The organism is Pseudomonas sp. yb_9 (assembly GCF_043103635.1).
Lineage (GTDB): Bacteria > Pseudomonadota > Gammaproteobacteria > Pseudomonadales > Pseudomonadaceae > Aquipseudomonas > Aquipseudomonas monteilii.
In genome coordinates this window covers 1-45743 of sequence record NZ_JBICKA010000094.1, presented here as the reverse complement: position 1 = coordinate 45743, position 45743 = coordinate 1, and the positions used below count along the sequence as shown (strand labels likewise).

At 63.1% G+C, this 45743-nt stretch carries 40 protein-coding genes; 20 read left to right on the top strand and 20 right to left on the bottom strand.

The genetic code is table 11. The features are described from left to right. Positions 1 to 99 precede the first annotated feature (99 nt). The 6 genes from recC (at position 100) to ACF8MI_RS23345 (ending at position 11753) form a co-directional block, all read left to right on the top strand. Positions 100 to 3579, top strand: coding sequence for an exodeoxyribonuclease V subunit gamma (recC, locus tag ACF8MI_RS23370; protein ID WP_164525088.1), 3480 nt, complete (start codon positions 100 to 102; stop codon positions 3577 to 3579). Continuing rightward, positions 3576 to 7250: an exodeoxyribonuclease V subunit beta gene (gene recB / locus ACF8MI_RS23365; protein WP_200928802.1), complete on the top strand. Its 3675-nt coding sequence runs from the start codon at positions 3576 to 3578 to the stop codon at positions 7248 to 7250. Before recC ends, recB begins: the two co-directional genes overlap by 4 nt. Further along, on the top strand, positions 7247 to 9322 hold the full coding sequence (gene recD, locus ACF8MI_RS23360; RefSeq protein WP_060500012.1) for an exodeoxyribonuclease V subunit alpha: 2076 nt from the start codon (positions 7247 to 7249) through the stop codon (positions 9320 to 9322). The genes recB and recD overlap by 4 nt, the downstream gene beginning before the upstream one ends. Before the next feature lie 100 nt (positions 9323 to 9422). Beyond that, complete coding sequence (locus ACF8MI_RS23355; protein WP_060500011.1) at positions 9423 to 9989, top strand: YfiR family protein; 567 nt, start codon at positions 9423 to 9425, stop codon at positions 9987 to 9989. After that, the gene (locus ACF8MI_RS23350) at positions 9986 to 11257 is read left to right on the top strand and encodes a diguanylate cyclase domain-containing protein (protein ID WP_060500010.1); all 1272 of its coding nucleotides are present in this window, start codon (positions 9986 to 9988) and stop codon (positions 11255 to 11257) included. Before ACF8MI_RS23355 ends, ACF8MI_RS23350 begins: the two co-directional genes overlap by 4 nt. Before the next feature lie 4 nt (positions 11258 to 11261). Then, positions 11262 to 11753, top strand: a complete 492-nt coding sequence (locus tag ACF8MI_RS23345; protein WP_060500009.1) for an OmpA family protein — start codon at positions 11262 to 11264, stop codon at positions 11751 to 11753. A 30-nt stretch (positions 11754 to 11783) separates the two neighbouring features. Here ACF8MI_RS23345 and ACF8MI_RS23340 read toward each other — a convergent pair whose 3' ends face one another. Continuing rightward, positions 11784 to 12734 (bottom strand): LysR family transcriptional regulator, encoded by a 951-nt coding sequence (locus ACF8MI_RS23340; RefSeq protein WP_060500018.1) that lies wholly within the window; start codon positions 12732 to 12734, stop codon positions 11784 to 11786. A gap of 132 nt (positions 12735 to 12866) precedes the next feature. Here ACF8MI_RS23340 and ACF8MI_RS23335 point away from each other — a divergent pair, with 132 nt between their 5' ends. Together ACF8MI_RS23335 and mmsB are read left to right on the top strand one after the other, a co-directional pair. Next, positions 12867 to 14393, top strand: coding sequence for a CoA-acylating methylmalonate-semialdehyde dehydrogenase (locus tag ACF8MI_RS23335; RefSeq protein ID WP_060500008.1), 1527 nt, complete (start codon positions 12867 to 12869; stop codon positions 14391 to 14393). A gap of 9 nt (positions 14394 to 14402) precedes the next feature. Next, on the top strand, positions 14403 to 15290 hold the full coding sequence (gene mmsB / locus ACF8MI_RS23330; RefSeq protein WP_027609099.1) for a 3-hydroxyisobutyrate dehydrogenase: 888 nt from the start codon (positions 14403 to 14405) through the stop codon (positions 15288 to 15290). A 90-nt stretch (positions 15291 to 15380) separates the two neighbouring features. On the opposite strand, the gene ACF8MI_RS23325 is transcribed toward mmsB, so the two are convergent. Both ACF8MI_RS23325 and dmeF read right to left on the bottom strand, forming a co-directional pair. Continuing rightward, a complete protein-coding gene (locus ACF8MI_RS23325; protein ID WP_003258412.1) occupies positions 15381 to 15725 on the bottom strand; it encodes a cupin domain-containing protein in 345 nt (114 codons plus the stop codon). A gap of 96 nt (positions 15726 to 15821) precedes the next feature. Then, positions 15822 to 16757: a CDF family Co(II)/Ni(II) efflux transporter DmeF gene (dmeF, locus tag ACF8MI_RS23320; protein WP_200928800.1), complete on the bottom strand. Its 936-nt coding sequence runs from the start codon at positions 16755 to 16757 to the stop codon at positions 15822 to 15824. Positions 16758 to 16827: 70 nt separating this feature from the next. Between dmeF and ACF8MI_RS23315 the strand changes: the two genes are divergently transcribed. Further along, a complete protein-coding gene (locus ACF8MI_RS23315) occupies positions 16828 to 17103 on the top strand; it encodes a metal/formaldehyde-sensitive transcriptional repressor (RefSeq protein ID WP_060500006.1) in 276 nt (91 codons plus the stop codon). Positions 17104 to 17324: 221 nt separating this feature from the next. Here the strand turns inward: ACF8MI_RS23315 and ACF8MI_RS23310 are convergent, their stop codons facing one another. From ACF8MI_RS23310 to ACF8MI_RS23285, 6 genes are read right to left on the bottom strand one after another with little or no spacing between them, the layout of a single operon-like run. Beyond that, entirely contained in the window at positions 17325 to 18257 is a 933-nt protein-coding gene (locus ACF8MI_RS23310; RefSeq protein WP_060500005.1) for a phosphatidate cytidylyltransferase, read from the bottom strand. A gap of 1 nt (position 18258) precedes the next feature. Continuing rightward, positions 18259 to 18882 (bottom strand): lysophospholipid acyltransferase family protein, encoded by a 624-nt coding sequence (locus tag ACF8MI_RS23305; protein ID WP_060500004.1) that lies wholly within the window; start codon positions 18880 to 18882, stop codon positions 18259 to 18261. A gap of 10 nt (positions 18883 to 18892) precedes the next feature. Beyond that, entirely contained in the window at positions 18893 to 19324 is a 432-nt protein-coding gene (locus ACF8MI_RS23300; RefSeq protein WP_104833948.1) for a hypothetical protein, read from the bottom strand. After that, a complete protein-coding gene (locus tag ACF8MI_RS23295; RefSeq protein ID WP_060500002.1) occupies positions 19321 to 20634 on the bottom strand; it encodes a phosphatase PAP2/dual specificity phosphatase family protein in 1314 nt (437 codons plus the stop codon). Before ACF8MI_RS23295 ends, ACF8MI_RS23300 begins: the two co-directional genes overlap by 4 nt. Further along, the gene (locus ACF8MI_RS23290; protein WP_200928799.1) at positions 20635 to 22389 is read right to left on the bottom strand and encodes a bifunctional alpha/beta hydrolase/class I SAM-dependent methyltransferase; all 1755 of its coding nucleotides are present in this window, start codon (positions 22387 to 22389) and stop codon (positions 20635 to 20637) included. Between the two features lie 24 nt (positions 22390 to 22413). After that, positions 22414 to 23025 carry a CDP-alcohol phosphatidyltransferase family protein gene (locus ACF8MI_RS23285; protein ID WP_060500000.1) on the bottom strand — a complete coding sequence of 204 codons (612 nt, stop codon included), beginning with the start codon at positions 23023 to 23025 and terminating at the stop codon, positions 22414 to 22416. Between the two features lie 138 nt (positions 23026 to 23163). On the opposite strand from ACF8MI_RS23285, the gene ACF8MI_RS23280 reads away from it, so the two are divergent. Then, the gene (locus ACF8MI_RS23280) at positions 23164 to 23928 is read left to right on the top strand and encodes a sulfite exporter TauE/SafE family protein (protein WP_060500017.1); all 765 of its coding nucleotides are present in this window, start codon (positions 23164 to 23166) and stop codon (positions 23926 to 23928) included. Here the strand turns inward: ACF8MI_RS23280 and ACF8MI_RS23275 are convergent. Beyond that, positions 23918 to 24232 carry a putative quinol monooxygenase gene (locus tag ACF8MI_RS23275; protein ID WP_016713437.1) on the bottom strand — a complete coding sequence of 105 codons (315 nt, stop codon included), beginning with the start codon at positions 24230 to 24232 and terminating at the stop codon, positions 23918 to 23920. The two genes, ACF8MI_RS23280 and ACF8MI_RS23275, sit on opposite strands and share 11 nt — an antisense overlap. Positions 24233 to 24395: 163 nt before the next feature. Between ACF8MI_RS23275 and ACF8MI_RS23270 the strand changes: the two genes are divergently transcribed. From ACF8MI_RS23270 to ggt, 3 genes are all read left to right on the top strand, one after another. After that, positions 24396 to 24986, top strand: a complete 591-nt coding sequence (locus ACF8MI_RS23270; RefSeq protein ID WP_060500016.1) for an NAD(P)H-dependent oxidoreductase — start codon at positions 24396 to 24398, stop codon at positions 24984 to 24986. A gap of 30 nt (positions 24987 to 25016) precedes the next feature. Beyond that, complete coding sequence (locus ACF8MI_RS23265; RefSeq protein ID WP_028699858.1) at positions 25017 to 25913, top strand: LysR family transcriptional regulator; 897 nt, start codon at positions 25017 to 25019, stop codon at positions 25911 to 25913. A 117-nt stretch (positions 25914 to 26030) separates the two neighbouring features. Further along, complete coding sequence (gene ggt, locus ACF8MI_RS23260; RefSeq protein ID WP_060499999.1) at positions 26031 to 27698, top strand: gamma-glutamyltransferase; 1668 nt, start codon at positions 26031 to 26033, stop codon at positions 27696 to 27698. Positions 27699 to 27817: 119 nt separating this feature from the next. Here the strand turns inward: ggt and ACF8MI_RS23255 are convergent, their stop codons facing one another. Continuing rightward, positions 27818 to 29737, bottom strand: coding sequence for a methyl-accepting chemotaxis protein (locus tag ACF8MI_RS23255; protein WP_200928798.1), 1920 nt, complete (start codon positions 29735 to 29737; stop codon positions 27818 to 27820). Positions 29738 to 29910: 173 nt separating this feature from the next. Further along, positions 29911 to 30804: a neutral zinc metallopeptidase gene (locus ACF8MI_RS23250; protein WP_060499997.1), complete on the bottom strand. Its 894-nt coding sequence runs from the start codon at positions 30802 to 30804 to the stop codon at positions 29911 to 29913. A gap of 200 nt (positions 30805 to 31004) precedes the next feature. Here ACF8MI_RS23250 and pcaH point away from each other — a divergent pair, with 200 nt between their 5' ends. Continuing rightward, positions 31005 to 31724, top strand: coding sequence for a protocatechuate 3,4-dioxygenase subunit beta (pcaH, locus tag ACF8MI_RS23245; RefSeq protein ID WP_003251597.1), 720 nt, complete (start codon positions 31005 to 31007; stop codon positions 31722 to 31724). Between the two features lie 10 nt (positions 31725 to 31734). Continuing rightward, positions 31735 to 32340: a protocatechuate 3,4-dioxygenase subunit alpha gene (pcaG, locus tag ACF8MI_RS23240; protein WP_012274187.1), complete on the top strand. Its 606-nt coding sequence runs from the start codon at positions 31735 to 31737 to the stop codon at positions 32338 to 32340. Between the two features lie 34 nt (positions 32341 to 32374). Here the strand turns inward: pcaG and ACF8MI_RS23235 are convergent, their stop codons facing one another. From ACF8MI_RS23235 to ACF8MI_RS23215, 5 genes are all read right to left on the bottom strand, one after another. Continuing rightward, a complete protein-coding gene (locus ACF8MI_RS23235; RefSeq protein ID WP_104833954.1) occupies positions 32375 to 32809 on the bottom strand; it encodes a cupin domain-containing protein in 435 nt (144 codons plus the stop codon). A gap of 103 nt (positions 32810 to 32912) precedes the next feature. After that, positions 32913 to 33818 (bottom strand): LysR family transcriptional regulator, encoded by a 906-nt coding sequence (locus ACF8MI_RS23230; RefSeq protein WP_392517886.1) that lies wholly within the window; start codon positions 33816 to 33818, stop codon positions 32913 to 32915. Between the two features lie 57 nt (positions 33819 to 33875). Continuing rightward, complete coding sequence (trmA, locus tag ACF8MI_RS23225; protein WP_060499993.1) at positions 33876 to 34961, bottom strand: tRNA (uridine(54)-C5)-methyltransferase TrmA; 1086 nt, start codon at positions 34959 to 34961, stop codon at positions 33876 to 33878. Further along, positions 34958 to 36253, bottom strand: coding sequence for an NCS2 family permease (locus ACF8MI_RS23220; RefSeq protein ID WP_060499992.1), 1296 nt, complete (start codon positions 36251 to 36253; stop codon positions 34958 to 34960). Before ACF8MI_RS23220 ends, trmA begins: the two co-directional genes overlap by 4 nt. A gap of 223 nt (positions 36254 to 36476) precedes the next feature. Continuing rightward, the gene (locus tag ACF8MI_RS23215; RefSeq protein WP_060499991.1) at positions 36477 to 37697 is read right to left on the bottom strand and encodes an MFS transporter; all 1221 of its coding nucleotides are present in this window, start codon (positions 37695 to 37697) and stop codon (positions 36477 to 36479) included. Positions 37698 to 38042: 345 nt separating this feature from the next. Here ACF8MI_RS23215 and ACF8MI_RS23210 point away from each other — a divergent pair, with 345 nt between their 5' ends. From ACF8MI_RS23210 to ACF8MI_RS23200, 3 genes are read left to right on the top strand one after another with little or no spacing between them, the layout of a single operon-like run. Continuing rightward, complete coding sequence (locus ACF8MI_RS23210; RefSeq protein ID WP_025754001.1) at positions 38043 to 39479, top strand: cytochrome ubiquinol oxidase subunit I; 1437 nt, start codon at positions 38043 to 38045, stop codon at positions 39477 to 39479. 3 nt (positions 39480 to 39482) lie between these two features. Continuing rightward, complete coding sequence (gene cydB / locus ACF8MI_RS23205; RefSeq protein WP_016713450.1) at positions 39483 to 40490, top strand: cytochrome d ubiquinol oxidase subunit II; 1008 nt, start codon at positions 39483 to 39485, stop codon at positions 40488 to 40490. A gap of 9 nt (positions 40491 to 40499) precedes the next feature. After that, positions 40500 to 40655 (top strand): DUF2474 domain-containing protein, encoded by a 156-nt coding sequence (locus tag ACF8MI_RS23200; RefSeq protein WP_016713451.1) that lies wholly within the window; start codon positions 40500 to 40502, stop codon positions 40653 to 40655. Between the two features lie 117 nt (positions 40656 to 40772). Here the strand turns inward: ACF8MI_RS23200 and ACF8MI_RS23195 are convergent, their stop codons facing one another. Further along, a complete protein-coding gene (locus ACF8MI_RS23195) occupies positions 40773 to 41897 on the bottom strand; it encodes a methyltransferase (RefSeq protein ID WP_104833955.1) in 1125 nt (374 codons plus the stop codon). 96 nt (positions 41898 to 41993) lie between these two features. After that, positions 41994 to 42701 carry an autoinducer binding domain-containing protein gene (locus tag ACF8MI_RS23190; RefSeq protein WP_200928796.1) on the bottom strand — a complete coding sequence of 236 codons (708 nt, stop codon included), beginning with the start codon at positions 42699 to 42701 and terminating at the stop codon, positions 41994 to 41996. A 213-nt stretch (positions 42702 to 42914) separates the two neighbouring features. On the opposite strand from ACF8MI_RS23190, the gene ACF8MI_RS23185 reads away from it, so the two are divergent. After that, positions 42915 to 43691 carry a ferredoxin--NADP reductase gene (locus ACF8MI_RS23185; protein WP_060499988.1) on the top strand — a complete coding sequence of 259 codons (777 nt, stop codon included), beginning with the start codon at positions 42915 to 42917 and terminating at the stop codon, positions 43689 to 43691. Between the two features lie 80 nt (positions 43692 to 43771). On the opposite strand, the gene mscL is transcribed toward ACF8MI_RS23185, so the two are convergent. After that, positions 43772 to 44191, bottom strand: a complete 420-nt coding sequence (gene mscL / locus ACF8MI_RS23180) for a large-conductance mechanosensitive channel protein MscL (RefSeq protein ID WP_060499987.1) — start codon at positions 44189 to 44191, stop codon at positions 43772 to 43774. A gap of 175 nt (positions 44192 to 44366) precedes the next feature. On the opposite strand from mscL, the gene radA reads away from it, so the two are divergent. Continuing rightward, a complete protein-coding gene (gene radA, locus ACF8MI_RS23175; RefSeq protein WP_060499986.1) occupies positions 44367 to 45737 on the top strand; it encodes a DNA repair protein RadA in 1371 nt (456 codons plus the stop codon). The last annotated feature ends 6 nt before the right edge of the window (positions 45738 to 45743 follow it).

Here is a 45743-nt window from a genome sequence, read left to right as displayed (position 1 = left end):
CCGGGCAGGAAAAGATTTGTCTCCAAGCGTGCCACGGTCCGTGCCACGCCCCGTGATATGGTTCCGCATCTGAACCAACTGCCTTCCAGGGAATGCTCAATGGCTATTACCACGCTCCACCCAGGTTTCATGATCGTCCACGGCAACCGCCTCGATGACCTACGCAGCCTGGTGGTGAGCTGGATGCGCCGTTACCCCTTGGCACCTTTGGAAAACGAAATCGCCCTTGTCCAAAGCAATGGTATCGCCCAATGGCTCAAACTGGCCCTAGCTGAAGACCCGCTGGAAAATGACCTGGGTGGCTGCGGCATCGCTGCCGCAATCGATGTGCAATTGCCTGGCAGCTTCATGTGGCAGCTGTACCGTAGCGTGCTGGGCCATGACGAAATTCCCGAAGTATCCCTGCTCGACAAGGCCCCACTGACCTGGCGCCTGATGCGCCTGCTGCCAGCCCTGATAGAGCGCCCGCATTTCGAGCCGCTGCAGCGCTTCCTCAATGACGACAGCGACCTGCGCAAGCGCTACCAGCTCGCCGAGCGACTGGCTGACCTGTTCGACCAGTACCAGGTCTACCGCGCCGACTGGCTCAAGGACTGGGCTGCCGGCAATCATATCCTCAATACTGCCCGTGGTGAGCGCAAAGCCCTGCCGCCGGGCAATCGCTGGCAAGCCGAGTTGTGGCGAGCCTTGTTGGAGGATGTTGGTGAGCAGGGGATGGCTCAAAGCCGCGCCGGGGTACATCAGCGCTTCACCGAGCGCATTAACAACCTGGAACAGGCACCTGCGGGGCTCCCATCGCGGGTGATCGTATTCGGCATTTCCTCGTTGCCTGCACAGGCCCTGGAAGCATTGGCAGGCCTGGCGCGCTTTAGCCAGGTATTGCTGTGCGTGCACAACCCCTGCCGCCACCACTGGGCCGACATTGTTGCCGACAAGGACCTGTTGCGCCACCAGTACAAACGCCAGCAACGCAAACAGGGCATGCCCCTGCAACTGGACGACCAGTCGCTGCACCAGCATGCTCATCCGTTGTTGGCTGCCTGGGGCAAACAGGGCCGCGACTACATCAACCTGCTCGACAGCTATGACGACCCAGGCAGCTACCAGGGTGCGTTCAGCGATGGGCGCATCGACCTGTTCAGCGACGGCTCGCCCACCACATTGCTCAACCAGTTGCAGGACGACATTCTTGAACTGCGCCCGCTCGCCGAAACCCGTGAGCTGTGGCCGCCAGTCGACCCAGGCAAAGACCGCTCGATCCGCTTCCACATTGCACACAGCCCGCAACGCGAAGTGGAGATTCTCCATGACCAGCTGCTGGCCCGCTTCAGCGCCGACCCTACGTTGCGCCCGCGTGACGTAATCGTCATGCTGCCAGCCATCGACACTTACGCGCCGCATATCCGCGCCGTGTTCGGCCAGTTGCAGCGCAATGACCCGCGCTACATCCCGTTCACCCTCACCGATCAGGGACAGCGCGGGCGTGAGCCTTTACTGATCGCCCTTGAACACTTGCTCAAACTGCCGGATAGCCGTTTCGCGGTGAGCGAAGTGCTCGACCTGCTGGACGTACCGGCAGTCCGTGCCCGCTTCGGTATCCGCGAAAACGACTTGCCTACGCTGCACCGCTGGATCGAGGGCGCCGGTATCCGTTGGGGCCTCAACGCCGAGCAGCGGGCCAGCCTGGGTTTGCCCGCCGGGCTTGAACAGAACAGTTGGCGCTTCGGCCTGCGGCGCATGCTGCTGGGCTATGCCGTAGGTGTGGGAGAGGCCTGCGATGGCATCGAGCCCTACGATGAAATCGGCGGCCTGGACGCAGCACTGATTGGTCCGCTGGTTGCACTGCTCGATGCACTCGACGTCGCTTGTCAGGCATTTTCCGAGCCCGCCACTGTCAGTCAGTGGGGAGAGCGCCTGCACGCCTTGCTGCAGGTATTCTTCCTCGCCGAGGATGAGCACGACGAATTCCTGCTGATGCAGCTACAGGACCTGCGCGATGGCTGGCTCGAAGTGTGCGAGGCTGTTGGGCTGAATGATCCGTTGCCGCTGACCGTGGTGCGTGAAGCCTGGCTGTCAGGCCTCGACCAGGGCAAGCTGTCGCAACGCTTCCTCGCCGGTTCGGTTAACTTCTGCACCCTCATGCCCATGCGCGCCATCCCGTTCCGCGTAGTCTGCCTGCTGGGCATGAACGATGGCGACTACCCGCGCGCCCAGCAACCACTGGACTTCGACCTGATGGCCAGCGATTACCGCCCCGGTGACCGCTCACGCCGCGAAGACGACCGTTACCTGCTGCTCGAAGCGCTGCTGTCGGCACGTGACCAACTGTATGTCAGCTGGGTTGGGCGCAGTATCCGCGACAACAGCGAGCGCCCCGCCTCGGTACTGATCGGCCAGTTGCGCGATCACATCGCTGCGGGCTGGCAGTTGACCAGCGTCGAGCAAGGGCAACCCGCGCAGCCGGGCGAGCACCTGCTGCACGGACTGACCCAGGAGCACCCGCTGCAGCCGTTCAGCTCCCGCTATTTCCAGAAGGGTAGCCCGCTGTTCAGTTTTGCCCACGAATGGCAGGTGCTGCACCAGCAAGGCGAGGAGCAAGGGCAGGGCGACCCAGGCTTGCCACCTTATCTCGACGATGAAGCCCTGAGCCTGACCCAGCTGAATGACTTCCTGCGCCACCCGGTAAGGCACTTCTTCAGCCAGCGTTTGAAGGTGTACTTCGAAGCATTGGAGGCGCCGACCCCGGACGAAGAACCTTTTGTCCTCGATACCCTGCAACGCTACGGTGCCAGTGAGAGCTTGCTCGGCGCCGCCCTGGCCGAGCCGGGCAACGCCGAACAGGCCTTGCAGGCCCAGGCCCGGCGCCTGCAAGCCTGCGGTTTGTTGCCACTGGCCGGCTTCGGCGAGCTACTGCAAAACGAGCTGATCGAACCGCTACCTGACCTGCTGCAACGTCACCAGCAGTTGCTGCAACGCTGGCCACAGCTGGTCGAGGGCGCTTTGCCGGTGCATTTCGAGCACGGCCAGCACCGGCTCGAAGGCTGGCTGGGCCGTGTGTTCCAGGCGAATGACCAGAGCCTGCTCAGCATCACCACCGTACCCAACACCATCAGTGCCGGGCGCAACAACCTCAAGTGGCACCGGCTGATTGCCCCTTGGGTCACGCACTTGGCCGCCTGTGCGGCGGGCTACCCGTATAACAGTGCGCTGGTAGCCAGTGACCTGACCCTGTTGCTTGCCCCGCTGCCGCCCGAGCAGGCCACGCAACTGTTGGGCGATTTGCTGGTGGCCCGTCAGGCAGGGATGAATGCGCCTCTGCCCGTTGCAGCCAAAACCGCGTTTGCATGGTTGGCCCAGGACGATGCCGACAAGGCCCTTGCCGCCGCAGCCCGCGCCTACGAAGGCGACGAGCGCACCAGCTTTGGCGAGCGTGGTGAAAGCATTGCCCTGGCTCGCCAGTTCCGTGACTTTGCCGCACTCACCGCTGACGAAACCTTCGAAGGCTGGTGCGAAACCTTGTACCGCCCGTTGTTCACCGCCCCTTGGCAGACCTTGGGCAATCCGGAGAAAGGCGTATGACCCAGGCCCGTCCCTTGGCACTGAGTTTCCCCCTGCACGGCAGCCAGCTGATCGAGGCCAGCGCCGGTACGGGCAAGACCTTCACCATTTCGGCGCTGTACCTGCGCCTGGTCCTCGGCCACGGTGGCGAACAGGGCTTCGACCGCGAGCTGCTACCACCACAAATCCTCGTGGTGACCTTTACCGACGCTGCCACCAAAGAGCTGCGCGAGCGCATTCGTGCCCGCCTGGCTGAGGCTGCACGGTTTTTCCGTGGTGAACTGGAAGGCGCCGACCCGTTGTTGCATCAGCTGCGTGACGATTATCCACAAGAGGCCTGGCCGCGTTGTGCCGGCCGCCTGGAAATCGCAGTGCAGTGGATGGACGAAGCGGCGGTATCGACCATCCATGGCTGGTGCCAGCGCATGCTCCGCGAGCATGCCTTCGACAGTGGCAGCTTGTTCACCCAAACCCTGGAAACCGACCACAGCGAGCTGCTGGGTCAGGTGATGCGCGATTACTGGCGGCGTTTCTGCTACGGCATGCGCGGTGATGCGCTGGCCTGGGTCCGCAGCAATTGGGGGAGCCCCGATGCCTTGCTGCCGCGCATCCGCCCGCTGTTTGGCCGTATACGCGCTCAGCACGACGGGCCAGAGCCCGCTGCGTTGATCCAGGCGTCGCTGCAGCAACGTGGCCAACAGCTGGCCCAGCTAAAGGCGCCGTGGGCGCAGTGGGCCGAAGAGCTGCGCCAAATCTGCCGCGATGCACTGGCCGCCAAGCAGGTCGACGGCCGGAAGATGCAGGCCCGTTACTTCGAACCCTGGTTCGACAAACTTTGCGCCTGGGCAGCCGATGAGCAACAGGTGGAGCTCGACCTGGGTACCGGCTTCACCCGCCTCACCCCGGCGGGCATGGCTGAAGCCTGGAAGGGCGAACCGCCCGAGCACCCGGCCCTCGACGCCATGCAGACGCTGCAACAGCAATTGCAGGCCTTGGACAACCCAGATGCGCCGTTGCTTGAGCATGCTGCCGGCTGGGTATCGACGCGATTCGAAGTGGAAAAGCGCCGCCGTGCGGAAATGGGCTTCGACGACATGCTCGTGCGCCTGCAGCACGCCCTGGCCAGCGAGGCCGGTGAGCGCTTGGCCAGCCTGATTCGCGAGCAGTTTCCTGTCGCGCTGATCGACGAATTCCAAGACACCGACCCGGTGCAGTACGGGATTTTCGAGCGCATTTACCAGATCAGCGAAAACCGTGCGCAAACCGGCCTGTTCATGATCGGTGACCCCAAGCAGGCGATTTACGCCTTCCGGGGTGCCGACATTTACACCTACCTTGCTGCGCGGCGCGCCACCAGTGGCCGCCTGCACAGCCTGGACACCAACTACCGCTCCAGCAAAGCCATGGTCGCGGCGGTCAACCAGGTGTTCCTGCAGGCCGAAGCGCGTGAAACGGGGCGGGGTGCATTCCTGTTCCGCGAAGCTGATGACAACCCGTTGCCGTTCGTCGAGGTGCATGCCAAGGGCCGTAGCGAACAGCTATTGATCGACGGTGAGGCCAGCGCAGCCCTGCAGTGCTGGCAGCTGGAAAGCGAAGAGCCGGTTTCCAGCAGCGTCTACCGCCAGCAACTGGCCGCCAGCTGCGCCAGCCATATCGTCGCCTTGCTCAACGGTGGCCAGCAGGGCACGGCGGGCTTCCAGAATGCCGAGGGCGAATTGCGCCCCTGCCTGCCTTCGGACATCGCCATCCTGGTGCGTGATGGCCATGAAGCACAGATAGTCCGCGCCGAGCTGGCCGCGCGTGATGTGCGCAGCGTGTACCTGTCCGACAAGGATTCGGTGTTTGCCGCCCAGGAAGCCCACGACCTGCTGGCCTGGCTCAAGGCCTGCGCCGAGCCAGACTCGGAACGCCTGCTCAAGGCCGCACTGGCCAGCCTCACACTGGGCCTGTCGCTGGCCGAACTGGACCGGCTGAACCAGGACGAGCGGGTCTGGGAAGGCTGGGTCATGCGTTTTCGCCTTTACCGCGACACCTGGCAGCGCCAAGGGGTGCTACCGATGTTGCGCCACCTGCTGCACGACTTCCACCTGCCGCGCACGCTGATTCGCCGCAGTGATGGCGAACGGGTGTTGACCAACCTGCTTCACCTGGCCGAGCTGTTGCAGCAGGCTGCAGGTGAGCTGGACGGTGAGCAGGCGTTGATCCGCCACCTGGCCGAGCACCTGGCCAGTTCCGGCCAGGCCGGTGAAGAACAGATCCTGCGCCTGGAGAGCGACGAACAGCTGGTCAAGGTCGTAACGATCCACAAGTCCAAGGGGCTGGAATATCCCTTGGTCTATCTGCCGTTCATCTGCACCAGCAAGCCTGTCGACGGCACCCGACTGCCGTTAGCCTGGCATGACAGCGACGGTAATGCCCACCTCACACTCACGCCGAACCAGGAGCAGATCGAGCGCGCCGATGACGAGCGCCTGGCCGAAGACCTGCGCCTGCTCTACGTAGCCCTGACCCGTGCACAGCATGCTTGCTGGCTGGGTGTGGCCGACCTCAAACGTGGCAACCAGAAGCGCTCGCAGCTGCACCGCTCGGCATTTGGCTACCTGCTGGGGGGCGGCCTTGCTCTGGCCGGATCGACGCAGTTGACGGACTGGTTGCAGGCGCTGGCAGCGACGTCCCCGCATATCACCTGCCCAGGTCTGCCGCAGGCGGATGAGCAGGTGTATCGCATGCCGCATGCCGAGCGTGAGCTGCTGCCCGCACGCAAGCCTCGCCGCGCAGCAGCCGAGCATTGGTGGATCGCGTCGTACAGCGCCCTGCGCGTCGGCGACCAGACCCTCGGCGCCGACAGCTCGCAGGCCCAGCAATTGCTGGATGACGAGGTGCTCGATGCCCAGGTGTTGCGCGAGGTCCCGCCCGAGAGCGGCGATATCCACCGCTTTCCACGGGGGCCGAACCCGGGCACCTTCCTCCATGGCCTGCTGGAATGGGCTGGGCGCGAGGGCTTCAGCCAGGTCACCGGCAACTCACAGCTGATCGAGCGAACCGTTGGCCAGCGATGCAACCGCCGAGACTGGACCGGCTGGATTCCCACGCTCACCCAGTGGCTGCAACGCTTGTTGAGCGAGCCGCTGCCGTTGCCGGGCAACGACTTGAGCGTAACGCTCGGTCAGTTGCGCCATTACCAGATCGAAATGGAGTTCTGGTTCGCCAGCCACCAGGTCGACGCCGAACAACTCGATCGCCTGGTCGCTCGCCACACCCACCCTGGCCTGTCACGCCCGGCAGCGCAGCCGACCGTGCTCAACGGGATGTTCAAAGGCTTTATCGACCTGGCGTTCGAGCTGGATGGGCGGTACTACGTGACCGACTACAAGTCCAACTGGCTGGGCCTGGACATCCAGGCCTACGACACAATGGCCATGGAAAAGTCCATCATCGAGCACCGCTATGACCTGCAGTACGTGCTGTACCTGCTGGCCCTGCACCGCCAGCTGCGCGCACGTCTCCCCGATTACGATTACGACCGCCATGTCGGTGGCGCCCTGTTCATCTTCCTGCGAGGCGCCAGCAGCAGCGGCCACGGCGTGTACCACGCCAAGCCACCGCGTGAGCTGATTGAGCGCTTGGATGCGCTGTTCCGTGGCGAGCGCGCGCCCGCACAGCAGGACCTGTTAGCCGGAGTCGCGCCATGAGCCGAAGCCTAGTCGACCTTTTGCCCACGCCATTGCACGCCGAGCACCTGTTGGCGCTGGCACCTCAGCATGACAGTGGTGACCTGCTGCAACTGCTCGACCGCTGGGTGGAGCGGGGATGGCTGCGTGCCCTGGACCGGGCATTCGTGTCGTTCCTTGAAGAGCGCGCCCCTGGCAGTGACCCCTTGCTGTTGCTGGCGGCAGCGTTGGCCAGCCACCAACTGGGCCATGGCCACGTGTGCCTCGACTTGCAGCAAACCCTGGCCGAGCCCGACTTTGCGCTGTCGCTGCCACCGGAGGGTGACGCCTTGACTGGCCCTCTGCTGTTACCCTCGCAGCTGCTGGCCAACCTCGACTTGAATGCCTGGCGACAGCGCATTGCCGCCAGCTCGCTGGTGGCACTCGGCGATAACCCAGGCCAGCAAGCGCGGCCGCTGGTGCTCAGCGGCGAGCGCCTGTACCTGCGCCGTTACTGGCGCTACGAGCGGCGTATCGACCATACCCTGCGCCAGCGCCTGACCCAGGCCGAATCGCCGCTGACCGACCTGTCAGATCGCCTGTCGCAGCTGTTCGCGGGCGGTGCGCCAGCAGGCCAGGTGGACTGGCAGAAGCTGGCGTGTGCGCTGGCCACCCGTGCCGGTTTCAGCATCATCACGGGCGGCCCCGGCACGGGTAAAACCACGACCGTCGTACGCCTGCTGGCCTTGCTGCAGGGGCCGGCGGTAGAGCTGGGCAGGCCGCTGCGCATACGCCTGGCAGCGCCGACCGGCAAGGCTGCTGCGCGCCTGACCGAATCCATTGGCCAGCAAGTCGAGCGGCTGCAAGTCAGCGCCGAAGTCCGCGGGCAAATTCCCACTGATGTCAGCACCGTACACCGGCTGCTCGGCAGCCGCCCAGGCTCGCGGCACTTCCGCCACCATGCTGGCAACCCGTTGCCGCTGGATGTGCTGGTGGTCGACGAGGCGTCGATGATCGACCTGGAAATGATGGCCAACCTGCTCGATGCCTTACCGCCACGGGCACGCTTGGTGCTGCTGGGGGACAAGGACCAGTTGGCCTCTGTCGAGGCCGGCGCGGTGCTGGGGGATTTGTGCCGGGATGCCGAGGAGGGCTATTACTCGCCGGCAACTACCGCTTGGCTGGAACAGGTCAGCGGCGAGTCGCTGGCCGGCAGCGGGCTCAAGGCTGGTGATGAGCAGCGCAACCCGCTTGCCCAGCAGGTGGTAATGCTGCGTTTTTCACGACGCTTCGGCGAAGGCAGCGGGATTGGTCAACTGGCCAGGCTGGTCAATCGCCAGGACGCCTACGCGGCACGCAACCTGCTGTCCACGCCACCGGACGACGTGCACAGCCTGGCGCTCAAGCACGAGCAAGACCGTGCTTTTGACCGCCTGCTGCTCGACGGCCTGAACCGTGGTGCCGAAGGCCCGCAAGGCTATCGCAGCTACCTGCGCACCCTTGGCCGCTACAGGCCGGCACTCGAAACCGCATTTGACGACCCGGCATGGGAGCAGTGGGCGGGCAAGGTGCTGCACAGCTTCGAGGCCTTCCAGTTGCTCTGCGCGGTACGTCGCGGCGCCTGGGGTGTCGAAGGCCTCAACGAGCGGGTGGCGCGGGTGCTGCACAATGCCGGGCTGATCGACAGCCAGCAGCCCTGGTACGAAGGGCGCCCGGTGCTGGTGACCCGCAATGACTACGGCCTGGGCCTGATGAACGGTGACATCGGCATCGCCCTGCGCTTGCCGGATGAGCAAGGCGAGCCGCTGCTGCGCGTGGCCTTCCCGCGTAACGATGGCAGTGGCGGGGTGCGCTTCGTCCTGCCGAGCCGGCTTAACGAAGTGGAAACGGTGTTCGCCATGACCGTGCACAAGTCCCAAGGCTCGGAGTTCAGCCACACCGCACTGGTTTTGCCGGATGCGCTCAACCCGGTGCTGACCAAGGAACTGGTGTATACCGGCATCACCCGCGCCAAGCACTGCTTCAGCCTGGTCGAGCCACGCCAGGGCATTTTCGAAGAAGCGGTGGCGCGCAAGGTACGGCGTATTTCCGGGTTGATGCTGGAGCAGGTCTAGGGGCATGCAACCTGATGCACCTGGCCGCTCTTCCATACAAGGAAGCGGCCATGTGCTATCGTTGCGCCGTTACCGGAAAGGACCATAAGAGATTTCCCACATGAACGTGGCCGGGAGGCGAGCGCCAAGCTGTGCACTGTCGCTGTTGCTGGCCGCCCTGTTCATTTCCATGGGCTGCGCCCGGGCAGATACTGCCACAACCACTGCCCAGGCCCAGCAACGCGCCAAGGCCGTAACCCAGGTCGTACTGGGTATCTTCAGCTATGCCCGCTGGCCGGTCGAACCATCCCCCTTGCGCTTGTGCCTGGTTGGCCCCACCGAGTATGCCGATGACCTGATCAAAGGCCATGTACAGGAGTCCGGCCGCCCGCTGCAGGTGCGGCGGCTGCTGGCAGAGGATACCCAGGTCGCCCAGGCCTGCGATGCCATCTACATTGGCAAGCTTGACCAGGGCCAGCGCGACAAACTGTTCGAGCGCATCAGCGGCCACCCGGTTCTGAGCATCAGCGAAGCGAACGACCCCTGCACGGTCGGCAGCCTGTTCTGCCTGAGGGTCAGCGACCAGCAGGTGGCCTTTGAAGTCAACCTGGATTCGGTGGCGCGTTCCGGCGTGCGCATTCACCCCAGCGTGCTGCAACTGTCGCGGCGCCGGGCGGTGCAGCCATGAAGCCGACCCGCAAGCAGGGCGTGCGCCCGACCCTGCGTTCGGTGCTGGGCCGTGGCCACCTCAGCGTTGCCTTGCTCGCGGTAGGCCTGGCCGGTATTTCGCTTACGCTGCTGGGTGTGCTCGCCCTGCGCGTCTATGCCAATCACAACCTGCACCTGATCGCCCGCTCGATCAACTACACCGTAGAGGCGGCGGTGGTGTTCGATGACAGTGCAGCGGCCAACGAATCACTGGCGCTGATCGCCAGTAACGAGGAGGTGGCCGAAGCCAAGGTCTTCAACAACGAAGGCGAACTGCTGGCGCACTGGCAACGCGGTGATACGGGCATGCTCGGCAAGCTCGAAGTGCAGGTGGCCACGGCCTTGCTGGATGAGCCGGTCAACTTGCCGATCCTGCACCAGCAGCAAAAAGTCGGGCACACCGAACTGGTCGGCCAGGGCCGTAGCCTGCTGTTGTTCCTGCTCAGCGGTCTGGCCGGAATTCTGTTCTGCACGATACTCAGCGCTTTGGCTGCCCAGTATCTTTCGCGGCGCCTGCTCAGCAATATCACCCGCCCGCTGCGCGGCCTGGCCAGTGTCGCCCACGCCGCCCGCCGCGAACGCAGCTTCGACCGGCGCGTGCCGGAAGCGCCAATTGCCGAACTCAACGAACTGGGCAACGACTTCAATGCTCTGCTCGACGAACTGGAGGTGTGGCAAAGCCACCTGCAGAACGAAAATCAGACCCTGGCCCACCAGGCCAGCCACGACAGCCTTACCGGTTTGCCCAACCGCGCTTTCTTCGAAGGGCGTTTGAGCCGCAGCGTGCGTAATGCGGCGCGGCAGCAGGATCACCTGGCGCTGCTGTTCCTCGACAGCGACCACTTCAAGCAGATCAACGACACCCTCGGCCATGCCGTGGGCGACGAAGTGCTGATCAGCGTCGCCGACCGTGTGCGCGCCCAGGTGCGTGAACACGACCTGGTAGCCCGCCTGGGTGGCGACGAGTTCGCGGTGCTGCTGACGCCGTTGCAGTCGCGCCAGGACGCCGAACACATTGCCGACAAGATCGTGGCCAGCATGAAGCTGCCGGTGCAGCTGGACAGCGGCCGCAGTATCGCCACCTCGTTGAGTGTTGGTATCGCCTATTACCCTGATGATGGCGCTGACCCCGCCAGTCTTCTCAATGCCGCCGATGCGGCGATGTACGAGGCCAAGCGTAAACGCCGTGGCCATTGGCAAGTGGCGCAGACGGAACGGTCCGCCAGTGAAATCAAGAACAGGAGTTGAACCCGTGATGCACGCTATACGTTTTCCCCTGTGGGCCTTGTTGCTCGCCGTGCTGGCGCTGACCGGTTGCCAGAGCGCCCCCCCCAAGGGCCTTACCCCTGAACAGATTGCCGTACTCAAGCGCGAAGGCTTTACCCCCACCGATGAAGGCTGGGCCTACGACCTGTCTGGCAAAGTGTTGTTCGGCAGCGACCTTGACAGCCTAAACGGCCAGAGCCAGGCGATTGTCGAGCGCATTGGCAAGGCGCTGCTGGGTGTTGGTATCCAGGGCGTTCGGGTAGACGGGCATGCCGATTCGTCCGGCAAGGCGGCGTATAACCAGCAACTGTCCGAGCGCCGTGCCCAAAGCGTGGCCAAAGCGCTGGTCGGGGTGGGCATGCAGGCCCAGAACATTCAGCGCCGTGGCCTGGGCAGCACGCAACCGGTAGCAGACAACCGCACCAGCGCCGGGCGTACCGAGAACCGGCGGGTGTCTATCGTGGTGGCGTCTTACTGACTGGGTATATCAGGGCGCAGAGCGCCCTGATCATTCCTGAGCAAAACTCATCTCCCGCGTTCCCCCCATCAGCAACGGTGCATTCGCCTCGGTCACCCCCCGGATGTAATCCCACAGCAGGGTTATCCGCTTCAACTTCCTCAAATCTTCCCGGCAATACATCCAGAACTGCCGCGTCACCTCGATCTCCTCCGGCAACACCGTCACCAAACGCGGGTCCTGCGCAGCCAGGAAACACGGCAATATCGCCAACCCACGCCCCTGCAACGCCGCCGTGTACTGCGCAATCACACTGGTGCTGCGCAGGTGCGCAGTGGCACCGGGAATCAGGTTGGCAAGGTACAAAAGCTCCGAACTGAACGCCAAATCATCCACGTAACTGATAAAGGGATGTTTGGCCAAGTCCGCCACCTGACGAATCGGCGCGTGGCTGTCCAGGTAATCCTGCGTCGCATACAGCCGCAAGCGGTAATCACAGAGCTTGCAGCATACATAAGGCCCATGCTCCGGCCGCTCCAGCGCGATGACGATGTCCGCCTCACGCTTGGACAGGCTGATGAAGTGCGGCAGCGGCAGGATGTCCACCGAAATCGCCGGGTAGGCATCAACGAAGTGGCTCAGCTGCGGGGTAATGAAGAAGCTGCCAAAGCCCTCGGTGCAGCCCATGCGTACATGCCCCGACAGCGCCACGCCCGACCCGGATACCTGCTCGCAGGCCATGTGCAGCGTGCTTTCGATCGACTCGGCATAGCCCAGCAGGCGCTGACCTTCGGCGGTGAGCACAAAGCCGTTGGTCCGCGATTTTTCGAACAGCAACGTACCCAGCGCCCCCTCCAGCGAGCTGATGCGCCGCGACACCGTGGTGTAGTCCACGCTCAGCCGTTTGGCGGCACTGCTGGCCTTGCGGGTGCGGGCCACTTCAAGGAAAAACTTCAGGTCGTCCCAGTTGAGTGCGCTCAGGGATGTGAGGTCTTTTTGCATGATGATCCGGTTTTTTTGTGCGTTCTTGTTGGATGTTTGCACATCTATACTCGAAAAAAGCCTCAGGACGCCACCTTGCGTTTGCTTGGCGCTGGCGATCTCGTCCCGACAATAATTCCAAGGAGAACGCAGATGAACGCACCGCAATCCCCGAACCCGACCAAGGTCGAGCAGGTCAAGCTGCTGATCGACGGCCAATGGGTCGAGTCGAAGACCACCGAATGGCGCGACATCGTCAACCCTGCCACCCAAGAAGTACTGGCGCGCGTGCCGTTCGCCACTGTCGAAGAAGTCGACGCTGCCGTGGCTGCTGCCCATCGCGCTTTCCAGACCTGGCGCGACACCCCGATTGGTGCACGCATGCGCATCATGCTCAAGCTGCAGGCGCTGATCCGCGAACACACCAAACGTATTGCCCAGGTGCTCAGCGCCGAGCAGGGCAAAACCCTGGCTGATGCCGAAGGCGATATCTTCCGTGGGCTGGAAGTGGTCGAGCACGCCGCCTCCATCGGCACCTTGCAGATGGGGGAGTTCGCCGAGAACGTCGCAGGCGGTGTCGATACCTACACCCTGCGCCAGCCGATTGGTGTATGCGCCGGCATCACCCCGTTCAACTTCCCGGCGATGATCCCGCTGTGGATGTTCCCCATGGCCATCGTCTGCGGCAACACGTTCGTGCTCAAGCCGTCCGAACAGGACCCTCTCTCGACCATGCTGCTGGTCGAGCTGGCGCTGGAAGCTGGCGTACCGGCGGGTGTGCTGAACGTGGTGCACGGTGGCAAGCAAGTGGTGGATACCATTTGCACCCATCAAGACATCAAAGCCATTTCCTTCGTAGGCTCCACCGAAGTCGGCACCCACGTGTACAACCTGGGCAGCCAGCACGGCAAGCGCGTGCAGTCGATGATGGGCGCCAAGAACCACGCCGTTGTGCTGCCCGATGCCAACCGTACGCAAACCATCAACGCCCTGGTCGGTGCTGCCTTCGGCGCTGCAGGCCAGCGCTGCATGGCCACCTCGGTGGCGGTGCTGGTGGGCAAGGCTCGCGAATGGCTGCCGGATATCAAGGAAGCGGCCAGCAAGCTCAAGGTCAATGCCGGCTGTGAGCCTGGCACCGATGTAGGCCCGGTAGTGTCCAAACGCGCCAAGGAGCGTGTGCTGGGTCTGATCGAAAGTGGCATCAAGGAAGGCGCCAAGCTGGAGCTCGACGGCCGCGATGTCAAGGTGCCGGGCTACGAGCAGGGCAACTTCGTCGGCCCAACCCTGTTCTCGGGCGTGAAGACCGACATGCAGGTGTACACCCAGGAAATCTTCGGCCCGGTGCTGGTGACCCTGGAGGTCGATACCCTCGACGAGGCCATCGCCCTGGTCAACGCCAACCCGTTCGGCAACGGCACCGGCCTGTTCACCCAGAGCGGCGCGGCCGCGCGCAAGTTCCAGAGCGAAATCGACATCGGCCAGGTCGGTATCAACATCCCGATCCCGGTACCGGTACCGTTCTTCAGCTTCACCGGTTCGCGTGGCTCCAAGCTCGGAGACCTCGGCCCGTACGGCAAGCAGGTGGTGCAGTTCTACACTCAGACCAAGACCGTCACCGCCCGCTGGTTCGATGACGACAGTGTGAATGACGGTGTGAACACCACCATCAGCCTGCGCTAAGGAGACGTCATGCGTATTGCATTCATTGGCCTCGGCAACATGGGCGCGCCCATGGCCCGCAACCTGATCAAGGCCGGGCACCAACTGAACCTGTTCGACCTGAACAAAACCGTGCTGGCCGAGCTGGCAGAACTGGGCGGGCAGATCAGCCCGTCGCCCAAGGACGCGGCGGCCAACAGCGAGCTGGTCATCACCATGCTGCCGGCGGCGGCCCATGTGCGCAGCGTATACCTGAACGACGACGGTGTGCTGGCCGGCATTCGCCCCGGCACGCCAACCGTGGACTGCAGCACCATCGACCCGCAGACCGCACGCGATGTGTCCAAGGCCGCAGCGGCCAAGGGTGTGGACATGGGCGACGCGCCAGTGTCCGGTGGCACCGGCGGCGCGGCTGCGGGCACCCTGACCTTCATGGTCGGTGCCAGCGCCGAGCTGTTCGCCAGCCTCAAGCCAGTGCTGGAGCAGATGGGCCGTAACATCGTGCACTGCGGTGAAGTCGGCACCGGGCAGATCGCCAAGATCTGCAACAACCTGCTGCTGGGCATCTCCATGATCGGCGTCTCCGAGGCCATGGCCCTGGGTAACGCCCTGGGCATCGACACCAAGGTGCTGGCCGGCATCATCAACAGCTCGACCGGGCGTTGCTGGAGTTCGGACACCTACAACCCGTGGCCGGGCATCATCGAAACGGCGCCGGCATCGCGTGGCTATACCGGTGGCTTTGGCGCCGAGCTGATGCTCAAGGACCTGGGGCTGGCCACCGAAGCGGCACGCCAGGCACACCAGCCGGTGATCCTCGGGGCCGTGGCCCAGCAGCTGTATCAGGCCATGAGCCTGCGCGGCGAAGGGGGCAAGGACTTCTCGGCCATCGTCGAGGGGTATCGCAAGAAGGATTGACGAGCGAGGTGGGCTTCTTCGCGGGCCAGGTGGCCTTCCCTCTGTAACTGCGCACCAGAGGGAAGAGCGCCTGCCCCGCGATTTTTTTTGTCAGGCGAAAACGAAATACTTGCGTACAGTCTCGACCACTTCCCAGGTGCCTTTCATCCCCGGTTCGATGACGAACACGTCACCGGCTTTCAGGTGCTTCGGCTCTTCGCCTTCCGGGGTGATGATGCAGTAGCCATCGAGGAAGTGGCAGAACTCCCACTTCTCGTAGTTGACCTCGAACTTGCCCGGGGTGCAGATCCAGGTGCCCATGATCTTGCTGCCGTCGGCCGACAGGTAGGCATTGAGGTTGACGGTGTGCGGATCGCCGCCGATGCGCTTCCACTTGGTGGCGTCCACGACCGGCGTCGGGCAGGTTTCGCGCAGGACGGTGATGAAATCGGACATGGCACAACTCCTGGTGACTGGCTGAATGACTCGTCACCATAGGGCTATCGGCCGAGCCGCAGTTGCCTGGGCTCGACGTCCAGCTGTCTGGTCGCGCTATGCCAGGCGGTTTACCTCGACGGTGACGTGCGCCAGTTCTTCATGCACACCCAAGGCCTGGCGCACGCTGTCGGCGCTGAGGGCACTTGAGGTGGCCAAGCCAAGAATGCAGGCGTACTGGTCCTTGCCCACCCGCCATACATGCAGGTCGGTGATACTGGCCGGCACCGGCAGCTGCGCCACCACTTCGCGGATTTCTGCTACCACCGGCGCGTCCATCTCCGCATCCAGCAGCACCCGGCCGGTATCGCGCAGCAGGCCGCGGGCCCACAGCGCCACCAGCAGTGCACCCACCAGTCCCATGACCGGGTCGAGCCAGCTGGCGCCCCAGAACTTGCCGGCCAGCAAGGCAACGATGGCCAGCACCGAAGTGGCGGAATCTGCCATCACGTGCAGGTAGGCCGAGCGCAGGTTCAGGTCGTCGTGGTGATGGCCGTGGTCATGGTGATGGTCGTGCCCATGATGATCATGATGGTGATGGTCATCGCGCAGTAGCCAGGCACAAATCAGGTTGACCGCAAGGCCGATCGCGGCGATGAAGATGGCCTCGTCATAATGGATCGGCCCCGGTGTCAGCAGCCGCTCCACCGACTGGAACACCATCAGCCCGGCCACGCCCAGCAACAGCAGCGCGCTGGAATAACCACCGAGAATCTCGATTTTCCAGGTACCGAAGGCAAAGCGTCGATCAGCGGCATAGCGCCGTGCGGCGGCGTAGGCCAGTAGCGACAGGCCAAGGGCCAGTGCGTGGGAGCTCATGTGCCAGCCGTCGGCCAGCAGTGCCATGGAGTTGAAGAACCAGCCACCGGCAATCTCCGCCACCATCATCACGGCGGTCAGCCACACCGCCAGGCGGGTCTTGCGCTCGGCGCCCAGGTTGCTGGTGTGGAACTGATGGCTGTGCTGCCAACGGTCTGAGGTTTGTGTCGCCATGGTTTATCATGCTCCCGGAAGATCGAGAAATATACTATACCCCAGTATACCTAGCATGGTGTGGAATCCAATGGCACATACCCTGAAGAGCAAGAAGCAACTGCTGACCCGGGTGCGCAAGATCAAGGGCCAGGCCGCTGCGCTTGAGACGGCGCTGGAGCAGGACAAGGACTGCCTGGCGATCCTGCAGCAGATCGCCGCCGTGCGCGGCGCGGTGAACGGGTTGATGGCCGAAGTGATGGAAGGGCATATCCGCGAACATCTGGTGGCGGACGGGCTGAGCGCCGAGGAGCGCCAGGATGAGGCGGACAAGGTGGCGGCGTTATTGCGGTCTTACCTCAAGTAAGTTTTGTGGTGTGCCACGCCCCTCAATGAAGGAGCAACTGTGTTGTTCTGACGCTGAAGTTTGCGCGGTCTCTGTGGGAGCGGGCTTGCCCGCGAACACCGGCGAAGCCGGTGCCACGCACCGCGTCGCATTCTTCGCGGGCAAGCCCGCTCCCACAGGAGTCGTGCAGGTTTCTGGATTTTGGGCAGAGCCTCTGATGAATACCCCCCAGGGGTATGTGGCTACGCCCACCAATACCGCACAAAGTGGAAGAACACCGGCGCCGCAAAGCACACCGAGTCCATGCGGTCGAGCATGCCGCCATGGCCTTCGATCATGTGTCCCCAGTCCTTCACCCCACGGTCGCGCTTGATCGCCGACATCACCAGCCCGCCGAAGAAGCCCATGGTGTTCACGGTCAGGGCCATCAGTGCGGCCTGCCAGAAGGTGAACGGGGTGATCCAGCACAGCAGGGCGCCTATCAGGGTGGCCAGTGCCACGCCGCCGGCCAGGCCTTCGACGGTTTTGGACGGCGACAGGTTGGGGGCCACCTTGTGTTTGCCGAACAGTTTGCCGCATACGTACTGCAGCACGTCGCTGATCTGCACCACCAGGATCAGCCAGGCGATCAGCAGCAGGTTGCGGCCCTCGTAGCCCGGGATCTCCAGCGTCATCAAGGCCGGCACCGATGACACGCAGTACACCGCGATCATCAACCCCCACTGTACCTTTGACGCACGTTCAAGGAAGCGTGTGGTATCGCCGCCAAAGCTGGACAATATCGGCAGCAGCAGGAACAGGTACACCGGGATGAAGATGCTGAACAGGCCGTACCAGTCCATGGCGATGAGCACGTACTGCACCGGCAGCGCCACATAGAACGCCGCCACCAACGCCGGGTAGTCGCTGCGCCGGGTCGGGGTAAGGGTCATGAACTCGCGCAGGGCGTAGAACGACACGCCGTAGAACAGCACGATCACACCGTACTTGCCGAACAGGAAAGCGATGCCGATGACCAGCACCATCACCCACCAGGCGTTGATGCGGGCGTTGAGGTTGTCGATTACCGCGTGTGGCGCTGGGCCTGCCCGCCACTTGAGCAGGCGGCCGATCACGCTGGCGAGCAGCAGCAGGGCGCCGATGCCGGCGAACAGGGAAAGGGTGTTGTCGTCCATGTCAGGCATCCTTCGGGGCCAGGGTCAGCAGGGCCTGGCTGGCCCGCGCTAGAAAGGCCTGCTTGCTTTCATCAGCCTGCAGGTGCAACGGTTCGCCAAAGCTCAGTGTGCAAAGTAGGGGCAACGGAAGGGCACGGCCCTTGGGCATCACCCGGTTGAGGTTGGCGATCCAGACCGGCACCAGCTCGACGTCGGGGTTGGCTGCCGCCAGGTGGTACAAGCCGCTTCTGAACGGCATCAGCGGCTCGTCACCCAGGTTGCGCGTACCTTCCGGGAAGAAAATCAGCGAGTCGCCCTGGGCCACGGCTTCGAGGATCGGTTGCAGCGGGCTGCCCTGGCCTTCACTGCGTTGCCGATCAATCAGCACGCCGTTGAACACCTTGCGAATGAGAAAGTCGCGAATGCCCGGTTTGGCCCAGTAGTCCGCGCCGGCCACCGGGCGGGTGCGCTTGCGCAGCGGCTGCGGCAGGGAGGCCCACAGCAGCACGAAGTCACCGTGGCTGCTGTGGTTGGCGAAGTACAGGCGCTGCACCGGCAGCGGCGTGCAACCCAGCCACAGGGCGCGGGCGCCGGTGATCAGGCGGGCGGCGGAGGTGATGACATAGGCGGTCAGGTTGGCGAGCATGGGGCGTTCGTTATCCCTTCAAAGGCAGTGTCAGCAGGGTAGCCAAGGCTAGCGAGAGCTGCAGGCCCAGGCATACGGCCTGACGGCGCAACAGGCCTAGTGCGGCCTGGCTGCGGGCAGGCCATGTGCGGCCGTCGGTGGCCTGTGGTTTGAGTTTCAGTTCGAAGAGGGCGTGGTCCAGGGCCTGGGTGTCTGCCGCCAGGTCTTCGCTATTGGCTAGGTGGGCAAACAGTTCGGCATCGATCGCCACGCGGATGGCCCAGTACTTGTGCAGCATGCCGAGCGCCAGCAGCACGCTGCACAGCACGCTGGCCAGCGGTGCCAGAGGGAGACCCAGCAAGGGGGTGAGGCCATAGGCTAGGGCCAGCAGGGTGAGGCCGTCGGACAGGCGTTCCAGCTGCTTGCCTCGGCCCAGCAGGCTGGCCACTACACGCAGGTTCATGGCTGTGCTCCCAGTTGCTGGAGAGCCTGGCGATGCGCGTTGCGCAGGACGATGCCGGGGCGTGCTTTACGGATAAGGGATTCTGCCTGCTGGGCGTCATCGCAGCGGCCGGTCACCACCAGCCAGGCCGCCACGGCGCTGGCGCTGCGTGAATAACCCAAAGCGCAGCAGACCAGCACGGGGCCTTTGGCATGGCAGTGTTCGATGGCGTTAGCGGCCTGCTGTAGCAGGATGCCGTCGGGTGCTATCAGGTCAAGGGTGGGGAAATGCAGGTAATCCTGCGTAGCCAATACTGTGCACGGCAGCTCCGCACACAAATCGACAATCGCAGCAAATTGCTCTCCCTCGCCACGTCCTGGAATCCGCCCAAGGTACACGCCATCGCATACCTCATCCGCCTGCGGGTGGCGCCTCGTCCACATCCGCGAATTGAGCCACGTACCTGCCAGATAGGGCGCTAGTAGCCACCGGCCGGCATTCGACAAGTGCCCGTCGGAACCCTTTTGAAAACCGCCCGCCCCGAACACGGCATAGTTCAGCGCCACCAGCCCCAGCGACACGGCCGGCCAACTTAACCACAGCCCGGTACCGCCCAGCGCAACAGCTGCAAGCGCACACAGCAGCGCGCCCACAGCATAGCAACCGGCGATCTTCCAACGCTTGGCATCCCGTGCAAGGTGGGCCGCTTGAAAAGGCAGGCGCCCCTGACATGGCCACAGCCACAGGCAGGCAAACCCCGCCAGCGCCCCCGTGGGTACATCGATGAAATGATGCTGCCAAGTGGTCAGCACCGACACCCCGATCAGCGCCATCCAGCCATGCATCAGCCAACGCCAGGGCTGGTGTTGCACATGCCGGGCAAACATCGTCCAGATGACCACCAGCAAAGCGATGTGCAGCGAAGGCGCCTGGTTGAAGGGCTTGTCGAAGCCCATCAACACATCGAACAGCCAGCCGAACAGCCCGTCCAGGTCCGGTCGCTCGAAGGTGAAGCGCAACGGCCACAGCAGGAAGCAACTGACGCTGATCACCTGTGCGCTGAGCAGCGCCAGCGCGTGGCGGTCCATTTCCTGGCGTGTGCGCGGCAGCAGGAAGGACAGCCCGTAGAGCAGGTCGATCGACCAGTATGGGATGATCGTCCAGGGCCACAGCGGCATGCCGTGCTCCCAGCCGAACACCAGGCTGCCGACATCACTGCGCCCGGCCGTGTAATGGTTCGCCAGCCCATAGCTGAGGAAGAACAACGGCCCCAGCAGCAGAAGCCAGAACACGCCCCGGCGAATCAGCCCAGGCTCGCGTGGCAGGCTCACTCAGCGTACCCGCTGTGCCAGGCTGACGCTGAAAATGCCCCATTCATCGATACGCTGGGCCAGCTTGCGGAAGCCCGCTGCCTCGACCAGCTGGTCCATCTCGGCCTGGCTGCGGCGGCGCATCACCCAGGCCTCGCCACCCCGATGGCTGGTGAGGGCGCGGGCAATCATCTCCAGTTGCGGGTGCCACGGCTGGCCGGTGTAGACCAGGTAGCCGCCATCCTCTACGGCGTCGGCCAGCCCGGCCAACGAGTCGCCCACCAGCTGGTTACTGGGGAAGAGTTCGTACAGCCCTGACACCACGGCCAGCGATGGGGGGTGTTCAAGTGTGGCCAGGCTCTGGCGAGCGAAAGCATCGCCCTGGACGAAGCGGGCGATGTCGGCCAGGCCCTTTTCGCTGATCAGCGCGCTGCCTTGCTGAACGTTCAGTTCGCTGTAGTCGCGCAGCAGGATCGAATCCGGCAGCTGCTCAAGGTCTTGCAGGGCTTCGAGGATGTAGCGGCCATGGCCGGCGGCAATATCGACAATGTGCACGGGCCGTTGTTGTTCACGCAGGCGGGCGATGGCCAGGCGCAGCAATTCTTCGACGTGCAGCTTGCGCTGGCGAATGCCACGCCAGCCGATGGCGTCGAGGTAGTTCTGGTCGATCAGGCGGCCCAGTTTGCCCTTGCCGGTCGGCTGGTTGCGGTACACGTAGTCGAGGGTGCTGCCCGAGTCGAAGCCGGTGTCGAAGCCCAGCTTCACGCCTTCGGACAGCCCCTTGCCCAGCTGCAGGCCCGCGCGGGTGGCGCGCCAGTAAAGGTCGCGGGGCGAATTGCGTGGCAAGGGTGCGGCCAGGCCCTCGGCCTCGGCGCAGCTGGCGCCGGTCTTGTCGGCATCCAGCAATGACGGCTGTGCGGCGGGGTGGGTGAAGCAGTGTTCGACAAACCGTTCGATACGCCTCAGCGCATGGGCCCGATCACGTTCACCCAAGGTGTCGTGGAAGAACCCGGGCAGTATGTGCATTTCCTTGCGAGCACTGCCCAGCCGTTCGAAAAAGCGCTCCTGTGGCTGGCGCTCGACCACGAAGTCGGCCCCCGAGACCAGCAATTGGGTCGGTACCTGAATGGCCTGAGCGTCTGCTACTACCCGGTCGGCGGCTTCGTACAGGCCCAGCAGCATGGTCACTGAAATCGGCCGACTGATCAGCGGGTCGGCCACGTACGACATCACCCGCTCCGGGTCATGGGTAAGCAGGCGCGGCTTGACGTAGCTGTTGACGAAGAAGTTGCCGCGCAAGGCCTTGAGCAGTTTCAGGCCGGGGCGGGCGAACGGCACGTACAGCTTGACCTTGAATGCCGGCGAGGCCAGCACCAGGCAGCGCACCTTGGGCGCGTAGTCGTGCGCCCAGGTGGCAATCAGCACGGCGCCGACGCTTTGCGCCAGCACCACCACGTCCTGCTCGGCGATACCGTGGTGGGCCTGGATATGTTCGATGAAGGTTTGCACGTCGCGCACGCTGGTGGCGAACCCCGGGCTGTCGCCGCGCGCACCTGGCGACTGGCCGTGGCCGCGCGCATCCCAGGCGAAGAAGTCGTAGCCCGGCATGTCCAGTTCATCGGCCAGGTGGGCCATACGCCCGCCGTGTTCATGGCCTCGGTGGAACATCACCACGGCCCGGCGTGGCTGGTGTTCGTTGCGGGTGGCAGGCCAATGACGGTAGTGCAGCTCGACACCGTCATGGGTGGAGAAGTGCAGCGCTTGCGCTTGGCGCATGGTCAACGTCCTTTTGCGACGATTTTAGGCTCTGCGGGTTTCGGCCAGCCCTTGGCGAACCCGGTTGTAGAGGGTATAGAGCGAGAGCGCGAGGATGACCAGCAGCAAGCCATTGATCCAGCTGCCGTTCAGCAGGCCAAAGGCGACGCCGGTGCCGAGCACGCCGAAGGCAAAGGCGCGGTCGCTTTTGCCCATGGGGCCGTCATAACGCCGCGATGCGCCGGCCAGCGGGCCCATGACCCCGGCGTACTCGCTGAAGGTGGCGCACAGCACCACCAGCACCACCAGCGTAGGTGACACGCCAGCCAGCAGGGCGAAGGGCAGGTACAGGGCGGCGTCGGCGATCACGTCGCAGAGTTCGTTGAGGTAGGCGCCGAGGGTGGATTGCTGGCCGAACTCCCGGGCCAGCATGCCGTCGACGGCATTCAGCGCCATGCGCAGCAGCATCCACACTGGCACCAGGATGAACAACCAAGTGGCATGGGGCAGGGCGGCCAGCAGCAGGCCCAGCAGGATCGATACCACGGCGGCGGTGACGGTGACCTGGTTGGCGGTGACGCCCCGGTCATGCAGGCGCTGGACGGTTGGGCGCAGCAGGGCCTGGAAGCGTGGTTTGAGCTGGTAGATCGATGCCACTGGAAAGTCCTTTTTAGTGGTGCGATGGGCCGATTGTGTGCCGAGGATTTTGCTGGCTGCAAGTGAGTGGCCGAGAAATTGCTCACATTGGTTGAGGCCGGGGTTTTCAGCGCGCTCGGCGCACGCCATTATCGGCCCATGACTACCTTGCTCGCTTTCTACCAGAACATTGGCCCAGCGCTCTCGCTTCTGGTGGTGCTGACCTTCCTGCTGGCCGGCGCCGTCAAAGGGGTGATCGGCCTGGGTATGCCGACCATCGCCATGGGCCTGCTGGGTCTGGCGATGTCACCGGCGCAGGCTGCTGCGCTGCTGATCGTGCCTTCGACCCTCACCAACCTTTGGCAATTGGCAAGTGGTGGGCACCTGCGAGCGTTGCTGGCGCGGTTGGTGCCGATGTTGGCGCTGATCTTCATCGGCACCTTGCTGGGCAGTGCCTGGTTGGGGATCAACAGTGGCCCATGGGCCGTGCACGCGTTGGGTGCGGCCTTGCTGGTGTATGCAGTGTACGGGCTGCTCGGCCCAGGCTTGCATCTGGCGGCGAGGCACGAACGTTGGCTGGGGCCAGCCTGCGGGCTGGTGACGGGGGTAATCACGGCGGCAACCGGTGTGTTCGTGATACCGGCTGTGCCCTACCTGCAGAGCCTGGGGCTGAGCCGCGAGCAAATGATCCAGGCCTTGGGCCTGTCGTTCACGGTTTCGACCCTGGCGCTGGCCGTTGGCCTGGCCGGGCAGGATGCCCTCGGTGGCCAGGCGTTGGGAGCTTCGCTGCTGATGCTGGCGCCAGCCCTGCTCGGCATGCTGGTGGGCCAGTGGTTGCGTCAACGCATCAGCGCGCTGGTGTTCAAACGTTGCTTTTTCATCGGCCTGGCCGCACTGGGCGGCCATTTGCTGATCAACGGCTAGCGCTTGAGGCGCTGAGCATGTCGACCCGCTGGATATCGAAATCGCGCTCCAGGTAATCCATGCGCTTTTCGAAGAACGCGGCCATGTGCGGCAGGGCCGAATGCACATCCAGCGCAGCCTGGTCGGCCCACACTTCGAAGAACACGAACAGGCTCGGGTCCTGCTGGTCACGCAGCATGTGGTACTCGATGCAGCCCGGCTCCTGGCGGCTTGGCTCGACATAAGGGCGGAACAGGTTTTCGAAGGCGTCAGCCATTTCCGGGCGGGTCTTGGCTTTGAGGATGAAGGCGAACTGCTCGCTCATGGGGCGCTACTCGGTGATGGGAAGGTGAACCGATTCTACGGCAATAATAAGGTGCGCATTCGTGACTTCTGGTCAATTGTATTTTGCCTCGTTACCGCTATATCCCACCCCCATGAGTCTCTAACCTGCCGGCATGAATTCTGACCCGGCCGGGGAGGCCAGCATGAAAAAGATCCTTCTGCTCAATGGTGGTAAACAGTTCGCTCACTCCGATGGTCGCCTCAACGCGACCTTACACGAAGCGGCCATCGCTCACCTGGACCGCGCCGGTTTCGATGTGCAGGAGACGTTCATCGACGGCGGCTACGACGTGCAGGCTGAAGTGGAGAAGTTCCTCTGGGCCGATGTCATCATCTATCAAATGCCGGGGTGGTGGATGGGCGCGCCCTGGACCGTGAAGAAGTACATCGATGAAGTCTTCACCGCTGGCCATGGTAGCCTTTACGCCAACGATGGCCGCACCCGTTCGGACCACTCGCAAAAGTACGGCAGCGGTGGTTTGGTGCATGGCAAGCAGTACATGCTGTCGCTGACCTGGAACGCGCCGCAGCAGGCATTCGATGACCCTGCCGACTTCTTCGAAGGCAAGGGTGTGGATGCCGTGTACTTCCCGTTCCACAAGGCCAACCAGTTCCTTGGCATGACCGGCCTGCCGACCTTCCTGGCGGTGGATGTGATGAAACGCCCGGATGTACCGGCGGCACTGGCGGCTTATGAGGCACATCTGGACAAGGTGTTCGGCAAGGCGATCTAATCCAGACAAGTAGCTGCCGCAGGCCAGAATGTGAAAACCCGATCCGAAGAGCTCCAGGTGTTCGTCGCCGTCATCGACTGCGGCTCGATCTCTGCCGCTGCCGAGCAGATGGGCCAGACCCCGTCCGCCGTCAGCCGTACCTTGTCGCGCCTGGAGGGCAAGCTCGGCACTACCTTGGTCAACCGCACCACCCGGCGTATGGACCTGACCGAGGAAGGGCGCTTTTTCCTTGAGCGTTCGCGGCAGGTACTGGAGCAGATGGACGAGATGGAAGAGCGCCTGTCGATGAACCGCCAGACCGCTACCGGGCGCCTGCGCATCAATGCGGCCGCGCCGTTCATGCTGCATGCCATCTTGCCGTGGATCGGCGAGTTTCGCCGCCAGTACCCGGGTATCGAGCTGGAGCTGAACACCGACGACCTGATCATCGACCTGCTGGAGCAGAGCACCGACGTGGCCATCCGCATCGGTGAGCTGGCCGACTCCAGCCTGCACGCACGCAACCTCGGTTGCAGCCCGGTGCAGGTGCTGGCCAGCCCGGCTTACCTTGAGCAGCACGGTACACCGCAGCAGGTCGAGGACCTGGCCAACCATTGCCTGCTGGGTTTCAGCCAGCCCGAATCGCTCAACCAGTGGCCACTGCGCCATGCCCAGGGTGACCGTTGGAGCATTCGCCCGGCGCTGATCGCCTCCAGTGGCGAGACCCTGCGCCAGCTGGCGCTGGCCGGCGAGGGCATCGTCAGTCTGTCGCACTTCATGACCCACGAGGACATTCGCACCGGGCGCCTGCAGGTGCTGCTGAGCGAGGCCAACAATGGCTATCGCCAACCGATTCACGCGGTGTACTACCGCAACACCCAGCTGGCATTGCGTATCCAGTGCTTCCTTGATTTCATCCAGCGCAAGCTGGCGATGTACGCCTGCTGAGTTGCCTGAACGCGACAGATCCTGTCCGCAGGCGGCGAAACTTCCTGCGTGTTATTGCGCAGTCGAACCGCTTCGGCCTTACTGACTGCTCAACAAAAACAACACCAAGGAAGTGTCATGCGTATTGTTCCGTTCCAGTACCTGGCTCTCGCAGCCTCGATCCTGAGCTGTTCCTCGGTTTACGCCGCCACGCTGGAGGGTGGCGCGGTGGCTGCCCCCGATCAATATGGTGCACAGGTGGCTGCCGATGTTCTGAAAAAGGGTGGTAACGCGGTGGATGCCGCGGTGGCCACTGCCTTCACCTTGGCGGTGACGTACCCTGAAGCTGGCAACATTGGTGGTGGCGGGTTCATGACCCTGTTCGTCGACGGCAAGCCTTACTTCCTCGATTACCGCGAAGTCGCGCCAAAGGCCGCCACGCGCGACATGTACCTGGATGACAAGGGCGAAGTCATCGAGAACCTCAGCCTGGTCGGGGTGCGTGCAGCAGGTGTGCCCGGCACCGTGATGGGCCTGTGGGAGGCACACAAGAAGTTCGGCAAGCTGCCCTGGAGCGAGCTGCTGACCCCGGCCATCGGCTATGCGAAAAACGGCTTCAAGGTGGCGGAAAAGCAGTACCAGTACCGCAACGATGCCCAAGGCATGTTCAAGACGGCGACCAACTTCAACGACTATTTCGGCAGCATGAAGGTCGGTGAACTGTTCAAACAGCCAGAAATGGCCCAGACACTGGAACGTATCGCTGACAAGGGCGTGAGCGAGTTCTACCAAGGCAAGACCGCCGACCTGCTGGTGGCGCAGATGAAGGCCGACAAGGGCCTGATCACCAAAGAAGACCTGAAGGACTACAAGGCCGTATGGCGTGAGCCGATGGCCGTGAGCTGGCGTGGCAACGTGGTCTACACCGCGCCACCGCCAAGCTCTGGCGGTGTGGCCCTGGCCCAGCTGCTGGGCATCAAGGAAGACCGCGCGGCGGACTTCAAAGGGGTAGCGCACAACTCGGCGCAGTACATTCACCTGTTGGCCGAGATCGAGAAGCGCGTGTTCGCCGACCGCGCCGACTACCTCGGTGACCCGGCGTTCACCAAGGTACCTGTGGATAAACTGGTGGCCAAGGACTACCTGGCCAAGCGTGCCGCGCAGGTCAACCCGAAGGCCATTTCCGACACCGACAAGGTCAAGCCGGGCCTTGAGCCGCACCAGACCACGCACTTCTCCATCGTCGACAAGCAGGGCAACGCGGTCAGCAACACCTACACCCTCAACCTCGACTACGGCAGTGGCGTGGTGGTGAAGGGGGCAGGCTTCCTGCTCAACGACGAGATGGATGACTTCAGCGCCAAGCCGGGGGCGGCGAATGCCTTTGGTGTGGTGGGGGGCGATGCCAATGCCATCGAACCGGGCAAGCGTATGCTGTCGTCGATGAGCCCTAGCCTGATGACCCGCGATGGCAAGGTGGTGCTGGTAATCGGCACGCCGGGTGGCTCGCGGATCTTTACCTCGATCTTCCAGGTGATGAACAACCTGTACGACTACGGCATGCCGCTGGACAAGGCGGTGGCGGCGCAGCGCGTGCACCATCAGTTGCTGCCCAAGGACACCATTTACTTTGATGCCTATGCGCCGTTGACCGGGCCGGAGGCAGATAAGTTGAAGAAGATGGGTTATGTGCTGGAGGACCAGGGCTGGGAGATGGGGGATATCCAGGCGATCCGGGTGGACGGGGCGAAGCTTGAGACCGCCTCCGATCCGCGTGGGCGTGGGGTGGGGATGATCGTCAAATAGAGCACTGTAGGCAGTGCTGACGCATTCGCGGGCAAGCCGGCTCCCACAGGGTTCGTGCAATCTTCAGATATTGCGCTGTACCTGTGGGAGCGGGCTTGCCCGCGAATGCTATCTTATGGTCAGACGCGGAACTGGCTGACCAGCGTCTGCAACTGCCCACCCAGCCGCGCCAGTTCCACACTGGACGCCGCGGTTTCGTCACTGGCCGCTGCCGTCTGCTCCGACACATCACGCACATTCAGAATGCTGCGGCTGATCTCTTCAGCCACCGCGCTTTGCTGCTCTGCCGCCGCCGCAATGTGCTGGTTCATCGACTGGATGCTCGACACCGTGCTGGTGATGCTCTCCAGCGAAGCCCCGGCCTTGCGTGCCAGCTCGACACTGCTGTCGGTGAGGGTACGGCTGCCGTGCATGGCGTTCGCCACTTGCTGGGTGCCATGTTGCAGGCTGGCAATCAGCTCTTCGATTTCTTCGGTGGACTTCTGCGTGCGCTGGGCCAGGCCGCGTACTTCGTCGGCGACCACGGCAAAACCACGCCCGGCCTCGCCGGCACGCGCGGCCTCGATCGCCGCGTTCAGCGCCAGCAGGTTGGTCTGTTCGGCCACCGACTTGATCACGTCCATCACGCTGCCGATCTTCTGGCTTTCCTGCTGCAGCAGGTTCATGGCTTCGGTGGAGCGGTGCATATCTTCGGCCAGGCGCTCGATCTGGCCAATCGCCTCGCCCACCACGCGATCGCCGGCACGGGCTTCGTCGTCGGCACCGGTGGCGGCATGCGAGGCCTGCTCGGCGTTGCGTGCCACTTCCTGAACGGTGGCGGCCATTTCGTGCATGGCGGTGGCCACCTGGTCGGTCTCGACCTTCTGGCTGTTGGCGCCCGCGCTGGTCTGTTCGGTGACTGCCGACAGCTCTTCGGCGGCGCTGGCGATCTGGGTGACGCCATCGCGAATGCCGGTGATCAGCTCGCGCAGGGTGGTGCCCATGCGTGCGATGCCTTGCTGCAACACCCCCAACTCATCGCGCCGGGTGACACGCTGGTGTTGGGTAAGGTCGCCGCTGGCGATCTTTTCCACCGCGCCCAGGGTTTCACGCAGCGGGCCGGTGATCTGGCGGGTGATCAGCACCGCTGCCAGCACGCCAACCAGCAGGGCCAGCAGGGTAGCGATGGCCTGCAGGCTGCGGGCCTGGGTGCTTTCGATGTCGCGGCGCTCCAGCTGGATCTGGTACAGCGCATCACTGCGCTTGACGATGTCGGCACCCTGTACGGTCATTTCGGCGCGTGAGGTGGTGATGTCGGAGACTGCGTCGCGGAATTGGCGGACGGCGTCGCGGTAGGCCAGCACCGAGCGCTCGAACTGTTGCAGGCGGGCATCTTCGGCGGGCAGCTGGCGCTTGAGGTTGTCGATATCGGCCAGCGCCGCATCCAGCTGGCGCAGGGCCGCCTGCTCGTTGGCGGCAGTGTTGTCGGCAATGTAGCCGCGCACATCGATGCGCACCTGCAACAGTTGCTGGCGGGCCTTGCTGATCAGCTGGTACTGGGCCAGGCGTACGCTGTCGGCCTCGGGGCGAGCCATCACTTCCTGGCTGAGGGTGTCCATGGCCTGGTCGGCGCGGGTTGCCGAGCTGTCCATCGCCGTGCGCGCGGTACGGGTGGCGTCGTAGCCCTGGCGCATCTTGTTCAGCGACAGCTTGTAGGCGCTGATGGTTTCGCCCAGTTCATTCAGCAGCTTGATGTTTTCCGGGCTCTTGAAGGTGCTGGCCAGGTAAGCCTGTTGCTTGCTGAAGGCGTCCAGTTTGGTCTGGGTGTTGGCGGCGGCGGCATCGTCGCCGTTGGCGATCATGTACTGCAGGCGCGCAATGCGCAGGTCGGTGAGGTCCTTGTTCAGCTGGCCGATGTCGCCCATCCAGTTGCTGCGGTCGATCAGGCTGCCCAGGCTGGTCCAGCCGGTGAGGGCCAGCAGGCCGGTGAGGACCAGCACCAGGCCGAAGCCCAGGCCGAGTTTGAGGTTGACGCTGATGTTGGCGAACCAGCTGTTCATGCACGCACTCCAGAAGTAGTTTTTGCTCTCTTGATCTTCGATCGCAAGGCGTTGTTGTTCTGGGTGCCCGCTGACTCGTGCAGGGGTTATCGGCAATGAACAGTGAAGCTGAAACGCTTTTTCAGCAGATTTGTAATTGGATAAATTGGGGCTGCAATGCAGCCCCGGCATTTTCAGAGACTACGCGCGCTGAAGGTATCGCAGCTGTTCACCTCACCTTGGGCAAACCCGGCTTTGAACCAGCGCACCCGCTGTGCCGACGTGCCATGTGTGAACGAGTCCGGCACCACGCGCCCGCGGCCTTGCTGCTGCAGGCGGTCATCGCCAATGGCATTGGCTGCGTTCAGCGCTTCCTCGACGTCGCCTGGTTCCAGCCAGTTCAGGCGCTTTTGCGCCTGGTAGGCCCACACACCGGCCAGGCAGTCGGCTTGCAGCTCCTGGCGCACCAGCAGGCCGTTGTCGCCTTCCATGCGCTGGCCGTTGCGGCGCGCGGCATCCACCTTGGCCGAAACGCCCAGCAGCGTTTGCACATGGTGGCCGATTTCGTGTGCGATCACGTAGGCCTGAGCGAAGTCGCCAGCGGCAGCAAAGCGGGTTTCCATTTCGCGGAAGAACGACATGTCCAGGTACACCCGCTGGTCTGCCGGGCAATAGAACGGCCCCACTGCCGCCGAGGCGAAACCACAGGCTGAATTGACCTGGCCACTGAACAGCACCAGCTTGGGGTCGCGGTACTGTTGGCCGGCTTCGGCAAACAAGGCTTTCCAGGTGTCTTCGGTGTCGCCCAGGATCGAGGCAACGAATTCGGCCTGCTGGTCATTGGCCGGTGGCGCCTTGCCACCCGCACCACTCGGTGCAACCTGCGTCTGTTGCTGCTCCATCTGGCCGGCGAGCTGGCCAAGAATCTGCAGCGGATCCTGCCCGGTGAGCCAGCCGATGCCGACGATCAGCAGGATCGCCCCAAGCCCCAGCCCCTTGCCGCCGCCGAAACGCATGCCGCCGCCACCGCCACCTTCGCCTCGGGCATCGACCACGTTGTCGCTGCGTCGGCCTTTTCGCCATTCCATGAGTGCTCTCCCGAGCGTGAAACAAGAAGACAAAGATTAGTTCACGACAGCAGCAGGTGTCAGGCCAAGGTGTTAATCCATAACCAAATGGTTATGTTAGAGAGGGCTGATTTCAATATTCATCGCGCGCGACATGCCTGAAACTGCAAGTCCGCCTGCCACGCCCAGGCGTTCACATAATTCCAAGAGAGGAAACCGGCATGCCCGCACAGGACAACAGCCGCTTCGTGATCCGTGATCGCAACTGGCACCCCAAAGCCCTTACGCCTGACTACAAGACGTCCATTGCCCGCTCGCCGCGCCAGGCACTGGTCAGCATTCCACAGTCGATCAGCGAAACCACGGGGCCAGACTTTTCCCACCTGGGCTTCGGTGCCCACGACCATGACCTGCTGCTGAACTTCAACAACGGTGGCCTGCCAATCGGCGAACGCATCATCGTTGCCGGCCGCGTCGTCGACCAGTACGGCAAGCCTGTGCCGAACACCCTGGTGGAGATGTGGCAAGCCAACGCCGGCGGCCGCTACCGCCACAAGAACGACCGTTACCTGGCACCGCTGGACCCGAACTTCGGTGGCGTTGGCCGTTGCCTGACCGACCGTGACGGCTACTACAGCTTCCGCACCATCAAGCCAGGCCCGTACCCATGGCGCAACGGCCCGAACGACTGGCGCCCGGCGCACATCCACTTCGCTATCAGTGGCCCGTCGATTGCGACCAAGCTGATCACCCAGCTGTACTTCGAGGGTGACCCGCTGATCCCGATGTGCCCGATCGTCAAGTCGATCGCCAACCCGCAAGCCGTGCAGCAGCTGATCGCCAAGCTCGACATGAGCAACGCCAACCCGATGGACTGCCTGGCCTACCGCTTCGACATCGTGCTGCGTGGCCAGCGCAAGACCCACTTCGAGAACTGCTGAGGACCCCGCCATGCCAATCGAACTGCTGCCGGAAACCCCTTCGCAGACCGCCGGCCCCTACGTGCACATCGGCCTGGCCCTGGAAGCGGCCGGCAACCCGACCCGCGACCAGGAAATCTGGAACCGCTTGGCCAAGCCAGACGCGCCGGGCGAGCACATTCTGCTGATCGGCCAGGTGTATGACGGTAACGGCCACCTGGTGCGCGACTCGTTCCTGGAAGTGTGGCAAGCCGACGCCAACGGCGAATACCAGGATGCCTACAACCTGGAAAACGCCTTCAACAGCTTTGGTCGCACCGCCACCACTTTTGATGCCGGTGAGTGGACCCTGCATACGGTCAAGCCGGGTGTGGTGAACAACGCGGCTGGCGTGCCGATGGCGCCGCACATCAACATCAGCCTGTTCGCCCGTGGCATCAATATCCACCTGCACACGCGCCTGTATTTCGATGACGAAGCCCAGGCTAACGCCAAGTGCCCGGTGCTGAACCTGATCGAGCAGCCACAGCGGCGTGAAACCTTGATTGCCAAGCGTTGCGAAGTGGACGGGAAGACGGCGTATCGCTTTGATATCCGTATTCAGGGTGAAGGTGAGACGGTGTTCTTCGACTTCTGATGAAAACCTGGGGCCGCAAGGCGGCCCCGGGCTATCAGCTGTTCACAGGCTTCAGGTCAAACGCATCGGCCTGGTACTGGAACAGCAGGCAATCGGCCGCCGCAGTGCATCCGCTTTCATGCACCAGGTCGGCCGGCAGCTTGTAGTAGGATCCTGCGGGAAACTCAGTGCGCTTGCCGTCGATCACCGCGTAGAAAGTACCTTTCAGGACAACGGTCGGCAGTGCCTGGCTGTGCTGGTGCTGGTCGTTGTCGGTACCCTTACTGAATTTCACATAGGCCGAATAAGGCCCCTTGCCGAAGATATCCCCTTCAACATTGGCGTAGCTGACTGCACCGTTGGTGTTGGGTACGTCCTGCCATTTCAGCGCTGCGCTGTCGGGTACTGACACGGTTTTTTCTGCCGCGTTGATGCCAACGGCCAGGGTGGCGAGCGCCACGCCCGTAATGATCGCCTGCAATGCTTTCATGGTAGTGCTCCTTCGTTGAGTGACAGTGCAACGAAGCCTAACCAAACAGTTTCTGCACAAATACGCCTCTTGGAGCGCATGACTTGTTCATGTTCTGCACAGATCAGTCCTGCCATCTCGGCTGTGCGTAGTAGGTTTGCGCATAGTCCAGCAACGCCCGCACCTTGGGTGCCAGGTAGCGGCTTTGCGGGTACACCGCATACAGGTTGCGTGGTGGCAGTTTCCAGCCTTTGAGCACCGGCACCAGGCGCCCGTCCAGCAAGGCGTCATGCACGATGAAACGATCAAAGCTGGCAATGCCCAGCCCGCCGATGGCAGCAGCACGCAAGGCCATCGGCGAGTTGGCGCTGAGGCGCCGGGGCATCAGGATATTGCGCTGTTCACCCTCGGGGTTGGTCAGATACAGACGCTGTGGGTGAGGCAGATTGCTGTAGCCGAGCAGGGGATGGCCAACCAGCGTGTCGAGGGAAGTAGGCGTGCCGTGGCGTTCAAGGTAGCGTGGCGCAGCCACCAGCAGCACCTCGCTGCGGGCCAGCAGGCGGGCTACCAGGCTGGAGTCAGGCAGATGATCGGTTATCCGAAGGCAAATATCGATTTGTTCTTCCAGCAGGTCGATGAAGCGATCGCTGCAATGGAGCTCGACCTGCAGGTGCGGGTGGTGCTCGACGAAGTTCGGCAGCCAGCGCCCCAGTTCAAGTTCGCCGAAGGCCGTGGCCACGCCCAGGCGCAGGGTACCCGTGGGCTGCTGCTGATGTTCGGAAAGCTCCAGGGTCATCGCCTGCATCTGCTCGAGGATCTGCACGCAGTGGCGGTAGAAGAGTGTGCCGGCTTCGGTCAGGTGCAGGCTGCGGGTAGTGCGGGTGAGCAGTTGCGTGCCCAACTGGCGTTCCAGCTGTTTCACTTGGCGTGACAGCACGGTATGGGACAGGCCGGCCTGGCTGGCGGCGGCACTGAAGCTGCCGAGGTCGACGACCCGGCGAAAGGCCTGCATGGCGTTCAACTGGTCCATCGGCACAGCTCTCCTGAGGCGCCCGGTGGAGCCTTGAAGGCCCCACCGGGTAGCGGATCAGCGCCGGACCAGCAACACGCCGCTTTCCATGTGATGGGTGTACGGGAACTGGTCGAACAGCGCGCAGCGTTCGATACGGTGGGTATCTTGCAGCTGGGCAATGTTCTGCGCCAGTGTCTCGGGGTTGCAGGAGATGTACAGGATCCGCTCGAAACGCCGGGTCAGCTCGCAGGTGTCAGGGTCCATCCCCGCACGCGGCGGGTCGACGAACACAGTACCGAAGTCATAGCTTTTCAGGTCGATGCCTTCCAGGCGGCGGAACGGCCGCACCTCATTCAGCGCCTGGGTCAGCTCTTCGGCCGACAAGCGCACCAAACGCACGTTATCCACAGCGTTCTCGTCGAGGTTGCTGAGCGCGGCATTGACCGAGGTCTTGCTGATTTCGGTCGCCAGCACCTGGCGCACTCGGGTGGCCAGCGGCAGGGTGAAGTTGCCGTTGCCACAATACAGCTCCAGCAGATCGTCCTGGCGCTCGCCAATGGCCTCGAAGGCCCAGCTCAGCATCTTCTGGTTCACCGCGCCGTTGGGCTGGGTGAACGCGCCTTCCGGTTGGCGATAGCTGAACACACGGCCAGCCACGTCGAGTTTTTCCACCGCGTAGTCGCGGCCGATCACCAGGCGCTTGCCCTTGGAACGGCCAATGACGCTCACGCCCAGCGTTTCAGCCAGTTGCCGCGCTTCTACTTCCCAGGCCTCGTCCAGCGGGCGGTGGTAGCACATGGTGATCATCGCATCGCCGGCCAGGGTGGTGAGGAACTCCACCTGGAACAGGCGGTTGCCCAGTTCCTCGCTGGCCTGCCAGGCCGCCTTCAGGCGCGGCATCAGTGCATTGATGCGCTGGCTGGCAATGGGGAAATCGTCGATCAGGATCGCCTTGTGCTTATCGCCCGGGGCAAACATGGCGTAGTGGCGCTGGCCATCCTCGCGCCACAGGCGGAACTCGGCGCGCAGGCGGTAGTGCTCGCGCGGCGAGTCGAAAACAGCCGGCTCTGGTGCGCCGAACGGCGCCAGCAGCTCGCGCAGCCGGGCTACCTTGGCGTCCAGCTGGGTGGCGTAGGAGGAGGGGTCGAAAGCAGCACTCATGCGTTGAACCAGCCCAGCTTGATGACGAACAGGATGGAAAGGATCACCAGGGCCGGGTTCAGGTCGCGGTGGCGGCCGGAGATCAGCTTGACGGCGGTCCAGGAAATGAAGCCGAAGGCGATACCGTTGGCGATCGAATAGGTCAGCGGCATGGCCAGGGCGGTCACGACCACTGGCGCGGCTTCGGTGACATCGTCCCAGTTTATTTCTGCCAGGCCCGAGGCCATCAGCACGGCGACGAACAGCAGCGCCGGAGCGGTGGCGAACGCAGGCACGCTTCCGGCCAGCGGGGCGAAGAACAACGCCAGTAGGAACAACACGGCAACCACGATAGCGGTCAGACCGGTGCGGCCACCGGCGCTGACGCCCGCAGCGGATTCAATGTAGCTGGTGGTGGTCGAGGTGCCCAGCAGCGAACCGGCCATGGCGGCGGTGCTGTCGGCGATCAGGGCGCGGCCCATCTTCGGCATGTGGCCGTCCTTGCCCATCAGCCCGGCGCGCTTGGCCACGCCGATCAGGGTGCCGGAGTTGTCGAATAGGTCGACGAACAGGAAGGCGAAGATCACGCTGACCAGGCCCACGTCCAGCGCGCCGGCGACATCCAGCTGCAGGAAGGTCGGTGCCAGCGAAGGCGGCATGGAGACGATGCCGGCAAACGGCGTCACGCCCATCACGATTGAGGCGATGGTCACTGCCAGAATGCCGATCAGCACGGCGCCGCGTACTTTCAGCGACTCAAGCCCCACGATCAGGAAGAAGCCCAGGGTGGCGAGGATCGGTGCAGGCTGCTTGAGGTCGCCCAGGCCAACCAGGGTTGCCGGGTTATCGACGACAATGCCGGCGTTATGCAGGGCGATCAATGCCAGGAACAGACCAATACCCGCGGCAATCGCCGAACGCAGCGGCAGCGGGATGCTGTTCACGATCCATTCGCGGATGCGGAAGATCGACAACAGGAAGAACATCACCGCCGACAAAAACACCGCGCCCAGCGCAACTTGCCAGGTGTGGCCCATGTGCAGCACCACGGTGTAGGTGAAGAACGCGTTCAGGCCCATGCCCGGCGCCAGGGCGATCGGGTAGTTGGCGATCAGGCCCATGGTGGTGGACCCGATGGCCGCTGCCAGGCACGTGGCCACAAAGATCGCGCCCTTGTCCATCCCGGTCTCGCCGAGGATGCTCGGGTTGACGAACAGGATGTAGGCCATGGCCAGGAAGGTAGTGACGCCCGCAAGAATCTCCGTGCGTACGTTGGTGTTGTGTGCTCTTAGTTGAAACAGCCTTTCCAGCATGCCCGCTCCCCAAGGCGCCCCCGGCGCCATGAATGTATCGACCCCATCAGCAAAGCACAGACCGTACCGGTTGCCGTGGTTTTGTGTGGGGAGGAAAAAAGCCGCGCATGATACCAGCATGCTCGGCGGGGGCCTATGGCCGTTGGGGAATGGGTTTTTATTAGCCTGTGCAATCCCTGTGGGAGCGGGCTAGCCCGCGAAGAGGCCGGCATAGGCCACCCATTCAGTTGTTATGCAACCGATCCCGTTTTGCCAGTGTTGGGAACAGTTTTATCCACACCCCGGTCACCACCAACGTGCCCACTCCGCCCATCACCACCGCTGGCACTGTGCCAAACCAGTGCGCCGTCACCCCGGATTCGAACTCACCGAGCTGGTTCGAGGCACCAATGAACAACCCGTTCACAGCGCTCACCCGCCCGCGCATTTCATCCGGCGTTTCCAGTTGCACGAAAGCCCCGCGAATCACCATGCTGATCATGTCCGCCGCGCCCAGCACCACCAGCACCGCCAGCGAGAACCAGAACGAGGTCGACAGGCCGAAGGCGATGGTCGCCACGCCGAACACGCCGACTGCCGTGAACATGGTGCGCCCCACATTGCGCTCGAACGGGAAGCGCGCCAGCCACACCGACATCAGCAATGCGCCCACTGCCGGCGCCGAACGCAAAAGGCCGAGGCCCAGCGGGCCGGTCAGCAGGATGTCCTTGGCGAACACCGGCAGCAGCGCGGTGGCCCCACCCAGCAGAACGGCAAACAGGTCCAGCGAGATTGCGCCGAGGATGTCAGGCCGGCTGCGGATGAAGCGAATGCCGGCCAGCAGCGATTCGATGCTGGCCCGCCCGCGCTGCACGACTTGGCCGCGTGCCTGCAGGCTCAGGGTGAGCACGCAGGCGATGGCGTACAGGGCCACGGTGGGGCCATACACCCAGATGCTGCCAAAGGCATACAGGAAGCCGCCCACCGCTGGCGCCACGATAGTCGCCGACTGGGTGGCTGACGCCGACGCCGCCACCGCCCTTGGGAACAGCCCAGGCGGCACCACGTTGGGCAACAGCGCCTGAGTCGCCGGCATTTCGAACGAGCGTGTGGCACCCAGCAGGAAGGCCAGGGCGAAAATGAGTTCTCGGGTGACGCTGTCAGTCGCGCTGCCCACCGCCAGCGCCAGGGCGATCAGCCCCTGCAGGCTCTGGCACAGGGCGGCGACTTTGCGCCGGTCATAGCGGTCGGCCACATGCCCGGTGTGCAGCATGAACAGCACCCGTGGTGCAAATTCCACCAGGCCGACAAGGCCCAGGTCCAGCACGTTGCCGGTCAATTGATAGAGGTGCCAGCCAATGGCCACGGTGAGCATCTGGAAGCCGCTGGCGGTAAACACACGGGCCAGCCAGAACGCCAGGAAAGGGCGGTGGTGACGTAACAACTGCGGTGCGGAATCAGACATCGGAAACCAGGGGCCTCGGCGCAGTAGAGGGGGGCGCAGCGTATCATCTGTTTGTAACAAACGGTTACTGTTTGCCCGGATCTGCACTTTTTCACCCGTAATGAAAGAGGGTGGGGCAACCGGTCACGCGGCAATCAACCACACGGCTTGCCGGGCCATTCGGGACTATGCTTCCTAGCATTCGTTGATCTGGATCAATCGTTCCAGATTCAACGAATAGGCCCTTTGGGCCGGAATCCCTGCGATCGAACAGAACAATTCCAACACGCCGTACTCGACCCAGTGGGGGCAGTGGGCGACTGAGGCCACAAGCCCGGACGCCGGATTATCTGAAGAGGAAGCACCATGTTCGGAATAGAGGCCCTAGAGCTCGCCCGAATGCAGTTTGCCTTTACCGTGTCGTTCCACATCCTGTTCCCGGCCATCACCATTGGCCTGGCGAGCTACCTGGCAGTCCTCGAAGGCCTCTGGCTGCGGACCCACAACCAGGTCTACCGTGACCTCTATCACTTCTGGTCGAAAATTTTCGCCGTCAATTTCGGCATGGGCGTGGTCTCGGGCCTGGTCATGGCCTACCAGTTCGGTACCAACTGGAGCCGCTTCTCCGAGTTCGCCGGCGCCGTGACCGGGCCATTGCTGACCTACGAGGTGCTGACCGCCTTCTTCCTCGAAGCGGGCTTCCTCGGCGTCATGCTGTTTGGCTGGAACCGTGTAGGCCGCGGCTTGCACTTTTTCTCCACCTGCATGGTCGCACTGGGCACGCTGGTATCCACCTTCTGGATTCTCGCCTCCAACAGCTGGATGCAAACCCCGCAAGGCCACGAGATCATTGATGGCCGGGTGGTGCCGGTGGACTGGTTTGCGGTGGTGTTCAACCCCTCCTTCCCCTACCGCCTGATGCATATGGCCACCGCTGCGTTCGTCTCCACGGCGTTCTTCGTCGGCGCCTCGGCGGCTTGGCACCTGCTGCGCGGGCGTGACAACCCGGCGGTGCGCAAGATGCTGTCGATGGCCATGTGGATGGCGTTGATCGTGGCCCCGATCCAGGCGGTGATAGGCGACTTCCACGGCCTGAACACGCTCAAGCACCAGCCGGTGAAAATCGCTGCCATCGAAGGCCACTGGGAGAACGTGCCCGGCGAGCCGACCCCGTTGATCCTGTTCGGCATCCCCGACATGAAGGCCGAAACCACGCACTTCAAACTGGAAATCCCGGCGCTCGGTAGCCTGATCCTCACCCACAGCCTGGACAAGCAGGTGCCGGCGATGAAGGAATTCCCACCTGAGGACCGGCCCAACTCGACCATCGTCTTCTGGTCGTTCCGCATCATGGTCGGGCTTGGTTTCCTGATGATCTTCGTCGGCCTGTGGAGCCTGTGGCTGCGCAAGCGCGGCACGCTCTACACCTCGCGCCCGTTCCTGTACCTGGCGCTATGGATGGGGCCTTCCGGGCTGATCGCCTTGCTGGCCGGCTGGTTCACCACCGAAATAGGGCGCCAGCCTTGGGTGGTGTATGGCCTGATGCGTACGGCGGATGGTGTGTCCAACCACAGTTATGCACAGCTTGGCTTCACCCTGGTGGCGTTCGTGGTGGTGTACTTCGCCCTGTTCGGTACCGGCCTTGGCTACATGATGCGCCTGGTGCGCAAAGGGCCCCAGACCGGCGAAGGCGACGAACACACACCGGGCGGCCCTGGCCAGAAACGTACGCCGGCGCGGCCGTTGTCTGCCGCCGATGATGGCCATGAGGCCAAGACTGCCAGCCTGAGCAAGGAGGACTGAGCCATGGGTATCGACCTTCCGCTGATCTGGGCGGTGATCATCATCTTCGGCGTCATGATGTACGTGGTGATGGACGGCTTCGACCTGGGTATCGGCATGCTCTTCCCCTTCGTCAAGGGCGAGCAGGACCGTGATGTAATGATGAACACCGTCGCCCCGGTGTGGGACGGCAACGAAACCTGGCTGATCCTGGGCGGGGCGGGGCTGTTCGGGGCGTTCCCGATGGCCTATGCCGTGGTGCTCGAAGCCCTTTACCTGCCATTGATTCTGATGCTGATCGGGCTGATCTTCCGCGGCGTGGCCTTCGAGTTCCGCTTCAAGGCCAAAGCTGACAAGCGCCACATCTGGGACAAGGCGTTCATCTGGGGGTCGCTGGTTGCCACCTTCTTCCAGGGCGTGGCCCTGGGTGCCTTCCTTGAAGGCTTCAAGGTGGTCGACCGCCATTTTGCCGGTGGCACCCTCGATTGGCTTACCCCGTTCAGCCTGTTCTGTGGCTTGGGGCTGATCGTGGCCTACACGCTGCTGGGCTGCACCTGGCTGATCATGAAGACCGAAGGGCCGCTACAACAGAAGATGCACGACATGGCCCGGCCGCTGGCGCTGGTACTGCTGGTGGTGATCGGTATCGTCAGCCTGTGGACACCGATCGCTTATCCACAGATCGCCGACCGCTGGTTCAGCATGCCTAACCTGATCTGGTTCATGCCGGTACCGCTGCTGGTGCTGGTGACCTTCTACGGGTTGCTCAAGGCGGTGGCGCGCAACGCACACTACACGCCGTTCCTGCTCACTCTGGTGCTGATCTTCCTTGGCTACAGCGGCCTGGGCATCAGCCTGTGGCCGAACATCATCCCGCCTTCGATCTCAATCTGGGATGCTGCGGCGCCACCGCAAAGCCAGGGCTTCATGCTGGTGGGCACGTTATTCATCCTGCCGTTCATCCTCATGTACACCTTCTGGAGCTACTACGTGTTCCGCGGCAAGGTGACCCATGAAGACGGCTATCACTAGGAGGGCCGCATGATGACCGGCAAACATGGCTTGGAAGAGAAGAAACCGCTGTGGCAGCGGCTGGGTTGGCTGTTGCTGATCTGGGCGATGAGCGTGGCGGCGCTGGGTGTGGCGGCGTGGGTGATGCGGCTGTTCATGGGGGCTGCGGGCCTTACCACCCACTGATCCTGCGGACTGGAACTGTGGGAGCGGGCAAGCCCGCGAAGCAAGCGACGCGGTGTATGGCACCGGCTCTGCCGGTGTTCGCGGGCATGCCCGCTCACACAGGGGCGGCGCAGGTGCTTACTTGCGGGCTTTCAGGATTACAAACTTGGGCGTCGCTGCCACCTGCTCCACCCCCCGGAACAACCGCGCCAGCTTGCTGTGATACCCCAGGTGCCGGTTACCCACGATGTAGAGCGCCCCACCCACCACCAGCGCCTCACGCGCCTGCTGGAACATGCGCCAGGCCAGGAAATCCCCCACCACCTGCTGCTGGTGGAACGGCGGGTTGCACAGCACCACGTCCAGCGACTGCTTCTCCACCCCGGCCAACCCATCGGCTGCGACGAAGGTTGCCGGGCGTTCGCCCAGTGCAGCCTGCCAGTTCTCCCGCGCCGATTGCACTGCCATGTACGACTCATCGACCAGCGTGTACTGGGCATCCGGGTTGGCCAATGCACTGGCAATCGCCAGTACGCCATTACCGCAGCCCAGGTCTGCCACCCTCGCGTTGCCCAGGTCACGTGGCAGATGCGGCAAGAATGCCCGGGTGCCGATATCCAGCCCTTCACGGCAGAACACGTTGGCGTGGTTCACCAGCTCCAGCGCAGGCACTTCAAGGCGATAGCGGCTAGGGTAGGGCGAGCGGGCGGCCGGCAGTTCGGCCACCGTTGCCGTCAGCAGACGCGCCTTTTTCTGCGCCAGCGAGGCCTGCACCGGGCCGATGTATTTTTCCATCAGGTCACCGGCCGCGCGCGGCAAGTGCTTGATCATTGCCCCGGCAATCACCTGTGCCCCTGGCGCCAGGTGGCCTTGCAGGCGAATCAGTTGCTCTTCGAGCAGCGCCAGGGTTTTTGGCACGCGCACCAGCACCCGGTCGAATGGGCCTTGCCAGTGTTCACTGGCCGGTACGAACGGCACGCTGTCGAACGGCAAGCCATTGCGCGCCAGGTTTTTTTCCAGCGCCAGGTGCGCCAGGTGCGAATCGCCACTGCTGACTACCTGCAGCTGGCCCGCCAGGCTGGCGGCCAGGGCACCAAAGCTGTCATTGAGCACCAGCACCCGGCAGCTGGCGTCGGGTGCCTGCTCGTGCAGCTGCGCAAGCAGGTACTCGTCGGCGGCGTCGAAAGCCTGAAGCGGGTCGTTGGCCTGCTCCGGCTGGCGGATCAGGTCGAGTTCGGCGTAGGGGGTGGTCAACAGGGGCATGGCGTATGGCTCGGGTATGAAACTGCCCGTTGCGGTTCGCCCCGAGCTTTGCCAGACGATTCTACAGGGCTTTGCCCAAGGTCGCAGGTTTGTAGGTCAGATCCAGCCACGCAGGGCGGCGATGGCGATGGCACCGGCTTTGTTGGCTGCGTTGGTTTTGGTGATCACGCTGCGGATATGAAAGTTAACCGTGCTTTGCGACAGCGACAGAATGCAGGGCACGTCGGCAGCGGTCTTGCCGGCGGCTGACCATTTCAGCACTTCCAGTTCCCGATCGCTCATTTTGGGTTGGGGTGGGCACAGTGCGTTCAGGTGGTGCTCTCCCAGTACGGCGTGAAGGGTGTGGCACAGCCACTGCACGCTGCCGGCTTTGTCGTAGAGTTCGGCAATGTCGATGTTACCGGCGGGTCTGGCTACGCTGATCTGGCTCTCGTTGTGCTGTAAGTCGTGCAGCGACTGTGTCCAGCCATGACGCAGGCCATATTGGCAAGCCTCTTCGCGAAACCGAGGGGCTTCGCGATACAGGTCGTCTGTCCACAGCACTGGCATCGTCGAGCTGTGGCTCACGTTTGCGGCGGGGTCCTGTTTGTAGAACTCGTCACGCTGATAGCGCTCGATCCATTCGTTTGGGTAATTGCTGTAGAGGTAAATCTTGGGTGTCTGCGTGGCGATCTGAATGCGAATATTCAGCCCGAGGTATTCCATGCCCAAGTCCTGAGCCAAGTGCACTGCGATGTCGAACAACTTCCTTGGCCGTCGCTCGCTGACGAACACATGCAGGTTTTCGGGTCTCCAATGCAGCATTTGAAGCACTCCTTGGGTGTCAGGATCCAATCCATTTGAGTACCCGGAAGAGTGTAGGAAAAGTCCTAGCATTGCGTTGGGAATTTTTTGTTATAGCGATCGGGATTATCTGAACGTTCAGCACGATCGCCCTTGATGAGGCCCTACAAAGCGGTGGTTTTTATCCAGGCCACTTTAAGCGACACTGTGCACTCGCCAACCCTGGAGCCCGATATGACCGCAAGCGCCGAAAAGTTCACCCGCCAGACCCTGCTCGATGTTCAGCCGTTGACGCCGAATCTCTTCAGCCTGCGGGTTACGCGCGATGCGGGGTTCCGCTTCCGTTCCGGCCAGTTTGCCCGCCTGGGCGTGACCAAGGCCGATGGTAGTGTGGTGTGGCGCGCCTATTCCATGGTCAGCGCACCCCATGACGAGCACCTCGACTTCTTCTCCATCGTGGTGCCGGGCGGTGAATTCACCAGCGAGCTGAGCCGGTTGGGTGCAGGCGACACCCTGCTGATCGACCGCCAGGCGTTTGGTTTCCTCACCCTCGACCGCTTTGTCGGGGGACGTGACTTGTGGTTGCTGGCGACCGGTACTGGCATCGCGCCATTTATGTCGATCCTGCAGGACTTCGAGGCCTGGGAGCGTTTCGACAGCATCAAGTTGGTGTACTCGGTGCGCGAAGCGAAAGAGCTGGCTTATGTGGATGAAATCGCCGGGCTGGAGCAGCGCGACTACCTGGCCGAGTTTGCTGGCAAGTTGCAGTTCATCCCGGTGGTGACCCGTGAGCAGCACCCGGGTGCGTTGAACCTGCGTATTACCACGCTGATCGAGAATGGCGAACTGGAGAAGGCCGCAGGGCTGGAGCTGTCACCGGAGCATTCGCGAGTGATGCTGTGTGGCAACCCGGAGATGATCGACGAGACGCGTAAGGTACTGAAGGCACGTGACCTGCAACTGAGCCTGAGCAAGCGGCCAGGGCAGGTGGCGGTCGAGAACTACTGGTAGTTGCAAGCTGCAAGCTGCAAGAAAGAGCGGATTGGCGCTGCGTCCGCTTTTTCTTGAAGCTTGAAGCTTGAAGCTAGTTCTCAGGGCAAGCGGTTCTGGTTCTGTGTCTTGAGCAAATCGCGAATCTCGGTCAGCAGCGTTTCCTCGGCAGTCGGCACAGGCGGCGCAGTCGGTGCCACGGCTTCTTCACGCTTGAGCCGGTTGATTGCCTTCACCCCCATGAAGATGGCAAAGGCCACGATCAGGAAGTCGATCACGGTCTGGATGAACTTGCCATATGCCAGCACCACCGCCGGTACATCACCTTCGGCAGCCTTCAGGGTAATGGCCAGGTCGCTGAAGTCCACCCCCCCGATCAACAGGCCCAGTGGCGGCATGACCACGTCTCCGACGAAGGACGAGACGATCTTGCCGAAGGCCGCGCCGATGATGATACCCACCGCCATGTCGACGACATTGCCTTTGACCGCGAAGGCCTTGAACTCACTGATCATGCCCATGTTTGGTTCCTTGTAACAAAAGGTAAGGTTAACGCAGTGTAAGCCACTAAAACGCTTCATGCGTGGTGTTCAGGGCTACTGACTGCAGTTGGAACGAATAGTTTTGTCGCATCCCGAAGCGTTCGAGACACGTTCGGCTCGGCTATCATGGCGGTTTTTTCCAGGAGACCCACCCATGGCCAAGGCCAAGCGCTTGTATGGCTGCACCGAGTGCGGCGCGACCTTTCCCAAATGGGCCGGCCAGTGTGGCGAATGCGGGGCCTGGAACACCCTGGTCGAAACCATCATCGAGAGCGGCGGCTCAGCGGCGCCCAGCAGCGGCCGCGCCGGCTGGACCGGGCAGCAGGCACAGATCAAGACCTTGGCCGAAGTCAGCGTCGAGGAAATCCCGCGCTTCACCACCAGTAGCACCGAATTGGACCGCGTGCTGGGTGGCGGCCTGGTGGATGGCTCGGTGGTGCTGATTGGTGGCGACCCCGGCATCGGCAAGTCGACCATCCTGTTGCAGACCTTGTGCAACATCGCCGTGGGCATGCCGGCACTGTATGTGACGGGTGAGGAATCGCAGCAGCAGGTGGCCATGCGTTCGCGGCGCCTGGGCTTGCCCCAGGACCAGCTCAAGGTGATGACCGAAACCTGCATCGAGACCATCATTGCCACAGCCCGCGTCGAGAAGCCACGGGTGATGGTGATCGACTCGATCCAGACCATCTTCACCGAGCAGTTGCAATCAGCGCCCGGTGGCGTGGCCCAGGTGCGTGAGAGCACGGCGCTGCTGGTGCGTTACGCCAAGCAAAGCGGCACGGCCATCTTCCTGGTCGGCCATGTGACCAAGGAAGGCTCGCTGGCCGGCCCTCGGGTACTGGAGCACATGGTCGACACCGTGTTGTATTTCGAGGGGGAGTCCGATGGCCGCCTGCGCTTGCTGCGGGCGGTGAAGAACCGCTTTGGCGCAGTCAACGAACTGGGTGTGTTCGGCATGACCGACCGCGGCCTGAAAGAGGTGTCCAACCCGTCGGCGATCTTCCTCAACCGTACCCAGGAAGAAGTGCCGGGCAGTGTGGTGATGGCGACCTGGGAGGGCACCCGCCCGATGCTGGTCGAGGTGCAGGCACTGGTCGACGACAGCCACCTGGCCAACCCTCGGCGGGTGACCCTGGGCCTGGACCAGAACCGCCTGGCCATGTTGTTGGCGGTGTTGCACCGCCACGGTGGGATTCCTACCCACGATCAGGACGTGTTCCTCAACGTGGTGGGCGGGGTAAAGGTGTTGGAGACGGCCTCGGACCTGGCGTTGCTGGCGGCGGTGATGTCCAGCTTGCGTAACCGGCCACTCGCCCATGGGCTGCTGGTGTTTGGCGAGATTGGCTTGTCGGGCGAGGTGCGGCCTGTGCCCAGTGGGCAGGAGCGGTTGAAGGAGGCGGCCAAGCACGGTTTCAAGCGTGCCATCGTGCCCAAGGGCAATGCGCCGAAAGAACCGCCAGCGGGGTTGCAGGTGATTGCCGTAACCCGGCTGGAGCAAGCCCTGGATGCATTGTTCGAGTAATTTATA

Excerpts from the sequence above, each read along its gene's own strand:
- mscL (WP_060499987.1), bottom strand. The coding sequence starts at position 44,191 with ATGGGCATGATCAGTGAGTTCAAGGCCTTCGCGGTCAAAGGCAATGTC.
- ACF8MI_RS23290 (WP_200928799.1), bottom strand. The coding sequence starts at position 22,389 with ATGCGCCAAGCGCAAGCGCTGCACTTCTCCACCCATGACGGTGTCGAG.
- dmeF (WP_200928800.1), bottom strand. The coding sequence starts at position 16,757 with ATGGCGACACAAACCTCAGACCGTTGGCAGCACAGCCATCAGTTCCAC.
- ACF8MI_RS23335 (WP_060500008.1), top strand. The coding sequence starts at position 12,867 with ATGAACGCACCGCAATCCCCGAACCCGACCAAGGTCGAGCAGGTCAAG.
- ACF8MI_RS23275 (WP_016713437.1), bottom strand. The coding sequence starts at position 24,232 with ATGAGCGAGCAGTTCGCCTTCATCCTCAAAGCCAAGACCCGCCCGGAA.
- ACF8MI_RS23220 (WP_060499992.1), bottom strand. The coding sequence starts at position 36,253 with ATGCTGGAAAGGCTGTTTCAACTAAGAGCACACAACACCAACGTACGC.
- ACF8MI_RS23340 (WP_060500018.1), bottom strand. The coding sequence starts at position 12,734 with ATGCAAAAAGACCTCACATCCCTGAGCGCACTCAACTGGGACGACCTG.
- ACF8MI_RS23310 (WP_060500005.1), bottom strand. The coding sequence starts at position 18,257 with ATGGACGACAACACCCTTTCCCTGTTCGCCGGCATCGGCGCCCTGCTG.
- ACF8MI_RS23315 (WP_060500006.1), top strand. The coding sequence starts at position 16,828 with ATGGCACATACCCTGAAGAGCAAGAAGCAACTGCTGACCCGGGTGCGC.
- recD (WP_060500012.1), top strand. The coding sequence starts at position 7,247 with ATGAGCCGAAGCCTAGTCGACCTTTTGCCCACGCCATTGCACGCCGAG.
- recB (WP_200928802.1), top strand. The coding sequence starts at position 3,576 with ATGACCCAGGCCCGTCCCTTGGCACTGAGTTTCCCCCTGCACGGCAGC.
- pcaG (WP_012274187.1), top strand. The coding sequence starts at position 31,735 with ATGCCAATCGAACTGCTGCCGGAAACCCCTTCGCAGACCGCCGGCCCC.
- ACF8MI_RS23200 (WP_016713451.1), top strand. The coding sequence starts at position 40,500 with ATGATGACCGGCAAACATGGCTTGGAAGAGAAGAAACCGCTGTGGCAG.
- ggt (WP_060499999.1), top strand. The coding sequence starts at position 26,031 with ATGCGTATTGTTCCGTTCCAGTACCTGGCTCTCGCAGCCTCGATCCTG.
- ACF8MI_RS23195 (WP_104833955.1), bottom strand. The coding sequence starts at position 41,897 with ATGCCCCTGTTGACCACCCCCTACGCCGAACTCGACCTGATCCGCCAG.
- ACF8MI_RS23300 (WP_104833948.1), bottom strand. The coding sequence starts at position 19,324 with ATGAACCTGCGTGTAGTGGCCAGCCTGCTGGGCCGAGGCAAGCAGCTG.
- trmA (WP_060499993.1), bottom strand. The coding sequence starts at position 34,961 with ATGAGTGCTGCTTTCGACCCCTCCTCCTACGCCACCCAGCTGGACGCC.
- ACF8MI_RS23355 (WP_060500011.1), top strand. The coding sequence starts at position 9,423 with ATGAACGTGGCCGGGAGGCGAGCGCCAAGCTGTGCACTGTCGCTGTTG.
- ACF8MI_RS23255 (WP_200928798.1), bottom strand. The coding sequence starts at position 29,737 with ATGAACAGCTGGTTCGCCAACATCAGCGTCAACCTCAAACTCGGCCTG.
- ACF8MI_RS23250 (WP_060499997.1), bottom strand. The coding sequence starts at position 30,804 with ATGGAATGGCGAAAAGGCCGACGCAGCGACAACGTGGTCGATGCCCGA.
- ACF8MI_RS23325 (WP_003258412.1), bottom strand. The coding sequence starts at position 15,725 with ATGTCCGATTTCATCACCGTCCTGCGCGAAACCTGCCCGACGCCGGTC.
- ACF8MI_RS23190 (WP_200928796.1), bottom strand. The coding sequence starts at position 42,701 with ATGCTGCATTGGAGACCCGAAAACCTGCATGTGTTCGTCAGCGAGCGA.
- recC (WP_164525088.1), top strand. The coding sequence starts at position 100 with ATGGCTATTACCACGCTCCACCCAGGTTTCATGATCGTCCACGGCAAC.
- ACF8MI_RS23350 (WP_060500010.1), top strand. The coding sequence starts at position 9,986 with ATGAAGCCGACCCGCAAGCAGGGCGTGCGCCCGACCCTGCGTTCGGTG.
- ACF8MI_RS23270 (WP_060500016.1), top strand. The coding sequence starts at position 24,396 with ATGAAAAAGATCCTTCTGCTCAATGGTGGTAAACAGTTCGCTCACTCC.
- ACF8MI_RS23305 (WP_060500004.1), bottom strand. The coding sequence starts at position 18,882 with ATGCTCGCCAACCTGACCGCCTATGTCATCACCTCCGCCGCCCGCCTG.
- cydB (WP_016713450.1), top strand. The coding sequence starts at position 39,483 with ATGGGTATCGACCTTCCGCTGATCTGGGCGGTGATCATCATCTTCGGC.
- ACF8MI_RS23230 (WP_392517886.1), bottom strand. The coding sequence starts at position 33,818 with ATGGACCAGTTGAACGCCATGCAGGCCTTTCGCCGGGTCGTCGACCTC.
- ACF8MI_RS23215 (WP_060499991.1), bottom strand. The coding sequence starts at position 37,697 with ATGTCTGATTCCGCACCGCAGTTGTTACGTCACCACCGCCCTTTCCTG.
- radA (WP_060499986.1), top strand. The coding sequence starts at position 44,367 with ATGGCCAAGGCCAAGCGCTTGTATGGCTGCACCGAGTGCGGCGCGACC.
- ACF8MI_RS23185 (WP_060499988.1), top strand. The coding sequence starts at position 42,915 with ATGACCGCAAGCGCCGAAAAGTTCACCCGCCAGACCCTGCTCGATGTT.
- ACF8MI_RS23280 (WP_060500017.1), top strand. The coding sequence starts at position 23,164 with ATGACTACCTTGCTCGCTTTCTACCAGAACATTGGCCCAGCGCTCTCG.
- ACF8MI_RS23235 (WP_104833954.1), bottom strand. The coding sequence starts at position 32,809 with ATGAAAGCATTGCAGGCGATCATTACGGGCGTGGCGCTCGCCACCCTG.
- pcaH (WP_003251597.1), top strand. The coding sequence starts at position 31,005 with ATGCCCGCACAGGACAACAGCCGCTTCGTGATCCGTGATCGCAACTGG.
- ACF8MI_RS23210 (WP_025754001.1), top strand. The coding sequence starts at position 38,043 with ATGTTCGGAATAGAGGCCCTAGAGCTCGCCCGAATGCAGTTTGCCTTT.
- mmsB (WP_027609099.1), top strand. The coding sequence starts at position 14,403 with ATGCGTATTGCATTCATTGGCCTCGGCAACATGGGCGCGCCCATGGCC.